This is a genomic window from Paraburkholderia phytofirmans (genome assembly GCF_046028095.1).
In the GTDB taxonomy this organism is placed as follows: Bacteria; Pseudomonadota; Gammaproteobacteria; order Burkholderiales; family Burkholderiaceae; genus Paraburkholderia; species Paraburkholderia phytofirmans_A.
Genome location: NZ_JAQQDJ010000020.1, coordinates 56,706 through 107,714, shown reverse-complemented (window position 1 = coordinate 107,714; position 51,009 = coordinate 56,706). Strand labels below are relative to the sequence as shown.

46 protein-coding genes (1 of these 46 cut by a window edge) are annotated in these 51,009 nt (G+C 63.3%); 31 read left to right on the top strand and 15 right to left on the bottom strand.

The window, feature by feature from the left end:
- The first annotated feature begins 163 nt into the window (after positions 1 to 163).
- Positions 164 to 736 (top strand): Fur family transcriptional regulator, encoded by a 573-nt coding sequence (locus PQR54_RS35980; protein WP_106311691.1) that lies wholly within the window; start codon positions 164 to 166, stop codon positions 734 to 736.
- A gap of 130 nt (positions 737 to 866) precedes the next feature.
- Here PQR54_RS35980 and PQR54_RS35975 read toward each other — a convergent pair whose 3' ends face one another.
- A complete protein-coding gene (locus tag PQR54_RS35975; protein ID WP_106311694.1) occupies positions 867 to 1,379 on the bottom strand; it encodes a response regulator in 513 nt (170 codons plus the stop codon).
- Between the two features lie 479 nt (positions 1,380 to 1,858).
- Here PQR54_RS35975 and PQR54_RS35970 point away from each other — a divergent pair, with 479 nt between their 5' ends.
- A complete protein-coding gene (locus PQR54_RS35970) occupies positions 1,859 to 2,578 on the top strand; it encodes a ribonuclease activity regulator RraA (RefSeq protein WP_408254247.1) in 720 nt (239 codons plus the stop codon).
- Between the two features lie 82 nt (positions 2,579 to 2,660).
- Here PQR54_RS35970 and PQR54_RS35965 read toward each other — a convergent pair whose 3' ends face one another.
- On the bottom strand, positions 2,661 to 3,455 hold the full coding sequence (locus PQR54_RS35965) for a TetR/AcrR family transcriptional regulator (RefSeq protein ID WP_408254244.1): 795 nt from the start codon (positions 3,453 to 3,455) through the stop codon (positions 2,661 to 2,663).
- A gap of 74 nt (positions 3,456 to 3,529) precedes the next feature.
- On the opposite strand from PQR54_RS35965, the gene PQR54_RS35960 reads away from it, so the two are divergent.
- The 13 genes from PQR54_RS35960 (at position 3,530) to PQR54_RS35900 (ending at position 18,123) form a co-directional block, all read left to right on the top strand.
- Positions 3,530 to 5,065, top strand: a complete 1,536-nt coding sequence (locus tag PQR54_RS35960; protein WP_408254241.1) for an MDR family MFS transporter — start codon at positions 3,530 to 3,532, stop codon at positions 5,063 to 5,065.
- Positions 5,066 to 5,439: 374 nt separating this feature from the next.
- Positions 5,440 to 6,702, top strand: coding sequence for a zinc ribbon domain-containing protein (locus tag PQR54_RS35955; protein ID WP_408254239.1), 1,263 nt, complete (start codon positions 5,440 to 5,442; stop codon positions 6,700 to 6,702).
- A 193-nt stretch (positions 6,703 to 6,895) separates the two neighbouring features.
- Positions 6,896 to 7,972, top strand: coding sequence for a TAXI family TRAP transporter solute-binding subunit (locus tag PQR54_RS35950; RefSeq protein WP_408254236.1), 1,077 nt, complete (start codon positions 6,896 to 6,898; stop codon positions 7,970 to 7,972).
- 210 nt (positions 7,973 to 8,182) lie between these two features.
- Positions 8,183 to 9,064: a DMT family transporter gene (locus tag PQR54_RS35945; RefSeq protein ID WP_408254233.1), complete on the top strand. Its 882-nt coding sequence runs from the start codon at positions 8,183 to 8,185 to the stop codon at positions 9,062 to 9,064.
- A gap of 52 nt (positions 9,065 to 9,116) precedes the next feature.
- On the top strand, positions 9,117 to 10,013 hold the full coding sequence (gene sapR, locus PQR54_RS35940) for a sap1 transcriptional regulator SapR (protein ID WP_408254230.1): 897 nt from the start codon (positions 9,117 to 9,119) through the stop codon (positions 10,011 to 10,013).
- A 146-nt stretch (positions 10,014 to 10,159) separates the two neighbouring features.
- Positions 10,160 to 10,444, top strand: a complete 285-nt coding sequence (locus tag PQR54_RS35935; RefSeq protein WP_408254227.1) for a hypothetical protein — start codon at positions 10,160 to 10,162, stop codon at positions 10,442 to 10,444.
- A 197-nt stretch (positions 10,445 to 10,641) separates the two neighbouring features.
- Positions 10,642 to 11,235 carry a GNAT family N-acetyltransferase gene (locus tag PQR54_RS35930; RefSeq protein WP_408254226.1) on the top strand — a complete coding sequence of 198 codons (594 nt, stop codon included), beginning with the start codon at positions 10,642 to 10,644 and terminating at the stop codon, positions 11,233 to 11,235.
- 52 nt (positions 11,236 to 11,287) lie between these two features.
- Entirely contained in the window at positions 11,288 to 12,145 is an 858-nt protein-coding gene (locus tag PQR54_RS35925) for a MerR family transcriptional regulator (protein WP_408254223.1), read from the top strand.
- Positions 12,146 to 12,467: 322 nt separating this feature from the next.
- Positions 12,468 to 13,463, top strand: coding sequence for a sulfonate ABC transporter substrate-binding protein (locus PQR54_RS35920; RefSeq protein WP_408254220.1), 996 nt, complete (start codon positions 12,468 to 12,470; stop codon positions 13,461 to 13,463).
- Positions 13,464 to 13,586: 123 nt separating this feature from the next.
- Positions 13,587 to 15,182 carry a flavin-containing monooxygenase gene (locus tag PQR54_RS35915; protein WP_408254217.1) on the top strand — a complete coding sequence of 532 codons (1,596 nt, stop codon included), beginning with the start codon at positions 13,587 to 13,589 and terminating at the stop codon, positions 15,180 to 15,182.
- Between the two features lie 60 nt (positions 15,183 to 15,242).
- On the top strand, positions 15,243 to 16,151 hold the full coding sequence (locus tag PQR54_RS35910; protein ID WP_408254215.1) for an SDR family NAD(P)-dependent oxidoreductase: 909 nt from the start codon (positions 15,243 to 15,245) through the stop codon (positions 16,149 to 16,151).
- Between the two features lie 122 nt (positions 16,152 to 16,273).
- Positions 16,274 to 17,155 carry a metal-dependent hydrolase gene (locus tag PQR54_RS35905; protein WP_408254212.1) on the top strand — a complete coding sequence of 294 codons (882 nt, stop codon included), beginning with the start codon at positions 16,274 to 16,276 and terminating at the stop codon, positions 17,153 to 17,155.
- On the top strand, positions 17,152 to 18,123 hold the full coding sequence (locus PQR54_RS35900) for an alpha/beta fold hydrolase (RefSeq protein WP_408254209.1): 972 nt from the start codon (positions 17,152 to 17,154) through the stop codon (positions 18,121 to 18,123). Before PQR54_RS35905 ends, PQR54_RS35900 begins: the two co-directional genes overlap by 4 nt.
- Here the strand turns inward: PQR54_RS35900 and PQR54_RS35895 are convergent.
- Complete coding sequence (locus PQR54_RS35895) at positions 18,098 to 18,652, bottom strand: putative glycolipid-binding domain-containing protein (RefSeq protein ID WP_408254206.1); 555 nt, start codon at positions 18,650 to 18,652, stop codon at positions 18,098 to 18,100. The two genes, PQR54_RS35900 and PQR54_RS35895, sit on opposite strands and share 26 nt — an antisense overlap.
- 253 nt (positions 18,653 to 18,905) lie before the next feature.
- Between PQR54_RS35895 and PQR54_RS35890 the strand changes: the two genes are divergently transcribed.
- The 4 genes from PQR54_RS35890 (at position 18,906) to PQR54_RS35875 (ending at position 21,250) form a co-directional block, all read left to right on the top strand.
- Positions 18,906 to 19,850: an urea transporter gene (locus PQR54_RS35890; protein WP_408254203.1), complete on the top strand. Its 945-nt coding sequence runs from the start codon at positions 18,906 to 18,908 to the stop codon at positions 19,848 to 19,850.
- Positions 19,851 to 19,940: 90 nt separating this feature from the next.
- Positions 19,941 to 20,717, top strand: a complete 777-nt coding sequence (locus PQR54_RS35885) for a class II aldolase/adducin family protein (RefSeq protein WP_408254200.1) — start codon at positions 19,941 to 19,943, stop codon at positions 20,715 to 20,717.
- A gap of 52 nt (positions 20,718 to 20,769) precedes the next feature.
- Positions 20,770 to 20,955, top strand: coding sequence for a 4-oxalocrotonate tautomerase (locus PQR54_RS35880; RefSeq protein WP_106280598.1), 186 nt, complete (start codon positions 20,770 to 20,772; stop codon positions 20,953 to 20,955).
- Between the two features lie 112 nt (positions 20,956 to 21,067).
- Positions 21,068 to 21,250 (top strand): hypothetical protein, encoded by a 183-nt coding sequence (locus PQR54_RS35875; protein WP_408254197.1) that lies wholly within the window; start codon positions 21,068 to 21,070, stop codon positions 21,248 to 21,250.
- A 53-nt stretch (positions 21,251 to 21,303) separates the two neighbouring features.
- Here the strand turns inward: PQR54_RS35875 and PQR54_RS35870 are convergent, their stop codons facing one another.
- The 7 genes from PQR54_RS35870 to garD all read right to left on the bottom strand — a co-directional run bounded on the left by PQR54_RS35870 (position 21,304) and on the right by garD (position 29,589).
- On the bottom strand, positions 21,304 to 22,503 hold the full coding sequence (locus tag PQR54_RS35870; protein WP_408254194.1) for a porin: 1,200 nt from the start codon (positions 22,501 to 22,503) through the stop codon (positions 21,304 to 21,306).
- Between the two features lie 98 nt (positions 22,504 to 22,601).
- The gene (locus tag PQR54_RS35865) at positions 22,602 to 23,954 is read right to left on the bottom strand and encodes a TRAP transporter large permease (protein WP_408254191.1); all 1,353 of its coding nucleotides are present in this window, start codon (positions 23,952 to 23,954) and stop codon (positions 22,602 to 22,604) included.
- A 7-nt stretch (positions 23,955 to 23,961) separates the two neighbouring features.
- Positions 23,962 to 24,441, bottom strand: coding sequence for a TRAP transporter small permease (locus PQR54_RS35860; protein WP_408254188.1), 480 nt, complete (start codon positions 24,439 to 24,441; stop codon positions 23,962 to 23,964).
- Positions 24,442 to 24,594: 153 nt separating this feature from the next.
- Entirely contained in the window at positions 24,595 to 25,587 is a 993-nt protein-coding gene (locus PQR54_RS35855; protein WP_408254185.1) for a TRAP transporter substrate-binding protein, read from the bottom strand.
- 592 nt (positions 25,588 to 26,179) lie between these two features.
- Positions 26,180 to 27,109, bottom strand: coding sequence for an SMP-30/gluconolactonase/LRE family protein (locus tag PQR54_RS35850; RefSeq protein WP_408254182.1), 930 nt, complete (start codon positions 27,107 to 27,109; stop codon positions 26,180 to 26,182).
- Positions 27,106 to 27,948, bottom strand: coding sequence for an NAD-dependent epimerase/dehydratase family protein (locus PQR54_RS35845; RefSeq protein ID WP_408254181.1), 843 nt, complete (start codon positions 27,946 to 27,948; stop codon positions 27,106 to 27,108). Before PQR54_RS35845 ends, PQR54_RS35850 begins: the two co-directional genes overlap by 4 nt.
- Positions 27,949 to 27,999: 51 nt before the next feature.
- Positions 28,000 to 29,589 carry a galactarate dehydratase gene (gene garD / locus PQR54_RS35840; RefSeq protein WP_408254179.1) on the bottom strand — a complete coding sequence of 530 codons (1,590 nt, stop codon included), beginning with the start codon at positions 29,587 to 29,589 and terminating at the stop codon, positions 28,000 to 28,002.
- A gap of 225 nt (positions 29,590 to 29,814) precedes the next feature.
- On the opposite strand from garD, the gene kdgD reads away from it, so the two are divergent.
- From kdgD to PQR54_RS35825, 3 genes are all read left to right on the top strand, one after another.
- The gene (kdgD, locus tag PQR54_RS35835) at positions 29,815 to 30,732 is read left to right on the top strand and encodes a 5-dehydro-4-deoxyglucarate dehydratase (protein ID WP_408254177.1); all 918 of its coding nucleotides are present in this window, start codon (positions 29,815 to 29,817) and stop codon (positions 30,730 to 30,732) included.
- Positions 30,733 to 30,857: 125 nt separating this feature from the next.
- Positions 30,858 to 32,294, top strand: coding sequence for an MFS transporter (locus PQR54_RS35830; RefSeq protein WP_408254175.1), 1,437 nt, complete (start codon positions 30,858 to 30,860; stop codon positions 32,292 to 32,294).
- A gap of 201 nt (positions 32,295 to 32,495) precedes the next feature.
- The gene (locus tag PQR54_RS35825) at positions 32,496 to 33,239 is read left to right on the top strand and encodes a FadR/GntR family transcriptional regulator (RefSeq protein WP_091802078.1); all 744 of its coding nucleotides are present in this window, start codon (positions 32,496 to 32,498) and stop codon (positions 33,237 to 33,239) included.
- Positions 33,240 to 33,320: 81 nt separating this feature from the next.
- Here the strand turns inward: PQR54_RS35825 and PQR54_RS35820 are convergent, their stop codons facing one another.
- Complete coding sequence (locus PQR54_RS35820; RefSeq protein WP_408254172.1) at positions 33,321 to 34,904, bottom strand: aldehyde dehydrogenase (NADP(+)); 1,584 nt, start codon at positions 34,902 to 34,904, stop codon at positions 33,321 to 33,323.
- A gap of 222 nt (positions 34,905 to 35,126) precedes the next feature.
- Between PQR54_RS35820 and garL the strand changes: the two genes are divergently transcribed.
- From garL to PQR54_RS35805, 3 genes are all read left to right on the top strand, one after another.
- On the top strand, positions 35,127 to 35,927 hold the full coding sequence (gene garL, locus PQR54_RS35815; RefSeq protein WP_408254170.1) for a 2-dehydro-3-deoxyglucarate aldolase: 801 nt from the start codon (positions 35,127 to 35,129) through the stop codon (positions 35,925 to 35,927).
- Between the two features lie 10 nt (positions 35,928 to 35,937).
- Entirely contained in the window at positions 35,938 to 36,852 is a 915-nt protein-coding gene (locus tag PQR54_RS35810; protein WP_408254167.1) for a 2-hydroxy-3-oxopropionate reductase, read from the top strand.
- Positions 36,853 to 37,101: 249 nt separating this feature from the next.
- Positions 37,102 to 39,108, top strand: a complete 2,007-nt coding sequence (locus tag PQR54_RS35805) for a glycoside hydrolase family 28 protein (protein ID WP_408254264.1) — start codon at positions 37,102 to 37,104, stop codon at positions 39,106 to 39,108.
- Between the two features lie 156 nt (positions 39,109 to 39,264).
- Here PQR54_RS35805 and PQR54_RS35800 read toward each other — a convergent pair whose 3' ends face one another.
- Positions 39,265 to 40,557, bottom strand: a complete 1,293-nt coding sequence (locus PQR54_RS35800; RefSeq protein ID WP_408254164.1) for an MFS transporter — start codon at positions 40,555 to 40,557, stop codon at positions 39,265 to 39,267.
- A 29-nt stretch (positions 40,558 to 40,586) separates the two neighbouring features.
- A complete protein-coding gene (locus PQR54_RS35795; protein WP_408254161.1) occupies positions 40,587 to 41,423 on the bottom strand; it encodes an NAD-dependent epimerase/dehydratase family protein in 837 nt (278 codons plus the stop codon).
- Between the two features lie 394 nt (positions 41,424 to 41,817).
- On the opposite strand from PQR54_RS35795, the gene PQR54_RS35790 reads away from it, so the two are divergent.
- The gene (locus tag PQR54_RS35790) at positions 41,818 to 42,360 is read left to right on the top strand and encodes a DUF2867 domain-containing protein (RefSeq protein WP_408254159.1); all 543 of its coding nucleotides are present in this window, start codon (positions 41,818 to 41,820) and stop codon (positions 42,358 to 42,360) included.
- Between the two features lie 121 nt (positions 42,361 to 42,481).
- Here the strand turns inward: PQR54_RS35790 and PQR54_RS35785 are convergent, their stop codons facing one another.
- The gene (locus PQR54_RS35785; protein ID WP_408254156.1) at positions 42,482 to 43,303 is read right to left on the bottom strand and encodes an alpha/beta fold hydrolase; all 822 of its coding nucleotides are present in this window, start codon (positions 43,301 to 43,303) and stop codon (positions 42,482 to 42,484) included.
- A gap of 765 nt (positions 43,304 to 44,068) precedes the next feature.
- Between PQR54_RS35785 and PQR54_RS35780 the strand changes: the two genes are divergently transcribed.
- The 4 genes from PQR54_RS35780 to PQR54_RS35765 all read left to right on the top strand — a co-directional run bounded on the left by PQR54_RS35780 (position 44,069) and on the right by PQR54_RS35765 (position 47,836).
- Positions 44,069 to 45,481, top strand: a complete 1,413-nt coding sequence (locus PQR54_RS35780) for a cytochrome ubiquinol oxidase subunit I (RefSeq protein WP_408254154.1) — start codon at positions 44,069 to 44,071, stop codon at positions 45,479 to 45,481.
- A gap of 41 nt (positions 45,482 to 45,522) precedes the next feature.
- Complete coding sequence (cydB, locus tag PQR54_RS35775; protein ID WP_116121287.1) at positions 45,523 to 46,527, top strand: cytochrome d ubiquinol oxidase subunit II; 1,005 nt, start codon at positions 45,523 to 45,525, stop codon at positions 46,525 to 46,527.
- Positions 46,502 to 46,702: a hypothetical protein gene (locus PQR54_RS35770; RefSeq protein WP_408254152.1), complete on the top strand. Its 201-nt coding sequence runs from the start codon at positions 46,502 to 46,504 to the stop codon at positions 46,700 to 46,702. The genes cydB and PQR54_RS35770 overlap by 26 nt, the downstream gene beginning before the upstream one ends.
- Positions 46,703 to 47,059: 357 nt before the next feature.
- Positions 47,060 to 47,836, top strand: coding sequence for a response regulator (locus PQR54_RS35765; protein ID WP_408254149.1), 777 nt, complete (start codon positions 47,060 to 47,062; stop codon positions 47,834 to 47,836).
- Positions 47,837 to 47,966: 130 nt separating this feature from the next.
- Here the strand turns inward: PQR54_RS35765 and PQR54_RS35760 are convergent, their stop codons facing one another.
- Positions 47,967 to 49,934 (bottom strand): ATP-binding response regulator, encoded by a 1,968-nt coding sequence (locus tag PQR54_RS35760; RefSeq protein WP_408254261.1) that lies wholly within the window; start codon positions 49,932 to 49,934, stop codon positions 47,967 to 47,969.
- Positions 49,935 to 50,301: 367 nt separating this feature from the next.
- Here PQR54_RS35760 and PQR54_RS35755 point away from each other — a divergent pair, with 367 nt between their 5' ends.
- Positions 50,302 to 51,009 carry the 5' portion of a hypothetical protein gene (locus PQR54_RS35755; RefSeq protein WP_408254148.1) on the top strand. The gene runs 84 nt beyond the window's last position, so the window shows 708 of its 792 coding nt (coding positions 1-708); it begins with the start codon at positions 50,302 to 50,304; its stop codon lies beyond the right edge, outside the window.

Sequence of the window (51,009 nt, the reverse complement as noted above, 5' to 3'; positions counted from 1 at the left end):
AATAACACCGCCTATTCCCCACTCACCTTAGACTCCGCGGGGCGCGTGGCCCGTGCTCCGGCCACGCGCCCCACTGGCTGCTCAAGCGGCGCAAGGCCAAGGCGGGAGCCGGACGAATTGCGCGCCCGGCACAGCGAGACGCGATGGCCTTTATAATCGACGCATGAAGACCGCCAAGCCCGCCGCGACCGCTGACAAAGCCACCTCCGCCGCCTCCGCTCACTCCCATGAGCCGGGGCACACGCACGGTGTTTCGCAGGAAGCCGCACTGACACTCGCGGAAGAATATTGCCGCGAACGCGGCGAAAAACTCACGCCGATCCGCCGCAAAGTGCTCGAATTGCTGCTGAATTCCGGGCGCGCCACCAAAGCGTATTCGCTGCTCGACGAGATGCGCCAGATCCATCCCGGCTCCGCGCCGCCCACGGTGTACCGGGCGTTGGACTTTCTGCTCTCGGCGGGGCTCGTGCATCGGATCGAATCGATCAATGCCTTCACCGTCTGCCACGATCTGACGCAATGCCAGCACGGCATCCTGGTGGTATGCCAGCAATGCGGCAACGTCACCGAATTGCATCAGCCGAAACTGCGCCAAGCGCTAGTCGCGCAAATCGAAGACTCGGGCTATCGTCTCGCGAGCGATGAAATCGAATTGAAGGGATTGTGTGCGGCCTGTCAGGCGCTGGAAGCCGCGGCGTCGAGCAAGGAGTCGGGAACGCCCGTCGCCGTCAAGTAACTTTCGGCAACGATCGCGAACCGCACTGCGCCCCGCTCTTGCCATCAAGCCAGGCATCTGAAGAAGCAGTGTCTCACGGCGAGGCTGTCAAGCCGCGCCGCGAATTCGTCAGCTAAATCGAAGCGCTAGGTCAGCCCGCTGCGCGAGCGTCAATCGCATCGTGCAGCAGCGTCACGAGATCTTCGGGCAAAGCCGGCTTGGTCATGAAATGCTGGAAGCCTTCGCCGATGCTGCGTAAGCGATAAGCGTCGTCAGTGTGCCCGGTGAGCGCCACCGCAACCGACGGCGGATGGTCGCCGCGAATCTCGTGATCGCGCAAGCGCTGGATCAGGTAGAAACCGTCCATGGCGGGCAGTTCCAGGTCGCACACCACGGCATCGGGCAACAATCGCAACGCCGCCTCCACGCCCTCTTCCGCATCCGCCACCGCGACGACATGCGCACCTTCTGCTTCGAGTAATAAGGTCAACGATTCCCGACTGTCCGGGTCGTCTTCTACGAGCACGATCGTGGCCTGATCGAGTCTCAATGCTCCGTTCATTTTGCGTTGTTGCTCTAAAAAACCGGTTAGGCCGTCCGACTTGGCCAACGTTTCGCCCTGCTGCTTGCCGCCGATTTGCGCGGCTGCGCTATTGCTGTTCATGGTTCCGACTCGATTTCATGCGCGGAGTTGCAACCAGGCCCAAGATTGTAAAGCATGGCCCGGGCGCCAAACGCGCGCGCACAGTAACGCGCCAAAATTGCACGCCGATGAAAAACCGGCCATCGGTGCCACAGTCACGGCTCTCCGATGCCGACCCGATTCGCCGCGGCGGATCGCGCAAACCCCGGTTCGCACGACCTTCCCGCCCGACGTTTCTTTTCCAATTCCTGTTCGTGTGCGATGCCGGCAGCCTGATTGATGCCGCCTGCATTCACATCCACTCCACCAGTAGCATGTTGCGTGCCTCGCCGTTTTCAGCATCGTACGAATGTGCCGCGCGCGCAGATTGGCTGTGCTCGCTGCGTGGGGCGCTATCATCGTGTGCGCGCGACGCATCGAACTTTGCGTCGCTGCGGCACCGCGCGGCATGCGGTTGCCATGACCCGTTTGCGCTCCCAACCTTGAGGCCGTCCGACACCATGTCCGATCTCGACTCCGCCACACTCGAAGCACTCCGCCAGGTCAGCACCGCTACACTGACTACCCAACTGTTCAAGCACGGCTTGCGCAATACTTTTATGCAAGGCGTCGCGCCGCTCACCGCGCACAGCGGCGCGAATCTGGTCGGTCCGGCGTTCACACTGCGCAACATTCCATCGCGTGAAGACATCGACGTGCTCGAACTGTTTGCCGATCCCGAGTACGCGCAGCGCAAGTGTGTCGAAACGATTCCGGCCGGCCATGTGCTCGTGCAGGATTGCCGCGGCGAGCGCAGCAGCGCGTCGTTCGGTTCGATCCTGACGCAACGCTTGCAGGTTCGCGGCGTGGCGGGCATGGTGTCCGACGGCCCGGTGCGGGACAGCACGACGATCGCCGCGCTCGGCATTCCCGTGTTCTGCGCGGGGGCGAGCGCGCCGCCCAATCTGATTCGCCATCACGCGGTGGATATCAATGTGCCGATCGGCTGCGGCGGTGTCGCGGTGTTTCCAGGCGACGTGATCGTCGGCGATGCGGACGGCGTGGTGGTGATTCCGCTCAAGATGGCGGCAGAGGTCGCGCAAGCCGCTGCCGAACAGGAGCAACTCGAAGTGTTTCTGACCGAGCGGATTCGTGACGGCGCCGCATTGCCCGGCACTTACCCGCCGAACGAAGCGACCAAGGCCGCTTATGAGGCGTGGAAAGAAAAGCGGAAAGCGTGAGACGGTGTGGCGGCGATGGACGATGGCTGGTAGTTGATCGCACCCGCGCGGCACAAGTACGGTTAGAGAGCGTCGCCGGCCATCAACCGGCCTTCTTCGGGCCGATACCCTGCACCAGCAAAGCCACGGCATGCCGCGCGATTTCCGCGCCGCCGATATTGCGGCGAAGCGGATCGTTGCACCACAGTTTCGACGTGGCCAGCGGCAAAATCGTCAGTCCAAGTAGCGTGACGAAGACGAGCGCGGGTTCCAGCTCCGCGTTCAGCCGCCCTTCCTTCTGCCACCGGGCGATGGCCGACAGCGACGCCTTCTGATGCGCGTTGCCGAAGCGCTCGTGCATACGTTGGCGCAACAGGCCGCCGTCGCTGATCACTTCGCGAACCCACAATGACGGAAACCACGGATGCTCGGCGGCCGCTTGCACGAGCCGCTGCGCGAGCTGCGTGATGGCCGCGACCGGGTCGTCGGGATTTTCCTGGAAAGGCACGCCGAGCCCCGCGCGCAGCGGCGCGAAACGTTCGTCGATCAACACGTCGAGCAGTTGATCGCGCGTCTTGAAGTAGTAATGCATCATCGCCGGCGTAAAACCGGCCTCGCGGGCAATCTCGCCGAGCGTGGTGTCGACGATGCCCTGCCGCGCGAACAGCACGAGCGCGGCGTCGAGCAGACGATTGCGCTGCTCCGGTCCGCGCGCGGCGCCGGAAGGTCTGCCCGGGCGCCGCGCGGGCGCGGCACCCGCCTCCGGTTTTTCCGACGATGCGCCCGCGCGGGTTTCAAGAGCGCGGCCGGGCGCGGAACGCGCCTTGCGAACCTTCACCGCAGCCGTATCAGGCAGCGTGCTCTTCACCTTTCGACCATCTGACGGAATCCTTGCCATTGCATTCAATTTGACTGGTGACGCGATGTCGCATATATTAATCTCCGAATTAATTAATTTCAACCCGTGACGCCATGGACCAATCGACCACGACACGCCCCGCCGAACTGACGCACGCGCAGGCAACCGCGCCCGCCCAGGCAGCCGATCATCCGCCGATCCGCCTGCTGTTTCCAGCGTTGCTGCTGGTCATGCTGCTCGCAGCGCTCGATCAAACCATCGTTTCAACAGCGCTGCCGACTATCGTCGGCGAACTGGGCGGCCTCAATAATCTCTCATGGGTCGTGACGGCCTACCTGCTCAGTTCGACCATCGTCGTGCCGCTGTACGGCAAATTCGGCGATCTGTTCGGCCGCAAGATCGTCCTGCAAACGGCGATCATCGTGTTCCTGGTCGGCTCCGCGTTGTGCGGCGTCGCGCAGAACATGACGCAGCTCATCGTGCTGCGCGCGCTGCAAGGCCTCGGCGGCGGCGGCTTGCTGGTGGTAACGATGGCCGCCATCGCCGATGTGATTCCGCCCGCCGAACGCGGCCGCTATCAAGGCGTGTTCGGCGGCGTGTTCGGTCTTGCAACCGTGATCGGCCCGCTGCTCGGCGGCTTTCTCGTCGAGCATCTCTCGTGGCGCTGGATCTTCTACATCAATCTGCCGCTCGGCATCATCTCGCTCGTCGTGATCGGCGCGGTCTTCAAGCCGCACGTTCGCCACGTGAAGCACACCATCGACTACATGGGCGCCGCGTTCCTCGCCGGCGCCCTCACCTGCATCATCCTGTTCACGAGCCAGGGTGGCACGATCCTGCCGTGGTCGTCGCCGCAACTCTGGTTCACGCTGGGCATGGGGCTTGTAGCGATCTGGGGTTTCATCCACGAAGAACGCAGCGCGGTCGAACCGATCATGCCGCTCGAACTCTTCAAACAGCGCACGTTTTTGCTGAGCAGCCTGATCGGCTTCATCATCGGCGTATCGCTGTTCGGCTCGGTCACCTTCCTGCCGTTGTATTTGCAGGTAGTCAAAGGTTCGACGCCCACGGAAGCCGGCATGCAGATGCTGCCGATGATGGGCGGTCTGTTCCTGATGTCGATGGTGACGGGCCGGGTGATCAGCAAGATCGGCAAGTACCGCATGTTTCCGATCGCGGGCACGTTTCTCGTGGCGGTCGCAATGCTGCTGCTCGCACGCCTGCAGATCAGCACGCCGATTCATGTGATGTATATCGATATGGGCATTCTCGGCTGCGGGCTCGGCATGGTGATGCAGGTGCTGATTCTCGCGGTGCAGAACACCGTCGAGTTCAAGCATTTGGGCGTGGCCACTTCAGGCGCGACGCTGTTCCGCTCGATCGGCGGGTCGATCGGCGTGGCCAGCTTCGGCGCCGTGTTTTCCAACGGCCTCGCCGCGCGCCTTGAAAAGTTGATCCCGCCCGACACCGAGTTGCCGCACGCGCTCGGCCCTGCCGCGATCCACGCGTTGCCGCAAGCGTTGCGCGACGACTATCTGCAAGCATTCGCGGGCGCGTTGCACACGGTGTACCTGTCGGCTGCTTGCGTGGTGGTGCTGGCCTTTGCGCTCGCATGGCTGCTGAAGGATCATCCGCTGCGCAAACATTGACTCTTTCCCGCTTTCTTCAGGCGCTTGATGCAAGCGCTTAATGACGAGGTCGGACGCCATGCGCGCCGACCTCGTTCTGTTTTCGGCTTCGCTCGATTCGTGTGAAAAAACCTCTGTGCCTGTTCGTCCTGCCGATGTAGCGGCTATTTCGTCCTACCTACAAATGTTCGCTAGCGCACATAAGATAGGTAGCAACGGCGATTGACGTTCTCATTGAAACCCCACATATTGCAACCAGCGGCAGCGCAAGCGTGGGCTGGTCGCCCAAGACTCTCCGGCGCATGTGGATCGTGATTTCCGCGGACATCGCTCCCGCTTCAACATGATCCGGAACATGCCGTAATGGCATCGTTTTCCAAAGGTGGGTCCACAGCATGTCCACCCAGACACTACTCGGCCACAGTTTTCCGACGCCTTGCAAACGGTGTGGCGGCGCACTGTACCGGCAAGTCGACTATTGCCCGTATTGCGGCGCGGTGCATCCACTCGACGCGGGTCCGCACAAACGCACCGTAATTCCCGGCAGCCGTGCGAGCGCCATGAATAAAGTAGCGCAGAAGAACAGCCTCGACCCGGCGACAGCCGATGAAACCGACCCCACGACGCGTGCCGCGTTCATGGGCGAACCTGCTCATGCCGAGGCAGCGATGCCCGCGTCCGCACTCGTTTCGACGGACAGGCCGATTCCGCCTCTTCCCGCACTGCCCAATGCGGCGGGCCGCGGCGCAATCTCGCTTCGTAAAATGCTGTATGCCATTGGGGCGGTTGTCGTAATCGGCCTGGCGTATGTCGGATATGCGCTATTCAGCGATCACGATTTGTCGAGCGGCAATGGCGACCAGTCCGCCGAAAGTGAAACTACTCAGGATGCCAGAACGACGACCGGCACGATCGCACTGTATTCGCCAACCCAGTCGGCCAACCAGGCCGGCGCCGTGGGCAAACCCGCTACGTCCGTCAATCCCGCGAAGCCGGCACCGGTGATCCCGGCGACGCCCGTCGCGCCGCCGGCGGCCGCTGTGCCCGCCAAGCCCGCGCCGCAGTTCCGCGATGTCGCGCAAGCCGTGCAGGCGGCGCGTCTCGCCTCCCGCGCCAACGATCTCTCTGCGGCGCAAGCCGCTCTCGGCGTCGCGCAAACGATGCAACCGCGCAATTCCGACGTAGAAGACCTCGCGACAGAATTGAAGCCGTTGACCGCCCGCCGCGACGCCGCGTTGCAAGCCGCGCAAACTTGCGCCGCGCAGCAGTCGTGGTCCTGCGCACGCCAGTACGCCAACGAAGCGCTCGCGATCGACACCGGCAGCGACACGGCCAAGTCCATACTTGAACGCGTGATTCGTGAGACCGGCTGGGCGCCGCTCAACCCGCGTGGCGCGGCAGGCGCGCCGCCACAAGGCAAACCGTCGGCGCAGGCGCAAGCCGCTTTGTCGTCACAGCAGGCGGCTCAACTGCAGACTCCACTGCCCAAAGGCATGCCGCCGAACGGCGAAGTCGTGGCGGCCGCCCCGCGGTCCACCACCGCGGCGCCCGACGGCAATAGCGTCGAGGCGCGCGAACGCGCCATCAAGGACTCCGGCTGGAAACGTCCGGCGACCAACGCCGCGAAGCCCACCGCGGGCGGTTCACCGAGCCAGTGACAGATAGTTTGGATACCGAATCGCATAACGAATCTGCCAGAGAATCACACGTATCAGCGCGTTTGGTTTGAGAGGTAACAGACGGACGTGGCAGGCGCGGCACATAGAACATGACATGGCAATCCGGCTCACTGGTGCTTCACGTGCATCGACGCGCGAAGTCATACGAACCTGACCGATAGGTAGAGAGACCATGCTGAAGAGACTTCTCGCGGGATGGCTGGGGCTGGCGCTGATGGTCGTGTCTTCACTGGCCTGCGCGGAGCCGGCGCATTACAAGATCGTCACCGGTCCGGAACGGGGCACGTATATCCAGATCGGCCAGGATCTGTCGAAATGGGTTGCGCAGCCAGCGGGCATCGACCTGGAAGTGATGGCGTCGAAGGGCTCGGCTGAAAACGTGCAACGCATGCGCTTCGAGCCGGGGGTAAAACTGGCGCTCGTGCAATCCGACGTGTACCAGGCTTACATCGACATGGCCAACGCCGGCAACGCCGACGCCGGCACGGCGATCCGTCCGCTGCGGCTCATCATGCCGCTTTACGACGAGGAAATTAACGTCGTGGTGCGCGCGGACTCGCCGCTGAAAACCCTCGCCGATATCAAGGACAAAAGCATTAGCGTCGGCCTGATCGGCAGCGGTACCGCGCAGTCGGCCACGACGCTCTATCACCTGATGTTCGGCCAGGCGATTCCCGAGCAGAACATCCAGCATCTGAGCAACGAAGATGCGTTGGCCGCTTTGATCGTGAAGAAAGTGGATGTCGCGATCATCGTGGTCGGACAGCCGGCGAAACTATTTAACGACATGAATCCCGACCTGTTGCAGCAGATCCGTCTTCTAAAGGCCGATCCGGGCGCCCCCGAAACCACCCGCGCCAAACAAACCTATTTCCCCACGACGATCCGCGCGAGCAGTTATCCGACCTGGCTCAAGGAAGATGTGCCCGCGCTGACCGTCAAAGCATTTCTCGTCACCTACGACTATGGCCTGCGCGATACCGTCGGCAATCTGAATCACTTTGCCGACTCGCTCTGCGCCAACTTCGACAATCTCCAGGAGCACGGGCATCCGAAATGGAAGCAGGTGAAGCTTGAGTTGCCGCCGCTCGTGCGCGGGTGGAAGTACTACTCGCCGGTCGAGAAGCATCTGCGCGCGTGTCTCACGAACAAGAGCGCCGCGATGAGCGCTACGGCGGCACAGCAGGGCACGGCGAAACCGCGCCCGACGTGTACGGATCAGGAACGCTTGCTTCTGCTGTGCAAGTAAGTTCGTCGCATTGCCGACTTCATCACGCTCAGCAAGACTGCATGCGTTGATCGCGAGATGCCCGACGCCCGCGGTCCGCGTTGCGTCGGCCTGACCGCTGTACCGCCCCATTCCTCGGTACAGTTTGGACGATTTGCAACGATCCGTACCTTAACGTCCATGCCCGGATAGCGGATGCTATCAACCTCCTCCTGCGCATGGGCTCTCCCGATGGACAAAACGACAAACGGCTGGCTGAGCGGCTTCATAGGGGTGTTGATCTTCAGCGGCTCGTTGCCGGCCACTCGCGTCGCCGTGCAAGGCCTCGACCCGCTATTCCTGACGGTCGCCCGCGCGACGATCGCCGGCACGCTCGGTCTGCTGCTCCTTCTCGTATTCCGGCAGGCGCGGCCGTCCCGCCATGATCTGATTCCGCTGGTGATCGTCGCAATCGGCGTGGTAATCGGCTTTCCGCTACTGACGGCACTGGCGCTGCGCCACGTGAGCGCGGCGCATGCCGTGGTGTTCGTCGGACTGCTGCCGCTCGCCACGGCGATCTTCGGCGTGCTGCGCGGCGGCGAGCGTCCGCAACCGGCTTTCTGGCTGTTCTCGGCGCTCGGCAGCGGCGCGGTGGTGGCGTTCGCCCTGCGTCACGGCCTCGAAGCATCGCCGATCGGCGACGCGTTGATGCTGGCCGCCATCGCCGCGTGCGGGCTGGGTTATGCCGAAGGCGCGCGCCTGTCGCGCCACTTGGGCGGCTGGCAGGTGATTTCGTGGGCGCTCGTGCTGTCGCTGCCGCTCATGCTGCCGCTCGCGGTATGGACGCGGCCCGTGTCGTTCGACGGCGTCAGTCAGGCGTCGCTCTGGGGTCTCGCCTATGTGTCGCTCTTCAGCATGCTGATCGGTTTCGTGTTCTGGTATCGCGGCCTCGCGCTCGGCGGCATTGCGGGCGTCGGGCAGTTGCAGTTGCTGCAGCCGTTCTTCGGCCTGCTGCTCGCGGGACTGCTGCTGCACGAGCAGGTGCCGCCCGCGATGATTCTGGTTACCGTCGTCGTGGTGGGATGCGTGGCGGGCGCACGGCACTTCTCGCGCGCGGCGCGGGCGGCCGGTTGAATATGTCATCATTCCCACGATCGACTAACCACCACCCCGCGCCGCGATTACGATGCCGACTGCTTTTGCTCAAACCGTCGAAGCCCGCTTTGCCGAACTCACGCCCACTTCCAAGCGCGTCGCCAGCTACATGCTGGCCAATCTCGACCGGCTCGGCCTCGAAACCGCCGACCAGATCGCCCAGCAAGCCGGCACGAGCGGCATTTCGGTCGGCCGCTTCCTGCGCAGCATCGGCTATCAGAATCTCGACGACCTGAAGCGCGAACTGCGCGGCGCTCAGGAACGTCCATGGCTGATCACGGACCGGCTCGACGCGTTCCGCCGCGCCGCCGGCCAACACGATGAAGCCTCGCCGGCCGCCGATTCGCCTGTCGTGCCCAACCCCGCGCTCGCTCATTCGCTCGAACTCGAAATCGGCGCGATCCAGCATGTCTACCAGCTCGCGCAGTCGCCGGTGTTCGCGCGCGTGGCCGAACGCATCTCGAACGCGGATGCTGTCTACATTCTCGGCATTCAGTCCACGCGCGGCATCAGCAACGCGTTCTACAGCTACCTCGAATACATCCGTCCGCGCGTGTTCTATTCCGACGGCATGTCGGGCTCGTACGTCGATTCACTGAACTCCGGCTTCGAATCGCCTTATCTGATCGTCACCGACACGCGCGCTTACTCGAAGGTCGCGCGCCGCTATTGCGAAGCCGCCACGCGCCGCGGCCTGCCCTTCGCGCTCATCACCGACATTTACTGTCCGTGGGCGCGCGAATTCGACGGCGATCTGCTGCAGGTGAAAACCGACGTCGGCCAGTTCTGGGATTCGCTCGCACCGCTTACCTGCCTTTTTAATCTGCTCATCTCGGCGATCGTCGAAAGACTCGGACCGCGTATCGACGAACGCGTCGCGCGCAACCGGGAACTGCAAAGCGAATTCGATCAATTCGACGACCTCTGATGCAGGCCAGGTGCTTCGACTCATGACCGACCGTCGATTCAGTTGCCGCCGATCGACAACAGCGCGAGCGGGCCCCTGCGCCCGATGTGACCAATCGGCTGTCAGGAAAACAGGTATCCTCACCGGCTCGTTCAGAAGGAGGGTCCATGAAGTTTTCAATTTGCCTGGCGATTGCCGCCCTGACGGTATCTGCCGGCGCTTACGCGCAGACCGCGCAAACCTTCCGCTTCGGCGAGGGCCAAAGCTCGCTGCCGTCGGGTCATGCGCAGCCCACGCCCGCGCCTCGCGCGCAGGCCCAACAGGGGCAAGCTCCGCAGCAATCCGCCGAACAGCATGCGCCGACGTCCGAGGCCAAGCCGAAACATAAGGCTAAGTATCACCGGCATCATCGTGGGCATGTGACGCAGCCGGATACGTACTCGCATAGCTGAGCGGTGCCAGACGGGTGAGCGTGGTGCGCGTCCTCTTCGCTGGAGCGGGTGATTGCTGAAGCACGCCTGTTCGCGCGTATGGGGCAAAGCTGAATACCCGCCATACGTCGTGGCGATTTTTGACTCGCTTCAAATTCGCGCGCGCGGCGGGCATAGTAAAACGTATCCGCCGATTTATCGCCACGACAGGAACACGTATGAGCATGACGCACGCCGCGCCCACCGCTTCTGGATCAACGAACACGGCCGCCCCGCTGATCCGCGACGCCACCGAAGCCGACCTTCCGGCAATTCAGGCGATCTATGCCCACCATGTGCTGACTGGCGTCGCCTCGTTCGAAGAAACCCCGCCCTCCGTCGATGACCTGCGCACGCGGCTCGCGTCGGTGCGCAGCCACGGGCTGCCGTACATGGTGGCGGAGATCGACGGCGAAGTCGCCGGCTATTGCTATGCGACGCCTTACCGGCCGCGCGCCGCGTATCGCAACACCATCGAAGATTCGATCTATGTGAACGACGCCTATCGCGGCCGAGGTCTGGGACGCGTGCTGCTCCAGGCGCTGATCGAGCGCTGCGAAACCGGGCCTTGGCGTCAGATGGTCGCCGTGATCGCGGACGGCGGCAGCGGCGGCTCGCTGTCGCTGCATACGCAGCTAGGTTTCGCATTGACGGGGACGTTGAAGGCGGTGGGCTTCAAACACGGCCGCTGGCTCGACACGACACTGATGCAGCGCACGCTCGGCAAGGGTGACTCGAGCGTGCCGGACGACGTGTCGGCAGCACGCGACTGAAGCCGGCGAGCGCGTTGGCGGCCGCGCGCGCCGCCGCGTTAAAATCCCTCCCATGCCCAACACGCCGCCTCCCGTCCCGCCCTTGTCCGCCGACTCGCACGACGCCGCCGGCACCACGCCGCGCAACGAATACACCGTCGACGAACTCGCGCGCGTCACCGACACCACCGTGCGCAATGTACGCGCGTATCAGGACCGCGGCCTGCTCGCGCCGCCGGAAAAACGCGGCCGCGTCGGCGTGTACGACGACACGCACGCTTCGCGTCTCAAGCTGATCAACCATCTGCTCGCACGCGGCTACACGCTCGCGAACATCCAGGACCTGATCATGGCCGTCGACGAAGGCCACGATCTGCGCTCCATCCTCGGCCTGGAAACGGCGATCGGCGGCCGCTGGTCGCGCGAGCGGCCGAAAAAATACTCGCTGATCGAACTGCTGCACATGTTCGGCGACAAGGCTTCGCCGAGCGCGCTCGGCAAGGCGGTCGACCTCGGTCTGCTGGAGCGCGACGGCCTCTCGTTCGTGTCGGGCAGCCCGACGGCGCTGGCCGCCGGCGCGACCATGGCGAAGGAAGGCATTCCGCTTGCCGACCTGCTCGACGCCGTGGGCATCGCGCGGCCGCATTTCAACGCGGTCGCCAAAGCGCTGGTCGATCTGGTGGTCCGCCAACTGGACCGTTACGACGCCGACGCGCTGCCGCCACCCGCCGACGTGCCGGCTCTCGTCGACGCCATCTGGCGCGTGCGGCCGCTCGCGATGGTGCTGGTGGAAAGCGAAATGAACCGGGCGCTCGAAGAAGCTTCGGGCGATTACCTCGGCGACCGTGTCGCGGCGATCATGGAAAAGAAATTGAAGCATCCGGCCGAAGGCGCCGCGGGTGCGGCGAAGAAAGACAAAACGAAGAAGTAGTCTGCGCGCGTAGTCGCGCGCTCGCCTCCGCTTTCACGTGCGCCTTCGCACGCGTCCCGGCCTTCGCGTCCACTTGTGCTATGCCCACGCCCGCATGCGCGGCCAGACGCATACGCCGCCGCGCCACATCCGTCCCGCGTCATATTCAAATCTGCATTGCTTCGTTTGAACGGCGCGAGCTCCATGCGACGATCCCCGAACGTCGCCGCAACGCGTTTTCTGCCGCATCCGCGAGTCCACGCCATGCTTTTGGCGGACCCGAACGAAGCCCGCAGACAACCCACGGCGGCCACACCAATCGAACGCAATGGAGATTCGCAGGATGGTCCGTCACGCCCGTTATTCGCTTCAACTCGCCGCCGCCTTGCTCGCGGCATTCACCACCCTGAGCGCCACTGCGCAGACCGGCGGCAACGGCAGCGAGCCGGCCAAGGTGCTGCGCATCGGCTACCAGAAATCGGGCCTGCTGGCGATACTCAAAGCGCAAGGCTCGCTCGACGAAAAACTCAAACCGCTCGGCTACAGCATCAAGTGGTTCGAATTCCCGGCGGGACCGCAACTGCTCGAAGCGTTGAACGCGAACAGCATCGACTTCGGCTACACGGGCGCGCCGCCGCCGGTGTTCGCTCAAGCGAGTGGCGTGGGCTTCGTGTACGTCGGCGCCGAGCCATCGGGACGCCACGCCGAAGCGATCCTCGTCAAAGGCGACTCGCCGCTGCACAGCGTGGCCGATCTGAAAGGCAAACGCGTCGCGCTGCAAAAAGGCTCGAGCTCGAACTATCTGATACTCGAAGCGCTCAAGAAAGCGGGCCTGCGCTACGAGGATATTCGTCCGGTGTATCTGCCGCCCGCCGACGCGCGCGCCGCCTTCGAAAGCGGCAGCGTCGACGCATGGGTGATCTGGGATCCGTACTACGCGTCCGCGCAGCAGGCGCTGAAGGCGCGCACGCTGGCCGACTACACCGAACTCAACGCCCCGTACAACTTCTACGAAGCGACGCGCGACTTCGCGCAGCAACATCCCGACGTGATCGGCGCGATTCTCGGACAGTTGCGCACCGCCGGGCTGTGGGTCAACGCGCATCCGGTAGAAACCGCCGCGCTGATCGCGCCGAAGGTCGGTCTCGATCAGAAGCTGGTCGAAACATGGGTGCGCCGCTATCCGTACGGCACCACCGCCGTCACCGACGAGATCGTGCGCTCGCAGCAGATCGTCGCCGATGCGTTCTACGGCGCCAACCTTATCCCGGCGAAGATCACCGTCAAAGACAGCGTCTGGCAAAACCGCGAAGTCACGTCCGCGCTGGCCGCGAAGTAGCTAGCGGCGGGCCTCCGAGCCTAGAGGCGGGCGTCTAACCGCCCGCTTGCGTCATCCGTTACCAGCCTCTATTGTTACATCAACCAATGTAACAGTTAAGAAGGTAAAAAGGAGACGGATCGGATGAACGCACGCATGATGCCCCACGAAGCCGCGGCGCCCGACGCGTTGGCGCCTGTCGAGACCGATATCGCCATCATCGGGTCCGGATTTGCGGGCCTCGGCATGGCGATCCGCCTGCGCCAGTCCGGCATCACGGACTTCATCGTCGCCGAGAAGGCCGATTCGGTCGGCGGCACGTGGCGCGACAACCATTACCCCGGTTGCGCATGCGACGTCCAATCGCACGTCTACTCGTTCTCCTTTGCCCCGAATCCGCGCTGGACCCGCATGTTCGCGCGCCAGCCGGAAATCCGCGCTTACCTGGAGGACTGCACGCAGCGCTTCGGCGTCGAGCGGCATCTGCGTTTCGGCCATGAACTGGCCAGCGCGATCTACGACGAAGCGCGCCACCGCTGGCAACTGACCTTTGCGAACGGCCAGCAATGGTCGGCACGCGTGTTGATCTCGGGTATGGGCGGCCTGTCGCGCGCGGCCATGCCGAGCATTCCCGGCCTCGAAAAATTCAAGGGCAAGACGTTCCACTCGCAGCAGTGGGATCACAGCTATTCGCTCGAAGGCAAACGCGTCGCCGTGATCGGCACGGGAGCGAGCGCGATCCAGTTCGTTCCGCAGATCGCGCCGCGGGTCGCGCATCTCGACCTGTTCCAGCGCACGCCGCCGTGGATCATGCCGAAAGCCGACCGCGCCGTGAGACCGCTGGAGCAATGGCTGTTCAAACACCTGCCGTTCACGCAGAAGATCATGCGCTCGGCGCTCTACTGCATGCTCGAATCGCGCGCCTTGGGCTTCGCGATTCATCCTTCGCTGATGAAGACCGCGCAGAAAGCCGCGGAGCGGCATCTGCGCCGCCAGGTGCGCGATCCGCAATTGCGCGCCGCGCTCACGCCCAATTACACGATGGGCTGCAAGCGCGTGCTGATCTCGAACGACTACTTCCCCGCCCTGTCGCGCCAGAACGTTTCGGTGACGACCACCGGCATCGCGCGCATCGAGGAAGACGCGGTCGTCACCACCGACGGCGCGCGTCATCGCGCCGACTGCCTGATCTTCGGCACCGGCTTCCAGGTGGCCGATCCGTTTCCGCGCGGCGTGGTGCGCGGACGCGGCGGCGTCGATATCGTCGATACGTGGCGCGACGGCGCGCATGCTTACCTCGGTACGGCATTGCCTGGTTATCCAAACTTCTTCATGGTGGTTGGACCGAACACGGGTCTGGGCCACAACTCGATGGTGTTCATGATCGAGTCGCAGGTCGAGTACATCTTGCGTGCGCTGAAGACGATGCATGCCGAACGCGCCGACGCCATCGAAGTGCGCCCGCAAGTGGAGCGCGCGTACAACGAGCAGATCCAGCAGAAGCTCGGCCGCGCGATCTGGTCCACCGGTGGCTGCAAGAGCTGGTATCTCGATCCGGCGACCGGCAAGAACACCACGCTGTGGCCGGGATTTGCCTACAAATTCCGCCAGGCCACCGGCACCTTCAGCATGGACGATTACCTCGCGTATTCGGCTGCGCCTCATGTGGCTGGCGCGCCGGTCGCTTCGCCGCATGGCACGCATGGTCATGGTGTTGCAGCATCGGCGGAAGCGACCTGACAAGACATAACGACAACGACAACGACAACGCACCGTTCAGGGAGAACCGGAGATAAACCAATGAAAAACTTTACCGACAAAGTCGCCGCGATCACTGGCGCAGGCTCGGGCATGGGCCGCTCGCTCGCGATCCAGCTGGCGCGCGAAGGCTGCCACCTCGCGCTCGCCGACCGCAATGCCGCGAGCCTCGCCGAAACCGCGCAGCTTGCGCAAGCCGCCGCGCCGCAGATCGTCGGCTCGCCATTGCGCATCACCACGCGCGTGCTCGATGTTGCCGACCGCGCCGCGATGTTCGACTGGGCCGCCGAAACGGCCGCGCAGCATCAGGGCGTCAATCTTGTGTTCAACAACGCGGGCGTCGCGCTGTCGAGCACGATCGAAGGGATGGATTACGCGGATCTGGAGTGGATCGTCGGCATCAACTTCTGGGGCGTGGTGCACGGCACGAAAGCGTTTCTGCCGTACATCAAGGCCTCCGGTGACGGCCATATCGTCAATACGTCGAGCGTATTCGGGTTGTTTTCGCAGCCCGGCATGAGCGGCTACAACGCGACCAAGTTCGCCGTGCGCGGCTTTACCGAAGCGCTGCGCCAGGAACTCGACCTGATGAAGTGCGGCGTCTCGGCGACCTGCGTGCATCCGGGCGGCATCCGCACGAGCATCGCGCAATCGAGCCGCATCGCGACGAACATGGTCGGCTTCATGCTGGAGACCGAACAGCAAGGCAAGGACGACTTCGAAAAGTTTTTCATCACCACCGCCGACGAAGCCGCGCGCGTGATTCTCGACGGCGTGCGCAGGAACAGGCGGCGCGTGCTGATCGGACGCGACGCGCGGGCCGCCGACTGGCTGGCGCGCACACTGCCGGCGGCCTATCAGGCGCTTGTGGTGATGCAGACACGCCGGATGAAACGCGTCGCGGAAAAACGCGCGCGGCGCGCCGCGCAGATGGACGGCAAGCGCGCCTGATGCACGGGCCTTCACTGCGTCACGCCACGCCACGCCACGCCACGCCACGCCACGCCACGCCACGCCACGCACGTCATTCGATCACGCTCAGCAACTCATCGAGAATCACAAGGAGAAAGGCCATGATGCCGATTCGCCGCGACCTACGTTTTAATTTGCCGCAGGAACGTGCCTGCGATTGGCACGTGCAGGGCTCGCATGTGACACACTTCTTCAACGCGCTTTCGCTGCTGTTTCCGGCAGGCGAGCGTTTTTTCATGGACAGCGTGCGCAACTACCGCGATCAGATCGACGACCCTGTGCTGAAGAAGCAGGTGCTCGGCTTCATCGGCCAGGAAGCCATGCATACGCGCGAGCATGTCGAATACAACGATCTGCTGCAGGAAGCCGGCCTGCCCGCGCTCAAGCTCGACAAACGGCTGTGGGCGATTCTCAACTTCGGCCGCAAGATCCTGCCGCATTCGTACCAGCTCGCCGTGACCGTCTGCCTCGAACACTACACGGCGATGCTCGCCGGCCTGCTGCTGGAAGACGCGTCGCGCATCGGCGGTTCCGTGGAAGGCTATACGCAGATGTGGACCTGGCATGCGCTTGAGGAAACCGAGCACAAGTCCGTTTCCTACGACGTATGGAACGCCGTGCTCAAACCCGGGCTCGGCCGCTATCTGCTGCGCACCGGCACCATGCTCGCCACCACGTTGACGTTCTGGCTGATCGTGTTCGACTACCACGTGCGGTTGCTCATCGCCGATCGCAAACGCGGCGGTCATTTACGCGGCATGTGGCGTGTCGTGAAGTATCTGTATGGCCCGCGTCATGGCGTGTTTCCCCGCATCGCCGGTGAGTGGCTGAGCTTTTTCCGGCCCGGCTTTCATCCGTGGGATCACGACAACCGTGTGCAACTGGCGCGCATCGAGGGTCTCGTCGCCGCGGTCGATGCCACCAACGCGCTCACGCCGAGCGCGCGCAAGGCCGCGCGACGCGGCGTGCAGGCGGCCGCGTGATACGCGACACGCTGTCGGTCGAGGCCGGCGACGTGCGGCTCGCGGTCTACGTGAGCGGACCGCGCGACGCGCCGCCAATCGTGCTGGTGCACGGTTATCCCGACTCGGCGGCCGTGTGGGAACCGGTGCGCGCGCATCTGGACGCGCGCTACCGTGTGATCGCCTACGACGTGCGCGGCGCCGGCGCTTCCGAAGCGCCGGCCACGCGCCACGCTTACCGGCTCGAACGCCTCGCCGCCGACCTTGCGGCAGTCGCCGACGCGACCTGCGGCGCGCGGCCGTTTCACCTGGTCGGTCACGACTGGGGCTCGATTCAAAGCTGGGAAGCGGTGACCGACCCGGCGTTCAAAGGCCGCATTGCTTCGTACACGTCGATTTCGGGGCCGTGTCTCGATCACGCGTCTTTCGACTTGCGCGGCGAGAGCGAGGGCGATGGCGAGCGCGACGGCGCCGCTCGAACCGCACAGCCGACAACAAAGCGCCCGTTCGGCAGCGGCGTCCGGCAAACGCTCAAGTCCTGGTACATCTTTTTCTTTCATCTGCCCTGGCTGCCGGAACTCGTGTGGCGGGTGGGCGCCGCACGCCTGTGGCCGTTGTGGCTGCGTGTGACCGAACGCGTGCGCCCCGCGCCCGACCCGGCCCAGCTGCGCAACGCGCTCAACGGCCTGAATCTCTACCGCGCCAATTTCATCGACAAGCTGCTGCGCCCGCGCGCGCGTCATGCGCACGCGCCGGTGCAATTCATCGTGCCGCTGCGTGACCGCTACGTCGGCCCGGCGCTCTCGCTTGGGCTGGAGGGCTGGCTCGGCACGTATGAGCGCAACGAGATCGATGCCGGCCATTGGGTCGTGCTGCGCGAACCCGAACGGATCTCGGCGAGCATCGAACGCTTCGTGGAGCGGCACCGCACGGACCACGGCGGTTGGGCCGCGCCGTCTACGCTCAACGCTCGCGCGGCAGGCGTGTGAAGAGCGTCGGATAGTCGATCACGAGGCCGTCGTCGTCCACTTTCATGTCAGCCGTGAAGTTGCGGAAGATGCCCTCGTAGCGATACTCGCGATGCAATTCGATGCATGAGTACGCCTGTTCGACACGCGTGACCTGCAAATCGGGCGTCGAAATATACGCGACGGAAATGGGCCGACGCTCGCCTTCGGCCAGTTGCAAACGACGGATAGGCAGCGTGTTGGTGAACGGCGTAGCGGCGATATCGATGTCGATGCAGCCTTCGATCGCGCTCAGCGCGAGGCCGTGTCCGTCGTGCCAATGGCCGGCGCCATCGCCATGCAACTCCAGCTCGCCGCCGCCGACGATCTTCAGCCACGCGTAGTGCGTGCGCCATTGCGCGTCGCAGCGCACCTTGTAGTGCAGGCCATACGACTTTCCGTAGCGCTGGCCGACCACGACGCTTTCCACCGCGAAACCGTCCTCGTGCGCGTCGAACGCCAGATGTTCGATGCCGTCGCCCTCTTCCGATGCCCACCGCAATTCACGCATCTGCCTGCTCCTCTTTGGACGGCGCAGCCGGGTTCTGCCTGGCTCCGCCGGGTTCATATCGTAGCGCGAAAGCTTTTGTTCCGGCGACGCGTGGTATCGCGGATAGATGTCGCAAATAGCCACTATTAACGCACGCGACGCCCAACGCGACTTAGCTGGCCTATCCTCGCGGTTCGCAATCCTCCGACCCGACGCGCGCCCAATGCTCGCGCAGCGCAATTGCGCATCATTCAAATCAAACCGCCTTCCCATCATGCACGCCGCCGCGACTGAAGCTCATTCCGCCGCCTTGCGCACGCTGTTGCGCAGCCTCGGCCAGATCGTGCTGCAACCGAATGCCTTCACCGGCGCATTCCTGCTCGCCGCCTGGCTGCTCTACGACCCGCGCCTCGCCTGCGCGGCGCTGATGGGCGCGGTCGCGGCCAACGTGAGCGCGGTATTGGCCGGCTATCGCGAGGACGACACGCGCGCCGGGCTGCACGGTTTCAACGGCGCGCTGGCGGGGTTGGCCGCTTTCAACTTCATCGCCGACAATGCGACAGCGGGCGCGGTGGCGATTCTCGCCGCCACCTGCACGGCGTGGTTGTCAGAGCCATGGTCGCGCTGGCTGCGAGCGCGCGGACTCGGTTTTTTCTCGAGCCCGTGCCTGATCGTCACGTGGCTTTGGCTGCCCATGGTGACGGTCAACGCGCCGTCAGCAAGCGTGACCCCGGCGCACGCGCTGAGCGCGACGCAAGCGGGCAGCGGCTTGCTCGCCGGTTTCGCGCAAACCGGTTTTGCATCGGAGGCGTTGCCCGGATTGCTGGTGTTGATCGGGATTGCAGCAGCGTCGCGCAGGCATGCGCTGCGGGCATTGATCGGCGCGGGGTTCGCCAGCGCTGCGCATCTGCTGCTCGGCGCAACGATAGCGTCGTTCGACGCCGGCCTGTTAGGATTCAACGGCGTGCTGACCGCGCTCGCATTAGCCGACTGCGGCCTCGTCACGATGCTCGGCGGGGTGGCCTGGTCGACTGTGCTGCAAGCGGCGGCGGCATACTTCGGCTGGCCGGTCATGACTGCGCCCTTCGTCCTCGCGACGTGGAGCGTGCAGTGGCTCGAGCAGCGCCTGGCGCATGGCGTGGACGCTGTTGAACCGGCGCAACCTATGGACACCACACGCCGCGCGACGACGCCGGTTCCAGCCAGACGCGAGAGCTAGTCAGGCCGCCAGGATCGCAGCGCGCCCGCGCCACACGCACACACGCACGCGTTTCGGCGATCGAGCAACTTCAGGATTCAGGAGACAGACATGTCGTTCACTCACACCCCTGCCGGCCGCGTCGCGGAGACAGGGCCAATGTCCGACGCGGAGCGGCAGACCCGCGTCGGTCTGGCCGCCGCCTACCGGCTCGCGGCGCTCAACGGTTGGGACGATCTGATCTACACGCATATCTCGGCGAGCGTGCCGGGCGAACCCGGCCACTTCCTGATCAACCCATTCGGCCTCGCCTTCGATGAAGTGTGCGCCTCGAATCTCGTGAAGATCGATATCGCGGGCAATGTCGTCGGTGCGAGCGAACATGCGGTGAATGCGACCGGCTTCGCGCTGCACGCGGCGGTCCACGCGGCGCGCGCCGATGCTTTCTGCGTGATGCATCTTCACAATACGGCGGGCGTGGCGGTCTCCGCGCAACCGGCCGGCTTGCTGCCAGCCTCCCAGCATGCGCTGCGCTTTTACGGCCAACTCGCGTACCACGATTACGAAGGCCTCGCGTTTTCGCCGGCGGAAGGCGAGCGCCTCGTCGCGCATCTCGCCGACAAGCCCGCCATGCTGTTGCGCAATCACGGCACGCTGACCGCCGGCCGCACGGTCGCCGAAGCCTATGTGCTGATGGCAACGCTGCTCAAGGCATGCGAGATCCAGTTGCAGGCGCAAGCATGTGGCGCGCAACTCGTGGTGCCGAGCGATGCGGTCGCCGCACGCACGGCGGAACAACTGTACGATGGCGGCGCCATTGAAGGCGCGCTCGAATGGCCTGCCTTGCTGCGCAAACTCGACCGCGTCGATCGCGGCTATCGCGATTGAATTCGCGCCGCGCTCATTTCAATCCCACTCTCATCTTTAACGGAGTCACACCATGCCCACGTTTCATATCGAACTCTTCGAAGGCCGCTCGGTGGAACAGAAACGCCAGTTCGTCGAAGCCATCACCAAGGCAACGTGCGAATCGCTCGGCGTTGAACCGAATTCGGTGGACATTATTCTGACCGACGTGAAACGCGAAAACTGGGCAACGGCTGGGCGTTTGTGGTCCGACGCCTGAACGAATGAAGCGAGCGGCTTGCCTGCCTACGGCTGCTGCTCGAACTGGCCTTTTGTACGCGATCGCGGGCGAACTGAATACGAAGGAATTGGTGCCTGGTGCGTCGGGAAGCATGCGCCCTGCCAACATCGCGATGCTGGAAACCGCTGCGGACGCGAGGATCGCCGATTTGCCGATGGGGACGTTTATCTGGCTGAACGCGCTGATCGGGCCGACACGCGCAATGCCCGAGGAACGGGCGTTAAAGAAGCTGCGCGCGTTGCGCGCGCAGCTTGTGATGCTCGGCGAAGCGTAATTAAAACGCATCGCCGTGGCGGCGTAGCAACACACCGCCACGAACTTACGTCATCAGAACTTGTGGATGATGCCCACGCCGGCAGCAAACTGGCTGCGTGACGAGGACGGCGCACCGTTCTGGCCGTCGCCGATATCAGCCGTCGCGTTGATGATGCTCACGCCGTTCGTACCCAGGGTCTGACCGCTTGCACGTTGATACGCCTCGAGCGCGTACAGGCCGGTGCGCTTGGAGAGGCTGTAGTACTGCGAGAGGTTGAACTGCTGATAGCGAGCCGAGCTCGAAATGCCGTTCGCTTCCGTCGCACGCGTGTAGCTATAGCCCGCGCCAAGGTCCAGCGACGTCAAAGGCTTGAAGTGCAGCACGGCGCCGCCCGTGTTGAAGATCGCGGTGGTGCGGAACGGCGAGTTGATACCCGGAATGTATTGCACGTTCGAGTACGAGAACGACACGTCCCATGACGGACTGAACGCATAGCCGCCCGTCACCGCAAAGCGTTGTTGAGCCTGCGCGCGCTGGTAGCCGTTGTTGATGCCCGACACGCCAGCCTGAGCGCCATTGTTCGACGTCGTGGAGTCCGCGCCCCATGCGCCACCGCCAGGCGTCGAGTTGTTGATGCGCTGGAAGCCCGCCGCAATGCCAAACGGACCGTTCAGGTACTGCACGCCTGCGCTCCACGTCGAGCCGGCGTTGAAGCTGCCCGCCACGCCGCCCAGCGAATACGAACCGCTCACCGTCAGGCCATACAGGCTCGGCGACGTGTACACCAGCGAGTTGTTGGCGCGGTACAGCGTATCGAGAGAGTCGATATCGCCCGGGTGCGCACCGTACGCGCCCGTCAGCCACGTGGTCGGGCTGTACGGCGAGAGCATCGTATAGTAAGACGTGTACTGGCGGCCCGCCGTGAACGTACCGTAGCTGCTGTTCGTCACACCGACATAAGCCTGGCGGTTGAAGCCGAGACCGGAAACCGACTGCGCGCCCGTGGCGCTGTTAAAGCCCTCTTCCAACTGGAAGATCGCCTTGGTGCCGCCGCCCAGGTCCTCAGCGCCCTTCAGGCCGAAACGGCTGCCGGCCCAGATGCCGTTGATCATCTTCACGACCGAACGGCCGCCGCTGGTCGAACCGAGCGACGTCTGGCTGCTCTGATAGCCGATACCCGTATCGACGATCCCGTACAGCGTCACGCTGCTCTGAGCGTGTGCGCCGAGGGCGACCAGGCCAAGCGCTGAAGTTGCCAATACCTTTTTCATTTCTGCTCCTCTTTAAAAGATTTTTCTTTGATCGCGGCACCCTTCGAGTGCCGCCGAGTGTGGATATTGTTCGAATGCCCCGGCATTAATTAAGGATTTCAAAATACCGGGTGACCATTGATCAGGCTAGGCAACCATGTCGAGAACATCGGTACGTAAGTGACGATGTTGATCGCGCTGAAGATAGCCAGGTAATAAGGCCACGCCACCTTGGTAGTTTCACCAATCGACACATTGCCAATCGCGCACCCAATAAACTGCACCGAGCCGATTGGCGGATGCACGAGACCCAATGCGCAATTCAGCAGGATCATGATGCCGAACTGCACGGGACCGACACCGGCGTGCATCGCCATCGGCAGGAACAGCGGCGTGGTAATCAGGATGTGCGCCGCCATGTCGACGAAGGTGCCGAGGAAAATCTGGATCAGGTTGATGTACAGCAGCATCAGCCACGGCAAGCTGGTCGCCCCGTCCAGCATGTGTTCGATCGCATCCGGAATCTCCAGATAGGCCATCTGGTAACGCAGCATGTTCGACACGCCGATCAGCAGCAGCACCACGCCAGTGGTTTTGGCGGCCTTGGAGAGCGCGTGGAACAGCTTCTTCATCGTCATCGAGCGATACACGACGATTGTCAGCACCAGCGAATAGAACACGGCGATAGCGGCGGCTTCCGTCGCTGTAGCAATGCCCTTCGCCACGCAAACCAGAATGATCGCGATGACCATCAAGCCCGGCAATGCGCCAAGGAACGTGCGGGCCACGGCGTACCAGCCGGGGAATTTCTGCAGTTCCGTCGAACCGTCGGCACGACGCGGATAGCCGAATTTGACCGCTTGCCAGTACGCGGCGATCAGCACGAAACCCATCACCCACAACACCGGCAAGAGACCAGAAAACAACAGATCGCCGATCGACACGCCGCTCATCGGGTGTCCATTCAACGTGCCGGTGATGCCCTGGGCCGCGAATGCGTAGATGATCATGTTGGTCGACGTCGGCATCAGCGCGCCGGCCAGCGACGAGTGCGTCGTCACGTTGACCGCGTAGGCCGCGCTGTAGCCTTCACGCTTCATCAGCGGAATCACTACGCCGCCCATGGCCGACGTATCCGCTGAGGGCGAGCCGGAGACGCCGCCGAACAGCGTGCACGCCACCACGTTGGCCATGCCGAGGCCGCCGCGGAAATGCCCGACCGTGGCCTGCGCGAAACGCAGGATGCGGTCCGCGATGCCGCCGTGCAGCATCAGTTCACCGGACAGAATGAAGAACGGCACCGCGAGAAACGAGAAGCCGTTGATGCCCGAAATCATCGACTGCATGGCGGTGGCCGCCGGCAAGCCTTCGTACAGGTAAGTCAGGACGCACGAGAGCCCGAGCCCGAAGGAAACAGGAACGCCGAGAAGGAGGAAAACAAGAAAACTGACGGAGAGGATGGCAAGTTCCATGATTGCTCTATTTTTGTTTCTGTGCAAAAAGCGCGAGCAGGTTCTCGATCGAGAACATTGCAATGCAGACGCTGGCAATAACCGGGATGCAGTAACGCAACGATTCAGGCAAACCGATAATTGGAATCCGGTCTTCAGCGGTGGCCTCCACCATCTGCAGGCAGCCGAAGAAAACCATCACCGCAAACACGATCAGGCAAATATGCTGAAACGACGTGGCGATGAGCTGCCCTTTCGGCGGCAATTTCTTCACGAGCGAATCGAGACCGATATGGCCGCCTTCGCGGACCTTGAGCGCGGCGCCGAACATGGCGATCACGATCACCAGCAGAAGCGCGATGGGCTCGACGAAATCCGGTGCATCGCTGAACACGTAGCGCATCACGACGCTGTAGATCACCAGCACGCTCAGCACCGCGAGACTCAGCGACGCCACGACAACCAGCGCGCGGAACAGAAAATCATTTGGGCGCTTCATGAATCTCATTGGACCCATCCTTGCATTCGACCGACCTGTCTTTAATATTCAGCAATCTGTTCGACTTTTCAGTTCGGCAAGCGCACAGCGGCAAGGCCTGCGAATCTTCTCGCAGGCCCTTCACACCTTCACACCGCTGCACGGCTTCCGTTCAGGCGAACCTTATTTGACTGCCTGAATTTCGTCGACGAGTTGCTTCATTTGCGGGGTCTTTTCGTACTTCGCCCAGACCGGCTGCATCGCCTTGACGAACGCGGCGCGATCGATCTGCGTCGACGCGACGATGGTCGCGCCGCCCTTCGTGACCGTCTTGCTCGCGTCGGCTTCACGCGCCGTCCACAGCTTCTGGTAGTACGGCACCGAGTCCGCCGCAGCCTTCTTGATGATGTCCTGCTCTTGCGGCGTCAGCGTGTCCCACACTTTCTTCGAGAACACGAGCACTTCCGGCGTCATCGAATGCTGGGTTTCGGAATACACGGGCGCGACTTCGAAGTGCTTGGTTTCTTCGTACGACGGCAGGTTGTTTTCAGCGGCGTCCACCAGACCCGTCTTCAGGCCCGTATAGACTTCGGCGAACGGCATCGGCGTGGGCGTGCCGCCCATGGCGCGGATTTCGTCGACCATCAGATCGGACGGCTGCACGCGAACCTTGAGGCCCTTCATGTCAGCCGGCGTGTGAATCGGCTTCTTGGTGTAGATGGAACGCGCGCCGCTCTCGTAGAACGTCAGCGCGATCATGCCCTTCGCCTTGAAGGCGTCGAGAATCTTCTGGCCTTCCGGGCCGTACATCACTTTGCGGAAATGGTCGATGTCGCGGAACAGGAACGGCAGCGACGGGATCATCGATTCGGGCACGATCTCGTTGAACGCGGCGCCGTTGGCACGCGCCATGTCCAGCGCGCCGATGCGCACCTGATCGATCGTGTCGTTTTCGGAACCCAGCGCGCTATTGCCGAAGACCTTCACGGAGTCTTTGCCGCCGGTTGCCTTGTTGATCTGTTCCCCCATGTATTTCACGGCCATGTTGGTCGGGTACGTGTCGCCGTGCACGTCGGACACGCGGAACACACGCGCTTGTGCCGACACGGTGCTGAAGGCCAGCACCGAAGCTGCGACGATCAGCGAAACACGGGAAGAGGCAAACTTCTTATTCATCGTGAAATTCCTTGAAAAATTGACCATCCAATCGATTGCGGAAGGTCCGCTTGCGGGTGCTACCCGCGGATGCGACATGGTTTGCTGCGTCTCCCGGCTCGGCGCTCACCACCGTTTTCGGTCACGAGCGCTTTGCCATGCTGGTCTGTGCAACGTCCCCGGCGCAGATGCTCAGCACTCCTGTCAGCCAACTCAACTCTTTTACTTTTGCTTCAACTGCATCGGCCTGCGTCTCGTGCAAACCGAAAATTCGAATTACAAAGAAAGGAATTCGTTTGGGCTTATACGTTGTACGACGACATATGAAGTCTATAAAACGCAGTTTGAGTTGTACAGACGGTATTTACCCGCACCGCAAAGGCGTTCGGCAGCGATGACCGATCTATCGCTCCGCGAGTGCCTGCGCCAGTTGGCACCACACTGTCGGGGTTGCACGGACACATCCCGAACACGCTGATTTTCGTAGCAGAATTGGGCAACGCCGTCGCCTTTACGCCACAATGTTGTACGACGACCTATGAATACCGAGCGGACAAACAAAGGGCGCCGGACATGCACGACATGTCCGGCGCCCTTCTCATACAAGCTTCGCTTACAGTTCGCCGGCAAACTCCGGCTCGGGTAACCCGGTGACGCCAGGACGCACGGCGAACAGATAGCCGTCGTGCTCGCTCGCGTTCGCAGCGGGACGAATCGACGTGACGAACAGCGTATCCAACTCGCGTCCACCGAATGCGCACATGGCCGGCTTGACGGCCGGCACGGCAATCTGCCGGTCCAGCTTGCCTTCGGGTGTGAAGCGCAGCAACAGGCCCGCGTCGTTCGCGCAGATCCAGTAGCAGCCGTCGGCGTCCACCGCGGCGCCGTCGGGACGGCCCGCATGGTGATTCAGATCGGCAAACACGCGACGGTTGCGCGGCTCGCCGGTTTCGATGTCGTAATCGAAGGCCCAGATCTGCCTGCGCAACGGATGCGAGTCCGACAGATACATGGTCGTGCCGTCCGGCGACCACGCGAGGCCGTTTTGCGTGATGAGTTCTTCGACGACCGGCGCGGACAGCACGCCGCGCTCGTCGAATCGATAGAGCGCGCCGGCCGGCTTGGCCGCCGCCATATCCTGCACCATCGTGCCGGCCCAGAAGCGTCCTTGCCGGTCGCAACGGCCGTCGTTGAAACGCATGTCGTCGCAAGCGAAGTCCGGTGCGGCGAGTTTGCGCCCTGTCACCTGCACAGGTTCGCCGTTGGCCGAGGACTCAGTCAGCGTGACCGCGAACAGCCCGGTCTCGCAGCCGGCCAGCACCGTACCGCGATGATCGAACGCGATGCATGCCACTTTCTCAGGCAGCAGCCATTCAGAGCGCTCGCCCGAATCGATCCGCAAGCGCACGATCTTCTGCGCCGGAATATCCACCCAATACAAGGCTTGCTCCGCAGCGCGCCAGACCGGACTCTCGCCGACCGAAGCCGGCGCCTGTCCCGCTGCTTCGACCCGCTCTACGCGCGGGTTCGCCGCGGCGCTCACCGCTTCGGCTCCATTGGGCCGGCGAGCACGAACGGGCCGCCCTGGAAACGCTGGGTCGGATCGTCGAGATCGGCAGTGGGTGCCGTGACCGGAAACAGATGCTCGAATTCGACCGAACTGTCCTGGGGACGAAAACCGAGGAACGCGGCCTTGGTGTTATCCACCCACTTGGTGCGGTTATCCGACACGCCGTAGACGATCGCGTGACCCACGCGGTTGGTGAACAGCGAGCAGCGCACCAGTTCGATGAGGTCGCGAAAGCTCAGATAGGTCACGAGCATGCGCGGATTCTTCGGCTGCTCGAACGACGAACCGATCCGCAGACACACCGTCTCCAGACCGAAGCGATCGAAGTAGTAACGCGACAGCGATTCGCCGAAGCACTTCGTCACGCCGTACAGGCTGTCGGGACGCAGCGGCGCGTCGATGTCGACCACCTCCGTCACCGGATGAAAACCCACCGCGTGATTCGAGCTCGCGTAGACGATGCGCTTCACGCCCTGCTTCTGCGCCGCCGAATAAAGGTTGTACATGCCGCGGATATTCGCTTCGAGCAAGTCTTCGAACGGCGCCTCGACGGAAATGCCGCCGAGGTGAACCACTGCGTCCACGCCTTCGAGCAGAGCGTGAACCGCGGCTTCGTCCGCGATGTCGACGATCGAGGCTTCCTCGTGTGCCGCCACGTCGCCGAGCGGCGCGATATCCGTGATGCGCACAATATCGGCCCACGCGGCGAGCGCGCCGCGCAACTGCTTGCCGAGGTTGCCCGCCGCGCCGGTGAGCAGCAGACGGCGGAAGGGTTTCTGTGCCGCGCTGCGGTCAAGGTTCGAGTCAGTCATGTTTCTATGTTGGTGTGAGTGTGATCAGATCGGGCAAGCCGGCGGGATCGATCAGGTCACCGGTGCCGGATTGAACAGCGTCAACGCATTGTGGAGCTTGAGTTTCTCAGCGCAAGTCTCCTTGCGGCCGCTGGCGACGTCGAGCATCAGCCGGAACAGTTCCCAGCCCACCTCTTCGATCGTCGACGCACCGGTCGCGATGGTGCCGGCGTTGATGTCCATCAGATCATGCCAGCGGCGCGCCAGATCCGAGCGCGTCGCGACCTTGATGACGGGCACTTCGGCGAGGCTGTACGGCGTGCCGCGGCCGGTGGTGAACACGTGCAGGTTGATACCCGCGGCGACCTGCAGCGTACCGCAGATGAAGTCGCTAGCCGGCGTGGCCGCGTAAATCAGGCCTTTCTGTTTGACCTTCTCGCCCGGCGACAACACGCCGGAAATCGCCGAATTGCCCGACTTGATGATCGACCCCATCGCCTTTTCGACGATGTTCGACAAGCCGCCCTTCTTGTTGCCCGGCGTGGTGTTGGCGCTGCGATCCGCGCCGCCGCGCCTTAGATAATCGTCGTACCACTGCATCTCGCGGATGATCGCCGCGGCGACCTCCGGATTGGCCGCGCGCGCCGTCAGTTGATCGACGCCGTCGCGCACTTCGGTGACTTCGGAGAACATCACCGTGGCGCCGGCGCGCACCAGCAAATCGGTCGCGTAACCTACCGCGGGGTTCGCGGTAAGACCGGAAAATGCATCGCTGCCGCCGCATTGGACGCCGATCACGAGATCGGACGCGGGACACGTCTCGCGGCGACGATTGTTCAACCGCTTCAGATGACCGTCGGCCATTCGCATGATCGACTCGATCATCGACTGGAAGCCGACGTGCGATTCGTCCTGCAGCACGACCACGTCGCCGTTCAGATCAGCCTCGATATCGCCGATGTCCGCGACCTCCGCGACATTCGCGGCCGCGGCGATCGGAATCGTGCCGGGCGGCATCAGGCGCTCGGGCTGCAGCTTCTCGCAACCGAGGCTGACCATCATCACCTCGCCGCCAAAATTCGGGTTCAGGCTGATGTTGCGCACGGTACGGATCGGCACCATCGCGTCGGGCGCGTCGATCGCGACGCCGCAGCCATAAGTGTGGCCGAGGCTCACCACGTCGTCGACATTCGGATAGCGAGGCAGCAGTTCGGCCTTGATGCGCGTCACCGCGTGTTGAACCACGTCGGCCACGCATTGCACCGTCGTCGTGATGGCGAGAATGTTGCGCGAACCGACCGAGCCGTCCGCGTTGCGGTAACCCTCGAACGTATAGCCCTCGAGCGGCGGCATCTCCGGCGCCCTGATCGTGGCGATCGGCAGATCTTCGAGTCCCGGCGGGCTCGGCATGCGGATCACGTGTTCGTTGATCCAGCTGCCCTTCGGCAACGCCTTCAGCGCATAGCCGATCACCACGTTATAGCGGATGACCTCGTCGCCCTCGGCAAGGTCGGCCAGCGCGACCTTGTGCCCTTGCGGCACGCGCTCGCGCAACGCCAGCCCATCGGGAAATACCGCGCCCTCACCCAGACCGCCGTCGTTGACGACGATCGCGACATTGTCGTTGGGGTGAACGCGAATGTAGAGCGGAGATTGTTCCATTGCATCGATCCTTATGGCGGTGTGCGCCTGCTGCGCCAGCTATTCATACGTCATCCTACAACATGAAATATCGCGCAGACGTTCCGTATTTACCCTAGGACACGCATTATGCCGTGAAAACATCGTTGAGTTAGCCGATTTGTTGTTGTACGATGACGTATAAGAAATCTCAATTCTCACTTAATTGAGCTTCCACACACCATTCGACGCCCTGGATACTTAATCATGACGACACCGCAGGAACTGAAGCAGATCGTTTCCGAAGGCCTCCTGTCCTTCCCCGTGACCGACTTCGACGAACAAGGCGATTTCCGCGCCGATACGTATGCTGAGCGCCTCGAATGGCTTGCTCCTTACGGCGCGTCGGCGCTGTTCGTCGCCGGCGGCACGGGCGAGTTCTTCTCGCTCACGCACAACGACTATTCGAACGTCGTGAAAACGGCCACCGAAGTCTGCAAAGGCAAGGTGCCGATTCTCGCCGGCGCGGGCGGCCCGACGCGCGTCGCGATCGCCTACGCACAGGAAGCCGAGCGCCATGGCGCAAACGGCATTCTGCTGATGCCGCATTACCTGACGGAAGCCTGCCAGGAAGGTATCGCCGCGCACGCCGAAGAAGTCTGCAAGTCCGTGCCGAACATGGGCGTGATCATCTACAACCGCGCGAACTCCAAGCTTAACGCCGATATGCTGGAAGGGCTGGCCGAGCGCTGCCCGAACCTGATCGGCTTCAAGGACGGCGTGGGCGAGATCGAGAACATGGTGTCGATCCGCCGCCGCCTCGGCGAGCGCTTCTCGTATCTCGGCGGCTTGCCGACCGCTGAAGTCTATGCAGCGGCGTACAAGGCGCTGGGCGTGCCGGTGTATTCGTCGGCGGTGTTCAACTTCATTCCGAAGACCGCGATGGACTTCTACCGCGCGATTGCCGCGGACGACCACGCGACCGTCGGCAAGCTGATCGACGAATTCTTCCTGCCGTACCTGGCGATCCGCAATCGCCGCGCAGGCTACGCGGTCAGCATCGTCAAGGCAGGCGCGAAGCTGGTCGGGCATAGCGCCGGTCCGGTCCGAGCACCACTGACCGATCTGACGGAAGAAGAAATGGGCAAGCTGGACGCGCTCATCAAGACGCTCGGCCCGCAGTAATCAGGCTGGCGTAACCGCAGCAATCGACACCCGGCGGCCGCGCGAACGACGGCCGCGTTGACGGCACCGCAAAGAGCGCCCGGGACGGCAACGTCGCCGGGCGTTTTTTGTATCGCCGCACCAGCATGTATCGAAAGGCCCGTGGCCGCTCACTGCGCCACGACGCCTGGGAGTCCGCTCCCGCGCATAAGAAATTTCAGGAGATGACCATGGAAATGAGCCGCACGGCGAGTGCCGCCCATGTCGCAAAGCGCACCCGAGTCCGCTACGGAATCCTGCTGCTGATCTTTCTGATCACGACCTTCAACTATGCGGACCGCGCCACGCTGTCGGTGACCGGCTCGGCGATGCGCGCCGAGTTCGGCTTCGACGCGATCCGCATGGGCTACATCTTCTCCGCGTTCAGTTGGGCTTACGTGCTGTCGCAACTGCCGGCCGGCTGGCTGCTGGACCGCTTCGGCGCGCGGCGCGTTTACGCGGCGAGCATTTTCTTCTGGTCGCTCTTCACACTGCTGCAAAGCTCCATCGGCCTGCTGGGCAGTGCAGCGGCGGCCGTCACCGCGCTGTTCGTGCTGCGCTTCGCGATGGGCGCGGCCGAATCGCCGGCGTTTCCGGCCAATGCCAAGGTGGTGGCGAGCTGGTTCCCGACCAACGAGCGCGGCACGGCGTCGGCCATTTTCAATTCGGCGCAATACTTCGCGGCGGTCGTGTTCACGCCGTTGATGGCGTGGCTCACCCACGCGTTCGGCTGGCACATGGTCTATGTCGTAATGGGCGTGATGGGCCTTCTGCTCGCGCTCACCTGGTTGAAGGTGATGAAGAACCCCGCCGATCATCCGCGGGTGTCGCGTTCGGAACTCGAGTACATCGAGCAAGGTGGCGGCGTGGTCAACGGGCAGAAGAAAGCGCGCTCCACCGACAAGATCGAGAACACAGGCGGCTGGTCTCTGGTTCGCCAACTGCTCAGCAACCGCATGCTGCTCGGCGTCTATCTCGCGCAGTATTGCATCAACGTGCTGACCTACTTCTTCCTGACGTGGTTTCCGATCTATCTCGTGCAGGCGCGCGGCATGACGATTCTGCAAGCGGGTCTGGTGGCTTCGCTGCCGGCGATCTGCGGATTCTCGGGCGGCGTGCTCGGCGGCATTCTGTCCGATGGGCTGATCCGTCGCGGCCACTCGCTCACGGTCGCGCGCAAGGTGCCGATTGTCGGCGGCATGCTGCTGTCGGTGTGCATCATCGGCTGCAATTATGTGTCGACCGACTGGATCGTCGTCGCGCTTATGTCGCTCGCGTTCTTCGGCAAAGGCATCGGCGCGCTCGGTTGGGCTGTCGTCGCCGATACGTCGCCGCGGGAAGCGCTCGGCCTGTCCGGCGCGATCTTCAATATGTTCGGCAATGTGGCCGGCATCGTGACGCCGATCGTGATCGGCTATCTCGTGGCGAAGACCGGCTCGTTCAACGGCGCGCTGGTGTTCGTGGGCATCAACGCCTTGCTCACGGTGTTCAGCTATCTCGTGATCGTGAAAGACATCAAGCGGGTCGAACTGCGCCCGAGTTGATCGCGTAGCGGTTATCGTACTTCTCTGCGGACTGCGAAATGAGCGCCGCCGCAGCGCGAAATGCAGGCTAGAAAGGGACTTCGGCGTCGTATGAGACGCCGGTCCGCAAAATGATATGGCGTGGTTATAATCAGTCGTCAGACGACGGTATAATGAAACGCATCAAGTGTCTGCAACTATCTGATTCAAGGGGCGTTTTCGATGGCTACACCACTGGCATCCGCGGCACCGCCACGACGCGCGCGTAATCTTGCCGAGTTCGTCGTCAGCTACGTGACCGAGCAAATTGCGTCCAACGCCCTGAAGCCCGGCGACAAACTGCCGACCGAATCGCAACTCATGGTCACGCTGAGCGTGAGCCGCACCGTCATTCGCGAGGCGATTTCGCGTTTGCAAGCGGGCAAGATCATCGAAACACGGCACGGCATCGGCAGCTTCGTGCTGGAACCGCAGCGCGAAAAGCTCGGCATCGACATGGTGCCCGCCACCACCTTGCGCGACGTGTTGTCGATCCTCGAACTGCGCATCAGCCTCGAAACGGAATGCGCGGGCCTCGCGGCCCAGCGCGCCAAGCCGGACGATCTCGCGCGCATGCGCACCGCGCTCGACGCGATCGAAGCCACGCGTCATAACGGGCTGGACAGTGTGGACGCCGATCTGCAGTTTCATATCTCGGTGGCGCGCGCCACCGGCAACCGCTATTTCGTCGACATCCTCACGCAAATGGGCAGCGCGCTGATTCCGCGCAACCGGCTCGACTCGGCGGGCATTGCGCGCGCGGAACCGGACGCGTATCTGTCGCTCGTCAATCTCGAGCACGAAAGCATTCTCGAAGCGATCACGCGCCATGACGCGGAAGGCGCGCGCGCGGCGATGCGCATGCATCTGTCCAATAGCCGCGAACGTCTGCGGCGGGCGAACGAAGCGGCTGAGGCGAATAGCTGATTCGCTTTACCTGGTTAGACGCAAAAGAAAATGGCCGGGATCGCTCCCGGCCATTTTTCATTTCACTCGAACACCCGCCATTTAGCTGCGCGTGATCTCGCCATCACGACGGCGCCACAGATCCAGCGGGTTGCTGTCAGCCAGCGCTTCCGGCAGCAGATCAGCCGGGAAATCCTGATAGCACACCGGACGCAGGAAGCGCTCGATCGACGTCGTGCCGACCGAAGTCGCGCGGCTATCAGATGTTGCCGGGAACGGGCCGCCGTGCACCATCGCGTGCGACACCTCGACGCCCGTCGGGAAACCGTTCACCAGAATCCGCCCGGCCTTGCGTTCGAGAATCGGCACCAGCTTCTTCGCCGAAGCCAGATCCGCGCTGTCCATCTGCACCGTGGCGGTCAACTGGCCGTCGAAGTACTCGGCGACCGCCAGCAATTCCTGCTCGTCCTTGCAACGCACGATGGTCGACGCCGGGCCGAACACTTCGTCTTCCAGCGCCGGCGTGGCGAGGAACGTCTGCGCATCGGTCACGAACAACGCCGCGCGCGCCTGAGTCGGGCCGGTTGTATCGACACCGCGAGCCACGGCTTCGACGCCCTTGATCGCGGTCAGCTTACCCTCGCCTTCTGCATAGGCCGCGCAGATGCCGGACGTCAGCATGGTCTGCGCGGGCTTGGCGCTCAGCGCTTCGGATGCAGTGGCGACAAACGTCTTGAGCGCGTCGCTGTCGACGGCAATCGCGAGGCCCGGGTTGGTACAGAACTGACCGGCGCCGAGCACCAGCGAATCGACGAAGCCACGGGCGATGCTTTCGCCGCGCGCAGCCAGCGCATTCGACAGCAGAAACACCGGGTTGATGCTGCTCATTTCCGCGTAGACCGGAATCGGCTCGGCACGCGCCGCCGCGACGCGCATCAGCGACGTGCCGCCCGCGCGCGAGCCCGTGAAACCAACCGCCTTGATCGCCGGATGCGCGACCAGCGCTTCGCCGACGGAATTGCCCGCGCCGACGATCATCGAGAACACGCCTTCGGGCAAGTCCATCTCCTGCGCGACACGCTGGATCACGCGGCCGACCATCTCCGAAGTGCCGAGGTGAGCACGGTGCGCCTTCACCACCACCGGGCAGCCGGCCGCGAGCGCCGCCGCCGTATCGCCGCCCGCCACCGAAAACGCGAGCGGGAAATTGCTGGCGCCGAACACCGCGACCGGGCCGAGGGGAATCTTCTGCATGCGCAGGTCGGAGCGCGGCAGCGGCTTGCGCTCCGGCAACGGCGAGTCGAGTGTGGCGGCAAGCCACTGGCCGGCGCGCACGACTTGCGCGAACAGCTTGAGCTGGCCGGTGGTACGGCCGCGCTCGCCTTCAAGACGCGCCTTCGGCAGACCCGATTCCTGGTGCGCCCGTTCGATCAGCGCATCGCCCAGCGCGGTGATGCCGTCGGCGATACGCTCGAGGAACTCGGCGCGCACTGAGAGCGGCAGTTGACGGTACGGATCGAACGCTTGCTGCGCCAACTCACACGCCTGTCCAACGACGGCCACCGAGCCGCTGCCGAAAACCGGCTCCGCGATATCGGATCCCGTGGCAGGATTGAACGCATGCAATGGTTTTTCCTCGCCGCGCACCGCTTTGCGGCCGATCAGCATTTCGCCGGTAATTGTCATTTGCTTTCCTTGAGTGAAGGCCTAAGATATAGGTCATCCTACAACATTGTGAGGCATGCGCGCAACCTGAAACGCTTGCCTGGCGAGGAATTCGGGTTAACGTGACCGTTACAATCGGCGAGGCCGGTGCTACTCTGCAATTAAGACATACGACGACCTATAACTCGTGTTGCGCCGTCGTCGGAGCTTGCCCGATCCATTGCCGTTCGAGGAAACCAGCCCATGCCAGCCATCACACCTTACCAGCCCTTACCCAATAGTTTCCGCCGCGCAGTCTGCGGCGGTGAAACCCTGATCGGCTGCTGGGCGTCGCTCGCCAGCCCGATCGTCACCGAGCTGCTCGGCATAGTCGGTTTCGACTGGATGCTGCTGGACGCCGAGCACGCGCCGAACGACGTGCTCACGCTGATTCCTCAACTGATGGCCCTCAAGGACAGCGCCAGCGCGCCGGTCGTGCGGCCGCCCGCCAACGACAGCGTGTTCATCAAGCGGCTCCTCGACAGCGGCTTCTCGAACTTCCTTGTGCCGTTCGTTGAAAGCGCCGACGATGCGGCCCGCGCCGTCGCCGCCACGCGCTACCCGCCGCAGGGCATTCGCGGCGTGTCGGTGAGTCATCGCGGCAACCACTATGCGACCGTTCCCGACTACTTTAGCGTCGCCAACGACAATGTCTGCGTAATCGTGCAGATAGAAAGCCGCAAGGCCGTCGACGCGATCGACGAGATTCTCGCCGTCGACGGCGTGGACGCCGTGTTCGTCGGCCCGTCGGACCTCGCGGCCGCCTACGGCCAACTCGGCAACGCGAATCACCCCGACGTGCAGGCGGCGATCGCGCACGTGTTCGAACGCGCGCAGGCCGCGGGCAAGCCGAGCGGCATCCTCGCCCCGGTGCAGGCCGACGCCGAGCGCTATATTTCCATGGGCTGCCGCGTCGTCGCGGTGTGCGCGGACATGGGGCTGCTGAAAGGCGCCGCGCAGACGGTTCAAAAACATTTCATGCAGAAACAGGCTGGCCAGCAGTAACGCGGCCGCCATGACATTTTCGGAGCATTCCATGCAAAAAGCAGGCTTTATCGGACTCGGCATCATGGGCAAGCCCATGGCCGCGAACCTTCTCAAGAACGGCGTCGCGCTGGCGGCGTTCACGCGCAGCGGCGTGCCCGACGATCTCGTCCAGGCGGGCGCCGTCGCGTGCGACAGCCCAGCCGCGGTGGCCGCGCAGGCCGACGTGATTTTCATCATGGTGCCGGACACCCCCGACGTCGAGCGCGTGCTGTTCGGCGAGCAGGGTCTTGCGAGCGTGTTGCGCGCGGGACAAACCGTGGTCGACATGAGCTCCATTTCGCCGATGGCCACGCGCGAGTTCGCGGCCCGAGTGCGCGAGAGCGGCGCGGACTATCTGGATGCGCCGGTTTCCGGCGGCGAAGTCGGCGCCAAGGCCGGCTCGCTGACCATCATGGTGGGCGGCGAAACCGCGACCTTCGATGCCGTCAAGCCGCTCTTCGACATGATGGGCAAGAACGTCACGCTGATCGGCGGCGTCGGCGCCGGCCAGGTGTGCAAAGTGGCCAACCAGGTGATCGTCGCCGCGACGATCGAGGCTGTGGGCGAAGCGCTGCTGCTCGCTTCCAAGGCCGGCGTCGATCCGGCGCGCGTGCGTGAAGCGCTGATGGGCGGCTTCGCGTCGTCGCGCATTCTCGAAGTGCACGGCGAACGCATGACCAAACGCACCTTCGATCCGGGCTTCCGCATCGAATTGCACCAGAAGGATCTGAACCTCGCCCTCTCGACCGCGCAATCGCTCGGCGTGTCCCTGCCGAACACCGCCACCTGCCAGGCGCTGTTCAACGCCTGCGTCGCGCACGGCGGCAAGGCATGGGACCACTCGGCGATGGTGCGCGCGCTCGAATTCCTCGCCGATCACGAGATTGGCCAGAAAACCGCTTAAGCCGCACGCCGCTTTTTGATGCGCCGCTCCGCTTGCCCTGGAAGTTAGGCAAGCAGCGGCGCATTCGTGCGTTCGCCCGCTTCGTCGCGAGTTGACGAAGTTGCATCGTCTTCATCGGCGGCGTTTCTTTACAAATATTAAGGATACCTTACGTAAACAAAACAGCTTCGACGAGCTGCATCTGCATACCCAAAGTAGCAACGATTACTGACAACGCCCGCAAAGGGCAAGGAGACATCCGTGGCAAATATAGATAAAACCAGCGGCAAACGGGCAACATCGAAAACGCCCGGCCAGGCTGAACCGAATTCGCCCGCTCGCCGCGCGTTTATCGTGCTGGCGGGAACGTCGGCGGGCGCGACGCTGCTCGGCGGCCTGTCCGCTTGTGGTGGCTCCGTCAACGGCGGGACGACCACGCCGCCGGTCGTGCAGGATCCGATCTGGGGCACCTCGGGCGCCGCGACACAGATCATCGCGTCCCTGCAAGGCATCACCCAGTCGATGTTTGCCGCACGCGACTTCGTCGTCACGCAATACGGCGCCGTACCTTGCACCGTCGTCGCCGCGAGCGATCCGTACACGGGCTCGGCATCGGTCGCGAGTCCTGGTTCGAACCAGACCAACGCCGCCGCTTCGTTCGACTCGCGCCCCGCGTTTCTCGCCGCTATCCAGGCCTGCAACGCAGCGGGCGGCGGACGCGTGGTCGTGCCGACCGGCACGTGGTACTGCGCCGGACCGATCGTGCTGCTAAGCAACGTGAACTTTCACCTCAGCGCGAATTGCACGATCTACTTCAGCCCGAACCCGGCCGACTACGCGAAGGACGGCCCGGTCGCGTGCGGCGCCAACGGCAATCTGTTCTATAGCCGCTGGCAGGCAAACGATTGCCTGAACTACGGCTCGCCGGTGTACGCGCGCAACCAGACCAACATCGCGCTGACCGGCGAAGACGCGACCTCGGTGCTCAACGGGCAAGCCATGACGCCGTTCGCCGGCAGCGGCAACACCGCCACGTGCTGGTGGACCTTCAAGGGATCGAATGGTGCGTACGGTTGCGTGAATTCGTCGACGCCGTCGCAGGCGTATCTGAATCCGAAGAACGTCGATCTGAAAACCGCCGCGCCCGGCATTTCCGATGCGCTCTACGCGCAACTGACCAGTCCCACGACGCCCTGGCAGGAGGACCAGAACTACCTGCCCGCTCTCTCCGAAGCCGGCGTGCCTGTCGCGCAGCGCGTCTTCGGCATTGGCCACTACCTGCGCCCGTGCATGGTCGAGTTCCTCGGCTGCACGAATGTGTTGATGGAGAACTACACCACCAACAACACGCCGTTCTGGCAGCATCATCCGACCGATTGCAAGAACGTCGTGATTCGCGGCGTGACGACCAATAGCATCGGCCCGAATAACGACGGCTTCGATCCGGACGCGTGCAACAACGTGTTGTGCGACAGCGTCACGTTCAACACCGGCGACGACTGCATCGCGATCAAGTCGGGCAAGGATCTGGATACGCAATACGGCCCCGCGCAGAATCACGTGATCCAGAACTGCATCATGAACAGCGGCCACGGCGGCATCACGCTCGGCAGCGAAATGGGCGGCGGCGTGCAGAACATCTACGCCCGCAACCTGCAGATGCTGAATCAGAACTGGGCGACCAATCCGCTGAACATCGCGATTCGCATCAAGACGAATATGAATCGCGGCGGCTTCGTGAAGAACTTCTATGTCGATAAGGTCACGCTGCCCAACGGCGTCGCCCTGAAAGGCGGGGGCTACGGCAGCGCGTTGCTGAGCGGCAGCCCGATCAACGCCACGGTGCCGCTCGGCGTCGTGACGGCGAGCGCGGCCAATCCGTCGGCGGCACAGGGCGGCCTGATCACGTTCGACTGCGACTACCAGCCGGCGAACGACGCCATTCGGATCCGGCCGGCAGTCGTGCAGAACGTGAACATCTCGAACGTGACGGCGAGCAACGTGACGCTCAACGGCGTGACCGGTTCGTGCTTTCAGGCGATCGTCGCGCAAGGACCCGTCGCGTTCGATTACAACGGCGCGGCCCCGACGCCGACCATTCCGCCGATCACCGGCGTGACGATCTCGAACTGCAATCTGGGCACGGCGGTTTCGGCCGGACCCGCGAGCGCGACCACGCCCGGACCGATCTACGCGTACAACGTCAACGGCATTACGTTGAGCAACGTGGTGATCGGCGCGACGACCTATAACACGACGGTGGTCGACAAGCGTTAAGCGGCAAGCGGTTGAACGGCTGGGCTTAGTCCAGCCGTGAAGATTCATGACACGCAGTGAACAAGGCAAAAAAAATGGCGACGCCCGAAAGCGCCGCCATTTTTATTTTCCGGCTCGACAGATCAGCGTCCGGAATTCATCGCAAGCAGGCCAGACTCATTTGGCCACGGCGCTCACCGGCGTCCAGCGCGGCTCGGGCGTCTTGTCGGCGCTCTTCGCCAACAGACACACAACAGCAGCCGCGATGATGTCGAACACCGCCAGCACCACGAACAGCGGGCTGTAGCCGATCTGCGTCACCAGCACGCCGAACAGCGCAGTGAACGCAGCCGCGCCCAGATAGCCCGCCATGCCCCCCATGCCGGTCGCGGTCGCGACTTCGTTCTTGCCGAACATATCGGACGTGATCGCGTACAGCGCACCCGACAAGGTCTGATGCGCAAAACCGCCGACGCACAGCAGCGCAACCGCCACATAAGGACTCGCCACGAGGCCCACGCAAGCCGGTCCGATCATGAACAGCGCGCCGACCACGAACACCATTTTCCGCGACGTGAACAGCGACACCTTCGCGTACTTGTGAAACAGCGGGCTGAGATAGCCGCCCAGCACGCAGCCGATGTCGGCTGCGAGAAACGGCATCCATGCATACAGCGCGACTTCCTTCAGATTCATGTGACGCTCGGTCATCATGTACAGCGGAATCCACGCGTTGAAGGTCTGCCAGGCCGGCTCGGACAGCATGCGCGGAATGCCGATCGCCCAGAAATCGCGGCTGCCGAGCATGGCAAGCCAGCTGCGCTTGGCGGCGCCGGCGTCGCTGTGCTTCGCTTCCTGGCCGCTGAGAATGTAGTCGCGTTCAGCGTCGCCCAACAGCTTCTGATTGCGCGGATGTTTGTAGAGCACCATCCACAGCAGACTCCACACGATCCCGGCCACGCCGACAATCACAAAGGCCAGCTGCCACTCGCCGCGCAACAACGCCCACACCACCAGCGGCGGCGCCAGCAGCGCACCGATCGACGAGCCGATGTTGAACCAGCCGATCGCGACCGAGCGCTCCTTGGCGGGGAACCACTCGCTCGTCGCCTTGACGCCGGCCGGAATGCCGGCCGCTTCCGCGATGCCGAGCAGGCCGCGGAAGAACGCAAGACTGCGCCAGCCCGTCGACCACGCCGCCGCGGCGCACGCCAGCGACCAGGCAAGCGCGAACGCCGCAAACCCGATCTTGGTGCCGACCGTGTCGAGCAGGAAGCCCGCGACCGGCTGCATGAATGCATAGCAAAGCTGCCACGCCACGACCACGTGCGAATACTGCTCGGTGGTGATGTGAAGGTCTTTCATCAACGTCGGCGCAGCGACTGACAGCGTGTTGCGCGCGAGGTAATTGATAATGAGCCCGGCCGCGACCAGACTGACCATCCACCAGCGGATGCCCTTGATTTTCATTGCTGCGTCTCCTCGTAATCCTGAACGGCTCAAACAGGCCGCGTAGCGGAAGCGGCCGAGCCGTCCGGAGCGGCGTCATCGCGCGAATAATCGATGCCCACGAAGCTGCCGCCCTGGAAGCGCTGGCCCAGCGCGTCGAGCGGATTCGGGCGCGCGAGAATTTCTTCGGCGTAGACCTCGGCGTCCTGCGTCGGCTGATAGCCCAGCCGTTCGGCGCCGCTGTTGTCCCACCAGCTGCGCGTGTTGGCCGACACGCCCCAGATGGTCAGGAAGCCGACGTTCTCCGCTTCGACACAACGATCGAGGAAATGCAGCAGATCGCGATGACCGAACCAGGTGCTGAGATGCCGCGGCTCGGTCGGCCGTTCGAGACAACTGCCGATACGCACGCAAACACTCTCGATGCCGTGCTTGTCCCAATACATTCTGGCGAGCGCTTCGCCCCACACCTTGCTCAGTCCGTAGAAGCCGTCCGGGCGCAGTTCGCAGTCGAGGCTCAGATGCTCGGTGACCGGATACATGCCGATCGCGTGATTGGAGCTGGCGAACACGATGCGCTTTACGCCTTGCCGGCGCGCGCCTTCGTATACTTCGACCAGCCCGCGCAGATTGTTTTCGATGATCTCGGGCAGCGGACGCTCCACGCTCGTGCCGGCGAAATGGATCAGCACGTCGACGCCTTCCAGCAGACGATCCACGACCGCCGGATCGCGCAGGTCGCCGTGCATTACGTCCTCGCCGTCCACGAGCGGCACGAGGGCCTTCGAGCCCGCCGCCGAACGCAACGGCGTGCCGCGCGCGATCAACGCGGCGCGCACCACCGAGCCTAGCTGGCCACCGGCTCCACTCAGAGCAATCTTCTTCATAAGGTTCCTTTCCTGCGCCGCGCGCGATCGAACTGGGGTACAGCAATCGCTTCTGTCATGACGGCAGTGCCTGCCGATTTAGCGATAGTTGTACGATAACGTACTATCTGCGATGCGAGACCGGATTTCAATTAGGCACTTACCCTTATTCGGACAGACTGATATCGAGATTTTCCTTATGAAACAAGCAGCTATGCCTCCATTATTTATGTGACATCGTATAACTAGAAACACGTGTTTTGCGTGAGATTTGCGATGTGAGAACCGCGTCCGCCGGCCGCGCGCGAGACGCCCACAAGCGCGTAGACTTGATGCGCTCACGCTTAAGCCGAACTGCCGCCCTAATCCGGCGCAGCGCCCCTCTTCGACTCCTTACTTAGCGCCGCACGTCACCATGCTCACTGCCCACTGTTCCGTGCAACCCGTCGCCCTGCCGGCTGAATCAGGCGTCGCGCGTTTGTACGACGCGCCGGACCTCGCCGACGCGTATGCCGTCCGCCTGCCCGAGAACGCCATCGACGATCCGGAATTGCTCGCGCGCTTCGTGTTCGCGCATCAGGCGGGCTGGGTCGCGAAGCTGATGAGCGTGCGCGATGCGATCGTCGCGCGTGTCGGTCTGAAGACTGCAAGGCAGTTGCGCAGCATCAAGGATCCCGCCGCCGCTCGAGAGCGCCTCGACATCTTCAGGATCTACACGCGCAGCGCGCACGAGATCATCATCGGCGAGAACGACCGTCATCTCGACTTCCGGGTTTCAGTGCTTCAGCAGACCCGTGTCACACGAGAAGACCGCTCGCGCTATCTGATTCTGTCGACCGTAGTGCATTGCCACAATCGGCTCGGCCGCTTCTATATTCTCGCGATCGCGCCGTTCCACCGGCTGGTGGTGCGCTCGTCATTGCGGCGAGCGGCGCGGATCGGCTGGCCGACCGCCTGAAGCGGCTCGAACCGCGGGCGCGAACACGGCCCGCGGTTCAGGTTCAAGTGCGAGCGGGCGCGTGTGCTTGCTCGCGACCCGCCGCACTCGCGGCAGCAACACAGATCACCAAAGCATTGCATTACGACCCGATGAACTCCAGCAGGTCGCCGTTCACCTTGGCGGCCTCGACGGTGCACATGCCGTGCTGGCCACCCGGATAGACCTTCAGCGTGGCGTCCTTCACGATCTTCGCGGTCAGACGGCCGGATGCATCGATCGGCACGATCTGGTCGTCGTCGCCGTGCAGCACCAGGGTCGGCACGTCGATCTTCTTCAGGTCTTCCGTGTAATCGACTTCGGAGAACTGCTTGACGCAGTCGTAAAGCCCCTTGATCGAGCCGGCCATGCCCTGGACCCAGAACGAATCGATCACGCCTTGCGACACCTTCGCGCCCGGCCGGTTGTAGCCGTAAAACGGCAGCGCGAGATCCTTGAAAAACTGCGAGCGGTCGTCTTCCACGCCCTTGCGGATACCGTCGAACACATCCATTGGCGTGCCGTTCGGATTGCTCCCGGTCTTCAGCATCAACGGCGGCACCGCGCCGATCAGCACGGCCTTCGCGACGCGTTGCGTGCCATGGCGGCCGATGTAATGCGCGACTTCGCCGCCGCCCGTCGAATGGCCGACGAGCGTGGCGTCCTGCAGATCGAGGTGTTCGATCAGCGCCGCGAGATCGTCGGCGTAGGTGTCCATCTCGTTGCCGTCCCACGTCTGCTCCGAGCGGCCATGCCCGCGCCGGTCATGCGCGATCACGCGAAAGCCCTTGCTGCCGAGAAACAGCATCTGCGCGTCCCAGGCATCCGCGCTCAATGGCCAGCCGTGCGAAAAAACGACCGGGCGGCCCTTGCCCCAGTCCTTGTAGAAAATGCTCGTACCGTCTTTCGTCTTGATCGTGCTCATCTGCTGACTCCTTGTAGTTGAAGTCTGCCGTTGCCGGCAGGTGGATGAAGCGTAGCTTCTCGAAGCATTCGCGCGGCACGCGACATGAAGCCCATTCAGGCACCGCATGCGCTGCACCACATGTTGATGACGGATTCGCGACGCGCCGGGCCGTTCGGCCGGTACGTCGGCATGACTATTCGAAGCGGATAACGGGAAAAAATAGTGGAGTGGCTACACGGCGTGCACGCGTAAGGAGCATGCGCTCTTTTGAAAAACGCTGCCGTCTGGCTGACTGCATGGTATGAGCAAACGGGCTGATTGGCTAGCCGCCGCGCGCATGGAAAGTCGGTTCGGACGGAGCGATTGTCGGTTGATGACGAGCCGATCCCAATTGCCGAACATCGCCCTGCCGATTGAATCGCTATGCAGCGCCGTGGCTTGCGCAGGAAAACATCGGACTCGGATCAGACGCGTACGCGAACCCATCCCCGCGACAATGCTGCAGCGCGGTCGATTGCCGCAGTTGCACAGCCGAAGCGCGGAGGCGCCCGCCATGTGCCCCACAAGGCTGATCAGAGAAACTTGATATCCATCAACGGTTTGCCGTCCCAAAAAAGAAAATCGCCACAAAACAAGGTGGTTTTTTGACGCACGTCGCGTCGCAGCAAAAAAATCGACCATCCCCTACTCTTGCGCCATCTGCCCAGCGCAGTGCGCACCGACAACGGTCGACGCGCGTAGTCCGCCCTCGCGGACCCCACGCACTTCAAGCACGTCACGCTCATGAACTCCGCTCTATCGGCATTCGATCTCGCCCGCATCCAGTTTGCGTTCACCGTCTCGTTCCACATCGTGTTTCCGGCGCTCAGCATCGGCCTCGCCAGCTTCATCGCCGTGCTCGAATGGCGCTGGCTGAAAACCCGCAAGGCGTACTACAAAGACCTTTGCCTGTTCTGGTCGAAGATCTTCGCAGTGGCCTTCGGCATGGGCGTGGTTTCCGGCGTCGTGATGAGTTATCAGTTCGGCACCAACTGGTCGGGCTTCTCCAGTTTCGCCGGCCCCGTCACCGGCCCGCTGTTGATGTACGAAGTGATGACCGCATTCTTCCTCGAAGCGGGCTTCCTCGGCATCATGCTGTTCGGCTGGCAGCGCGTGAGTCCGCGCGCGCACTTCGGCGCCACGCTGATGGTGGCGATCGGCACGCTGATCTCCACCTTCTGGATTCTCGCCTCCAATAGCTGGATGCAAACGCCGCAAGGCTTCGAAGTCGTCAACGGCCGCGTGGTGCCGCTCGACTGGTTCAAGATCGTGTTCAACCCGTCGTTCCCGTACCGGCTCGCGCATATGGCGCTCGCCGCGTTCATTGTCGCCGCGCTAGTGGTGTCGGCGGTGGGCGCATGGCATCTGCTGCGCGGACGGCGCGATCCGGCCGTCAAGAAGATGTTCTCGATGGCGCTCTGGCTCCTCTTGATCCTGACGCCGATCCAGGCGTTCGTCGGCGATCAGCATGGGTTGAACACGCGCGAATATCAGCCCGCCAAGATCGCGGCGATCGAAGGTCTGTGGGAAACCGAAAAAGGCGGCACTGCGCTGAATCTGTTCGGCATTCCCGACATGCAGGCGGAAACCACGCGTTACGCCGTGTCGATTCCGCATCTGGGCAGCCTGATCCTCACGCATAGCTGGGACGGCGAAATTCGCGGCCTTAAAGAATTCCCGCCGCAGGACCGGCCGAACTCGACGGTGGTGTTCTGGAGCTTTCGCATCATGGCCGGCCTTGGCGTGCTGATGATCGTGATGTCGGTGGCCGCGTGGGTGCTGCGCCGCCGTGGACGCCTGTTCGAATCGAAGTGGTTCCAGCGCGTCGCCGTGGCAATGGGACCGACGGGCTTCATCACGTTGCTGGCCGGCTGGGTCACCACCGAAGCGGGCCGTCAACCGTGGGTCGTGTATGGCGTGATGCGCACCTCGCAGGCCGTGTCGCCGCTCACCACGCAGCAGGTCGGCATTTCGCTGATGACCTTCGTGGTCGTGTATTTCCTCGTGTTCGGCACCGGCGTGTACTACATGCTCAAGCTGATGCGCGCGGGTCCCGCGCTGCCCGGACACACGCCGCATGAAGCGCCGGCGCACTCACCGAACCAGACCGCGCGCCGCCCGCTTTCCGCCGCCGATCACATGATCGACGCCGCCTGAATCCACCCTGCTTCAGCAGCTACTTGCGATAGAGAAAGAACATGGACGTAACCGTAGTGTGGGCCGCGATCATCGCGCTGGGCCTTTTCATGTATGTGGTGCTGGACGGCTTCGATCTGGGCATCGGCATCGTCTTCCCGTTCTTCCCCGATGAGAAGGAACGCGACCTGATGATGAACACCGTCGCGCCGGTGTGGGACGGCAACGAAACCTGGCTGGTGCTCGGCGGCGCCGGATTGTTCGCCGTGTTTCCGGCGGTTTACTCGACCGTGCTGTCGGCGCTGTATCTGCCGCTGATCTTCATGCTCGTCTGTCTGATTTTTCGCGGCGTGTCGTTCGAGATTCGCGCCAAGGCCAATCGTACGAAGCATCTGTGGGACCTCGCGTTCATCGGCGGTTCGGCGGGCGCGACGTTCTTTCAGGGCATCGCGCTGGGCGCGTTCCTGCAAGGCATCCCCGTGATCGACGGCGCCTATGCCGGCGACGCCTTCGGCTGGCTCACGCCGTTCAGCCTGCTCACGGGCCTCGGACTCGTGGTCACGTACGCGCTGCTCGGCTGCTGCTGGCTGGTGGCGAAGACCGAAGGCGATCTGCAACGCCGCCTGCATCGCGTGGTCTGGCCGTTGACGGTCGTGCTGCTCGGCTTCGTCGCGATGGTCAGCCTGTGGACGCCGCTGCAGGATCCGAATATCGCGCAACGCTGGTTCCACGACGGCCTGTTCTACCGTCTGCTGCCGGTACCGTTCCTCGTGGCGGTCGCGGCATTCCTCATGCATCGCGCAGTGCGTGAGCGGCATCACAACACGCCGTTCGCGCTCGCGCTGCTGCTGGTGCTGCTCGGCTACGCGGGGCTGCTGGTGAGCTTGTGGCCGTATGCGATTCCGTCGAGCATGACGCTGTGGGAAGCGGCCGCGCCGCGTTCGAGCCAGATGTTCACGCTGGCCGGCGCAGCGGTGATTCTGCCGATCATCATCGCCTACACGACGATGGGTTATTGGGTATTTCGCGGCAAGGTGCGTCATGGCGACCAACATCACTATCACTAAGCAGACGAACTCCGGCGCGACGCACGGCGCATCGGCGGCGGCCGTGGCGCCGGCGCGCAAACTGCCGGGCTGGCTCTGGTTCATCGCGCTGTGGTGCTTCGGCGTGGGCTCGGCGATGTCGCTCGGATTCGCATTCAAGATTCTGATGAATGCGACGTTATTTGCAGTCAAATAGCGTGTGTTTCAGCGCGCTTCGATCCGGCGCGCATAACCTTCGGAATCCTGCATGGACGCCTTCAAAAAAGGGCGAATCGGCTCGTCTACCAAGCAAGCCGAAAACCTATGTGCGAGAGACCTGCCTTGGACATCATGCGGTGCATCGGAACAAACGGCGATTTAACAAATAAACTGGCAATTGGCGGCGTCCCGGCGGAAGTCCCCTCGAGGAACTCGCCGGAAGATGCGCCGCGCCACCGATCAGGCATATGATCGCGGGGTGGGCGGCAATGATGCGATTCACGAGGCTAGAAGTAAAACGAGACCCTATAACGGCGGTAGCCCACATCGGGCAGGCCCGACTCGCGGAGACATCATGAAGTTTCTTGTAGCCGACGACCATGAACTGATCCGGCAAGGCGTCAAAGGCATGCTGCGCGGCCTCGATCCCGACGCCCAGTTCGACGAAGCCGACAACTGGGAGACGCTTGCGCTGCTCGCGCGCCCCGACGCCGATCACGATCTCGCCATTGTCGATCTGCATATGCCGGGCATGAGCGGCGCTTCATCGCTCGAAGTGCTGTTGAAGGCGAATCCCGCGCTGCCGCTCGTGGTTCTCTCCGCCGAAGAATCGCCCGACGAAATGCGCGCGGTGCTGGCCGCCGGCGCGCTCGGTTTCGTGCCGAAGCGCCAGCCCGCCAGCGTCATGCTCAAGGCCATCGAGCTGGTGCTCTCAGGCGGCGCTTATGTGCCGATGGAAGCGCTCAGCCTGCTGGGCTCGCGCGATGCGCAAGCCGCGCCCGCGCGTGCCGAAGCGCTCGCCGAGCCGGCGCCGCAGCATGCGGCTCCGGTCGGTGCGCACGCCACCAGCCAGAGCGGCGGAGCCGCGCTTACCGAACCCCTTACGCAGCAGATCCAGGCACTTCAGCCGCACCAGCAGCATCTGCTGGAGAATCTGTCGCCGCGTCAGCAGGACATCATGCGGCTCGTGCATCGCGGCTGGACCAACAAGATGATCGCGCGCGACCTGGGCGTCGCGGAAGGTACGGTAAAGGTGCATTTGTCGGTGATCTTCCGGGCGCTCGGTGTGCATAACCGGTCGACGGCGATCGCCGTCATCAATGGCTGGCTGGAAGCCGGGAAAACTCTGTAGCGCGAGAACGGCGACCGGCGGCGTGCGCGACGCTCTGTCGATCGGGCGCGACTTTACTCTTGCGGTTCGCCTGTCTTTTTTGCTGCGCGCCTCTCCATCTCCGGTGCGCCTGCTCCTTCCCTATTCGCCTCTACTTCTGCGCTTCGCTTTGCGACTGGGCGCTTTGAGTCAGAGCGCTTTGCGGCTGGCTCTTCGATCCCATTCTCGCGTCCCCTTGCAGCGCGCTCCCAGCAGCGGCCATCGCACCGCTCATCACCCGCCCGCCCGCTTCATTTCCCACTACGTTTCCCGCTTGACCCACCCGTAATGCCAGCGCTGCGGCCGCCCGCCCCTTGTCCAGCTCGGCCTGCTGCCACAGCATCTCCAGCGTGCGCCGCAAGCGCGCCGGCGTGACCGGTTTATGAAGCACGGGAATCCCCTGCAAGGCGAGCGCCGCCAGTTCGGCCGACGCCATGTCGCCCGTGATCAGCAGCGTCACCACGTTGTCGTGCCCCGCGCGCGCGAGCACGTTGCGTACGGCCGTGAGCGCCTGCGCGCCGGTACGGTGGTTCGCCAACTGGTAGTCGCACAGCACGGCATCCGGCACGAAGCCGCCTTCGAGCGCCGCGAGCGCATTGGCCTCGTCGCGCGCGCCGAGCACGGTGCAACCCCAACGGCCCAGCAGACTCACAAGGCCTTCGAGAATGGACGGATCGTCGTCGATACACAGCACGTGCCGCCCCTTCGCCGACGGACCGCCGGCCACGGCTTCGTTCAGGCTCGCCACGACGCCGCCGGGGTCGCCCGCCTGCACCGGAAAACGGAACACCGAACCGCGGCCCGGCGCCGAACGCAGTTGCAACTCGCCGCCGAGCATCTCGACCAGCCGCTTGACCGTCGGCAAGCCCAGGCCGTGCCCCTGGCGCGCGTCGCGTTGCGGATTGGCGACCTGATAGAACTCCTCGAAGATGCGCGCGTGCTCTTCCGCGGGAATACCGATGCCCGAGTCGCGCACTTCGATAAAGCCGCCCGTCTGCCGCCCCGCGCGGCGCAAGCCCAACCAGATCGCGCCGTCCTCGGTATAACGCACCGCGTTCGACAGCAGATTGCTCAGCACCCGTTCGAGCAGCACCGGGTCGTCGTGCACCACCATCGCAGTCGGCGCGATGCGCAGCGCCAGCCCTTTGGCGGCCGCCTGCGGACGGTACTGGCTGCCGACCCGCTCGAACAGTTCGGACAGCCGGAAATGCAGCCGGATCACCTGGGTCACGCCGCTTTCGAGCCGCGCCAGATCGAGCACCTGGTTGAACAACTGGTTCAGCGCCTCGACGTTGTAGACGATGTGCTCGGCGGTTTTCGCGTGCTGCACGGGCGTCGCCGCCGTGTCGTTCAGCGAGGCGGCGAGCAAGCCGATCGCATGCAGCGGCTGACGCAAGTCATGGCTGGCGGCCGCGAAAAAGCGCGTCTTGGCGAGGCTCGCCTCTTCGGCCACCCGTTTTTGCGCGGCCAGCGACTCCGCCAGATACTGCTGATCGACGCGCGCCTGCACGACCTGCTGGAACAGCTTGCGGTAACTCAGCGCGTAGACGTTGATCGCGCAAAAGAAAAACGCGAGGACGATGGCAAGCAGCGTGCGGTCGAACGTATGCGTGCCGAAATGCATGACGATCGAGGGAAACAGCAGAAACGGAATCGAGGTCGAGAAATTCAGCAGGTCGAAGCCATTCGACATGAACACGCCGGCGGCCAGCGTAACGAGCATGACCGTGTGCAGCAGCGGCAGGTCCGACTGCGGGCTCTGGAACGCGAACCACACGGCGATGCCCGGCCCGCTGTAGAGCAGCATGCCGCGTACCGCGTGAAGAATGATCCAGCCGCGCGGCGAGACGAGTTGCGGGTAACGGCGGTTGACGACCCACAGCGCGAGACTGGCGCAATTGGCCGCGGCATAGAAACCGAAGCACGCGACGAACAGCGGCGGCGACGGTATGTTCGGCCAGTAGATCGACACCAGCACCGCGATCGAAAACCAGTGCGAAAAGAAAGCGATCGGATCTTGCGCGTACAGCACGCGCACCAGGTCTTCGTCGATGGCACGCTGGATCGGGTCGGCCCGCATCACGCGGTCTCCTCGGACTCGGCAAATTCGGTTATGTGGATCGGAAGCGCGGCGACGCAAGCGGCGCGAACCGCATCGGACACTTCGGATACGGCGTGGCTCTACGTCTGCGATGCAACTGCGTAGCCGCAGTGCGATGCAATTTTCCAGTGCAAGCCCGTTTTACTTCAGACGAATAAGATGCACTTTGCCGGATGGTTTACCCGGCAGTTTACCCATCAGCTACCACTTAATCCATATAGGCGAAGCCGCCGCTGGAAACCATACTGGCTTCACATTCCAGCGCGGCCTTAAAGCTTCAACATCCACACCCCGCCTGTAGTTCAGGCTCACCGCGCTCCTTGCCTTTCCCCTTATGGAGGTTTTCATGGGCGCAGTTCCGAGCCACGAGTTCGTCCGCAATCTCGACGATGCAATCCTGCCGGATTTGTGGCGCCGGCGTACCCGGTTGTCCGGCGACGAAATGGTGTCGATGGTCGAGCTGGTCAAGCGGGCTTTGCGGACCTATCACCCGCTCGAACTGCAGGCGCTCGGCGAGGACAAGGAAGAACTGGTCGCCCAGTTCATCTACGCCAAGGTGCTGCGTCTCGCGCCGGGCCATACCGAAACTAACGCCTGCGCCGACAGCGCGCCGTCCAACGGCTACGCATTGTGCGCGTATTTCCGCCGCTACCTGATCGACTGTCTGCGCAGCGCCGGCCATCAGCGCAACGTATCGATGGAAAACGACGGCATGGCCCAGGAAATCGATCTGCACGCGCAGGCGCTGGAAGATCCGGTGGAAAGCGTGCTGCTGCAATACGGCCTCGACGAACAGCGCGTGCGGTGCTCGGCGCGCGCCTTTATCGAAAGCCTCGACGAACCGGAGCGGATCGTGCTGGCCGGCAGTCTCGGCTGGTGCTCGGAAGGCAAAGGCGGTTTGTCGGCAGTCGCAGCGCAGCATCGTGTGCCCTCGTATCACTATCGCGCCGTCAAGCTCGGCGTCACCATGAAGAAGACGGCTGGCGCCGAGGATTTTTCGAATACCAAGATCGGCCGCTGGCTCACGGACGTGCTCGGCATCGAAATCGAGGTC

Coding starts and splice junctions, on each gene's coding strand:
- PQR54_RS35860 (WP_408254188.1), bottom strand. CDS start 24,441: ATGAGATTCATGAAGCGCCCAAATGATTTTCTGTTCCGCGCGCTGGTT.
- PQR54_RS35960 (WP_408254241.1), top strand. CDS start 3,530: ATGGACCAATCGACCACGACACGCCCCGCCGAACTGACGCACGCGCAG.
- PQR54_RS35825 (WP_091802078.1), top strand. CDS start 32,496: ATGGCTACACCACTGGCATCCGCGGCACCGCCACGACGCGCGCGTAAT.
- PQR54_RS35780 (WP_408254154.1), top strand. CDS start 44,069: ATGAACTCCGCTCTATCGGCATTCGATCTCGCCCGCATCCAGTTTGCG.
- cydB (WP_116121287.1), top strand. CDS start 45,523: ATGGACGTAACCGTAGTGTGGGCCGCGATCATCGCGCTGGGCCTTTTC.
- PQR54_RS35875 (WP_408254197.1), top strand. CDS start 21,068: ATGCGCCCTGCCAACATCGCGATGCTGGAAACCGCTGCGGACGCGAGG.
- PQR54_RS35810 (WP_408254167.1), top strand. CDS start 35,938: ATGACATTTTCGGAGCATTCCATGCAAAAAGCAGGCTTTATCGGACTC.
- PQR54_RS35880 (WP_106280598.1), top strand. CDS start 20,770: ATGCCCACGTTTCATATCGAACTCTTCGAAGGCCGCTCGGTGGAACAG.
- PQR54_RS35795 (WP_408254161.1), bottom strand. CDS start 41,423: ATGAAGAAGATTGCTCTGAGTGGAGCCGGTGGCCAGCTAGGCTCGGTG.
- PQR54_RS35800 (WP_408254164.1), bottom strand. CDS start 40,557: ATGAAAATCAAGGGCATCCGCTGGTGGATGGTCAGTCTGGTCGCGGCC.
- PQR54_RS35830 (WP_408254175.1), top strand. CDS start 30,858: ATGTATCGAAAGGCCCGTGGCCGCTCACTGCGCCACGACGCCTGGGAG.
- PQR54_RS35870 (WP_408254194.1), bottom strand. CDS start 22,503: ATGAAAAAGGTATTGGCAACTTCAGCGCTTGGCCTGGTCGCCCTCGGC.
- PQR54_RS35855 (WP_408254185.1), bottom strand. CDS start 25,587: ATGAATAAGAAGTTTGCCTCTTCCCGTGTTTCGCTGATCGTCGCAGCT.
- PQR54_RS35820 (WP_408254172.1), bottom strand. CDS start 34,904: ATGACAATTACCGGCGAAATGCTGATCGGCCGCAAAGCGGTGCGCGGC.
- garL (WP_408254170.1), top strand. CDS start 35,127: ATGCCAGCCATCACACCTTACCAGCCCTTACCCAATAGTTTCCGCCGC.
- PQR54_RS35765 (WP_408254149.1), top strand. CDS start 47,060: ATGAAGTTTCTTGTAGCCGACGACCATGAACTGATCCGGCAAGGCGTC.
- PQR54_RS35845 (WP_408254181.1), bottom strand. CDS start 27,948: ATGACTGACTCGAACCTTGACCGCAGCGCGGCACAGAAACCCTTCCGC.
- PQR54_RS35925 (WP_408254223.1), top strand. CDS start 11,288: ATGCCCAACACGCCGCCTCCCGTCCCGCCCTTGTCCGCCGACTCGCAC.
- PQR54_RS35975 (WP_106311694.1), bottom strand. CDS start 1,379: ATGAACAGCAATAGCGCAGCCGCGCAAATCGGCGGCAAGCAGCAGGGC.
- PQR54_RS35950 (WP_408254236.1), top strand. CDS start 6,896: ATGCTGAAGAGACTTCTCGCGGGATGGCTGGGGCTGGCGCTGATGGTC.
- kdgD (WP_408254177.1), top strand. CDS start 29,815: ATGACGACACCGCAGGAACTGAAGCAGATCGTTTCCGAAGGCCTCCTG.
- sapR (WP_408254230.1), top strand. CDS start 9,117: ATGCCGACTGCTTTTGCTCAAACCGTCGAAGCCCGCTTTGCCGAACTC.
- PQR54_RS35885 (WP_408254200.1), top strand. CDS start 19,941: ATGTCGTTCACTCACACCCCTGCCGGCCGCGTCGCGGAGACAGGGCCA.
- PQR54_RS35865 (WP_408254191.1), bottom strand. CDS start 23,954: ATGGAACTTGCCATCCTCTCCGTCAGTTTTCTTGTTTTCCTCCTTCTC.
- PQR54_RS35920 (WP_408254220.1), top strand. CDS start 12,468: ATGGTCCGTCACGCCCGTTATTCGCTTCAACTCGCCGCCGCCTTGCTC.
- PQR54_RS35970 (WP_408254247.1), top strand. CDS start 1,859: ATGTCCGATCTCGACTCCGCCACACTCGAAGCACTCCGCCAGGTCAGC.
- PQR54_RS35760 (WP_408254261.1), bottom strand. CDS start 49,934: ATGCGGGCCGACCCGATCCAGCGTGCCATCGACGAAGACCTGGTGCGC.
- PQR54_RS35785 (WP_408254156.1), bottom strand. CDS start 43,303: ATGAGCACGATCAAGACGAAAGACGGTACGAGCATTTTCTACAAGGAC.
- PQR54_RS35980 (WP_106311691.1), top strand. CDS start 164: ATGAAGACCGCCAAGCCCGCCGCGACCGCTGACAAAGCCACCTCCGCC.
- PQR54_RS35930 (WP_408254226.1), top strand. CDS start 10,642: ATGAGCATGACGCACGCCGCGCCCACCGCTTCTGGATCAACGAACACG.
- PQR54_RS35955 (WP_408254239.1), top strand. CDS start 5,440: ATGTCCACCCAGACACTACTCGGCCACAGTTTTCCGACGCCTTGCAAA.
- PQR54_RS35905 (WP_408254212.1), top strand. CDS start 16,274: ATGATGCCGATTCGCCGCGACCTACGTTTTAATTTGCCGCAGGAACGT.
- PQR54_RS35910 (WP_408254215.1), top strand. CDS start 15,243: ATGAAAAACTTTACCGACAAAGTCGCCGCGATCACTGGCGCAGGCTCG.
- PQR54_RS35890 (WP_408254203.1), top strand. CDS start 18,906: ATGCACGCCGCCGCGACTGAAGCTCATTCCGCCGCCTTGCGCACGCTG.
- garD (WP_408254179.1), bottom strand. CDS start 29,589: ATGGAACAATCTCCGCTCTACATTCGCGTTCACCCCAACGACAATGTC.
- PQR54_RS35965 (WP_408254244.1), bottom strand. CDS start 3,455: ATGGCAAGGATTCCGTCAGATGGTCGAAAGGTGAAGAGCACGCTGCCT.
- PQR54_RS35945 (WP_408254233.1), top strand. CDS start 8,183: ATGGACAAAACGACAAACGGCTGGCTGAGCGGCTTCATAGGGGTGTTG.
- PQR54_RS35770 (WP_408254152.1), top strand. CDS start 46,502: ATGGCGACCAACATCACTATCACTAAGCAGACGAACTCCGGCGCGACG.
- PQR54_RS35915 (WP_408254217.1), top strand. CDS start 13,587: ATGAACGCACGCATGATGCCCCACGAAGCCGCGGCGCCCGACGCGTTG.
- PQR54_RS35935 (WP_408254227.1), top strand. CDS start 10,160: ATGAAGTTTTCAATTTGCCTGGCGATTGCCGCCCTGACGGTATCTGCC.
- PQR54_RS35895 (WP_408254206.1), bottom strand. CDS start 18,652: ATGCGTGAATTGCGGTGGGCATCGGAAGAGGGCGACGGCATCGAACAT.
- PQR54_RS35790 (WP_408254159.1), top strand. CDS start 41,818: ATGCTCACTGCCCACTGTTCCGTGCAACCCGTCGCCCTGCCGGCTGAA.